The 57127-nt window shown below is 74.1% G+C and carries 47 protein-coding genes (2 of these 47 running past the window's edge); 22 read left to right on the top strand and 25 right to left on the bottom strand.

Translation table 11 applies throughout. From position 1 onward, the window contains the following. Nucleotides 1-1099 carry the 3' portion of a YihY/virulence factor BrkB family protein gene (locus ABZ479_RS06770; protein WP_500460375.1) on the top strand. Its footprint begins 62 nt before the window's first position, so the window shows 1099 of its 1161 coding nt (coding positions 63-1161); its start codon lies off the left edge, out of view; the stop codon is at nucleotides 1097-1099. 67 nt (nucleotides 1100-1166) lie between these two features. Beyond that, nucleotides 1167-1844: a helix-turn-helix domain-containing protein gene (locus ABZ479_RS06775; RefSeq protein WP_500460377.1), complete on the top strand. Its 678-nt coding sequence runs from the start codon at nucleotides 1167-1169 to the stop codon at nucleotides 1842-1844. A gap of 713 nt (nucleotides 1845-2557) precedes the next feature. Here the strand turns inward: ABZ479_RS06775 and ABZ479_RS06780 are convergent. The 5 genes from ABZ479_RS06780 to ABZ479_RS06800 form a co-directional block, all read right to left on the bottom strand. Further along, on the bottom strand, nucleotides 2558-2950 hold the full coding sequence (locus ABZ479_RS06780) for a VOC family protein (RefSeq protein WP_500460378.1): 393 nt from the start codon (nucleotides 2948-2950) through the stop codon (nucleotides 2558-2560). Between the two features lie 63 nt (nucleotides 2951-3013). Then, nucleotides 3014-3487, bottom strand: a complete 474-nt coding sequence (locus ABZ479_RS06785) for a hypothetical protein (RefSeq protein ID WP_500460379.1) — start codon at nucleotides 3485-3487, stop codon at nucleotides 3014-3016. Further along, nucleotides 3471-3989 (bottom strand): RNA polymerase sigma factor, encoded by a 519-nt coding sequence (locus ABZ479_RS06790; protein ID WP_500460380.1) that lies wholly within the window; start codon nucleotides 3987-3989, stop codon nucleotides 3471-3473. Before ABZ479_RS06790 ends, ABZ479_RS06785 begins: the two co-directional genes overlap by 17 nt. Before the next feature lie 78 nt (nucleotides 3990-4067). Further along, nucleotides 4068-4700 (bottom strand): class F sortase, encoded by a 633-nt coding sequence (locus ABZ479_RS06795; RefSeq protein WP_500460381.1) that lies wholly within the window; start codon nucleotides 4698-4700, stop codon nucleotides 4068-4070. Continuing rightward, nucleotides 4697-5023, bottom strand: a complete 327-nt coding sequence (locus ABZ479_RS06800; RefSeq protein ID WP_500460382.1) for an LPXTG cell wall anchor domain-containing protein — start codon at nucleotides 5021-5023, stop codon at nucleotides 4697-4699. Before ABZ479_RS06800 ends, ABZ479_RS06795 begins: the two co-directional genes overlap by 4 nt. A gap of 286 nt (nucleotides 5024-5309) precedes the next feature. Here ABZ479_RS06800 and ABZ479_RS06805 point away from each other — a divergent pair, with 286 nt between their 5' ends. Together ABZ479_RS06805 and rsgA are read left to right on the top strand one after the other, a co-directional pair. Continuing rightward, entirely contained in the window at nucleotides 5310-6374 is a 1065-nt protein-coding gene (locus ABZ479_RS06805) for a hypothetical protein (protein ID WP_500460383.1), read from the top strand. 232 nt (nucleotides 6375-6606) lie between these two features. Then, on the top strand, nucleotides 6607-7728 hold the full coding sequence (rsgA, locus tag ABZ479_RS06810) for a ribosome small subunit-dependent GTPase A (protein WP_500460384.1): 1122 nt from the start codon (nucleotides 6607-6609) through the stop codon (nucleotides 7726-7728). Between the two features lie 42 nt (nucleotides 7729-7770). On the opposite strand, the gene ABZ479_RS06815 is transcribed toward rsgA, so the two are convergent. From ABZ479_RS06815 to ABZ479_RS06835, 5 genes are all read right to left on the bottom strand, one after another. Continuing rightward, complete coding sequence (locus ABZ479_RS06815) at nucleotides 7771-7902, bottom strand: hypothetical protein (protein ID WP_431965331.1); 132 nt, start codon at nucleotides 7900-7902, stop codon at nucleotides 7771-7773. A gap of 141 nt (nucleotides 7903-8043) precedes the next feature. Beyond that, nucleotides 8044-9453 carry a GH1 family beta-glucosidase gene (locus tag ABZ479_RS06820; protein WP_500460385.1) on the bottom strand — a complete coding sequence of 470 codons (1410 nt, stop codon included), beginning with the start codon at nucleotides 9451-9453 and terminating at the stop codon, nucleotides 8044-8046. 734 nt (nucleotides 9454-10187) lie between these two features. Continuing rightward, the gene (locus ABZ479_RS06825; RefSeq protein WP_500460386.1) at nucleotides 10188-11093 is read right to left on the bottom strand and encodes a carbohydrate ABC transporter permease; all 906 of its coding nucleotides are present in this window, start codon (nucleotides 11091-11093) and stop codon (nucleotides 10188-10190) included. Continuing rightward, the gene (locus tag ABZ479_RS06830) at nucleotides 11090-12046 is read right to left on the bottom strand and encodes a carbohydrate ABC transporter permease (RefSeq protein WP_500460387.1); all 957 of its coding nucleotides are present in this window, start codon (nucleotides 12044-12046) and stop codon (nucleotides 11090-11092) included. The genes ABZ479_RS06825 and ABZ479_RS06830 overlap by 4 nt, the downstream gene beginning before the upstream one ends. A gap of 102 nt (nucleotides 12047-12148) precedes the next feature. Further along, entirely contained in the window at nucleotides 12149-13453 is a 1305-nt protein-coding gene (locus tag ABZ479_RS06835; RefSeq protein WP_500460388.1) for an ABC transporter substrate-binding protein, read from the bottom strand. A gap of 471 nt (nucleotides 13454-13924) precedes the next feature. Between ABZ479_RS06835 and ABZ479_RS06840 the strand changes: the two genes are divergently transcribed. The 3 genes from ABZ479_RS06840 to ABZ479_RS06850 all read left to right on the top strand — a co-directional run bounded on the left by ABZ479_RS06840 (nucleotide 13925) and on the right by ABZ479_RS06850 (nucleotide 15993). Beyond that, nucleotides 13925-14977 (top strand): MarR family transcriptional regulator, encoded by a 1053-nt coding sequence (locus ABZ479_RS06840; protein ID WP_500460389.1) that lies wholly within the window; start codon nucleotides 13925-13927, stop codon nucleotides 14975-14977. 103 nt (nucleotides 14978-15080) lie between these two features. Beyond that, nucleotides 15081-15518, top strand: coding sequence for a roadblock/LC7 domain-containing protein (locus ABZ479_RS06845; protein ID WP_500460390.1), 438 nt, complete (start codon nucleotides 15081-15083; stop codon nucleotides 15516-15518). Between the two features lie 85 nt (nucleotides 15519-15603). Beyond that, complete coding sequence (locus ABZ479_RS06850; RefSeq protein ID WP_499601996.1) at nucleotides 15604-15993, top strand: hypothetical protein; 390 nt, start codon at nucleotides 15604-15606, stop codon at nucleotides 15991-15993. Nucleotides 15994-16004: 11 nt separating this feature from the next. Here the strand turns inward: ABZ479_RS06850 and ABZ479_RS06855 are convergent, their stop codons facing one another. The 4 genes from ABZ479_RS06855 to ABZ479_RS06870 form a co-directional block, all read right to left on the bottom strand. Continuing rightward, complete coding sequence (locus ABZ479_RS06855) at nucleotides 16005-17054, bottom strand: LacI family DNA-binding transcriptional regulator (RefSeq protein WP_500460391.1); 1050 nt, start codon at nucleotides 17052-17054, stop codon at nucleotides 16005-16007. 115 nt (nucleotides 17055-17169) lie between these two features. Next, the gene (locus ABZ479_RS06860; RefSeq protein ID WP_500460393.1) at nucleotides 17170-17991 is read right to left on the bottom strand and encodes a polysaccharide deacetylase family protein; all 822 of its coding nucleotides are present in this window, start codon (nucleotides 17989-17991) and stop codon (nucleotides 17170-17172) included. Nucleotides 17992-18155: 164 nt separating this feature from the next. Continuing rightward, the gene (locus tag ABZ479_RS06865; RefSeq protein ID WP_500460394.1) at nucleotides 18156-18638 is read right to left on the bottom strand and encodes a DUF456 domain-containing protein; all 483 of its coding nucleotides are present in this window, start codon (nucleotides 18636-18638) and stop codon (nucleotides 18156-18158) included. Nucleotides 18639-18718: 80 nt separating this feature from the next. Next, nucleotides 18719-19708, bottom strand: coding sequence for a helix-turn-helix domain-containing protein (locus tag ABZ479_RS06870; RefSeq protein WP_500460395.1), 990 nt, complete (start codon nucleotides 19706-19708; stop codon nucleotides 18719-18721). A 224-nt stretch (nucleotides 19709-19932) separates the two neighbouring features. Here ABZ479_RS06870 and ABZ479_RS06875 point away from each other — a divergent pair, with 224 nt between their 5' ends. Further along, on the top strand, nucleotides 19933-21405 hold the full coding sequence (locus ABZ479_RS06875; RefSeq protein WP_500460397.1) for a protein phosphatase 2C domain-containing protein: 1473 nt from the start codon (nucleotides 19933-19935) through the stop codon (nucleotides 21403-21405). Here ABZ479_RS06875 and ABZ479_RS06880 read toward each other — a convergent pair. Next, on the bottom strand, nucleotides 21363-24548 hold the full coding sequence (locus ABZ479_RS06880) for an alpha-mannosidase (protein ID WP_500460399.1): 3186 nt from the start codon (nucleotides 24546-24548) through the stop codon (nucleotides 21363-21365). The two genes, ABZ479_RS06875 and ABZ479_RS06880, sit on opposite strands and share 43 nt — an antisense overlap. 90 nt (nucleotides 24549-24638) lie before the next feature. On the opposite strand from ABZ479_RS06880, the gene ABZ479_RS06885 reads away from it, so the two are divergent. After that, complete coding sequence (locus ABZ479_RS06885) at nucleotides 24639-26057, top strand: glycoside hydrolase family 47 protein (RefSeq protein WP_500460401.1); 1419 nt, start codon at nucleotides 24639-24641, stop codon at nucleotides 26055-26057. 22 nt (nucleotides 26058-26079) lie between these two features. Here the strand turns inward: ABZ479_RS06885 and ABZ479_RS06890 are convergent, their stop codons facing one another. Together ABZ479_RS06890 and ABZ479_RS06895 are read right to left on the bottom strand one after the other, a co-directional pair. Continuing rightward, nucleotides 26080-26580: an OsmC family protein gene (locus ABZ479_RS06890; RefSeq protein ID WP_500460402.1), complete on the bottom strand. Its 501-nt coding sequence runs from the start codon at nucleotides 26578-26580 to the stop codon at nucleotides 26080-26082. Between the two features lie 2 nt (nucleotides 26581-26582). After that, nucleotides 26583-27236: a GntR family transcriptional regulator gene (locus ABZ479_RS06895; RefSeq protein WP_500460403.1), complete on the bottom strand. Its 654-nt coding sequence runs from the start codon at nucleotides 27234-27236 to the stop codon at nucleotides 26583-26585. 146 nt (nucleotides 27237-27382) lie between these two features. Between ABZ479_RS06895 and ABZ479_RS06900 the strand changes: the two genes are divergently transcribed. Beyond that, complete coding sequence (locus ABZ479_RS06900) at nucleotides 27383-27832, top strand: ATP-binding protein (protein ID WP_500460404.1); 450 nt, start codon at nucleotides 27383-27385, stop codon at nucleotides 27830-27832. Nucleotides 27833-27950: 118 nt separating this feature from the next. Here ABZ479_RS06900 and ABZ479_RS06905 read toward each other — a convergent pair whose 3' ends face one another. Beyond that, nucleotides 27951-28988: a DUF2637 domain-containing protein gene (locus ABZ479_RS06905; protein WP_500460405.1), complete on the bottom strand. Its 1038-nt coding sequence runs from the start codon at nucleotides 28986-28988 to the stop codon at nucleotides 27951-27953. Between the two features lie 388 nt (nucleotides 28989-29376). On the opposite strand from ABZ479_RS06905, the gene ABZ479_RS06910 reads away from it, so the two are divergent. Next, the gene (locus ABZ479_RS06910) at nucleotides 29377-30189 is read left to right on the top strand and encodes a GntR family transcriptional regulator (RefSeq protein ID WP_500460406.1); all 813 of its coding nucleotides are present in this window, start codon (nucleotides 29377-29379) and stop codon (nucleotides 30187-30189) included. Nucleotides 30190-30192: 3 nt separating this feature from the next. Here the strand turns inward: ABZ479_RS06910 and ABZ479_RS06915 are convergent, their stop codons facing one another. After that, nucleotides 30193-30972: a hypothetical protein gene (locus ABZ479_RS06915; protein WP_500460407.1), complete on the bottom strand. Its 780-nt coding sequence runs from the start codon at nucleotides 30970-30972 to the stop codon at nucleotides 30193-30195. Nucleotides 30973-31574: 602 nt separating this feature from the next. After that, on the bottom strand, nucleotides 31575-33221 hold the full coding sequence (locus ABZ479_RS06920) for a PucR family transcriptional regulator (RefSeq protein ID WP_500460408.1): 1647 nt from the start codon (nucleotides 33219-33221) through the stop codon (nucleotides 31575-31577). Nucleotides 33222-33490: 269 nt separating this feature from the next. Here ABZ479_RS06920 and ABZ479_RS06925 point away from each other — a divergent pair, with 269 nt between their 5' ends. The 5 genes from ABZ479_RS06925 to ABZ479_RS06945 all read left to right on the top strand — a co-directional run bounded on the left by ABZ479_RS06925 (nucleotide 33491) and on the right by ABZ479_RS06945 (nucleotide 40126). Continuing rightward, the gene (locus ABZ479_RS06925) at nucleotides 33491-34378 is read left to right on the top strand and encodes an FAD binding domain-containing protein (RefSeq protein WP_500460409.1); all 888 of its coding nucleotides are present in this window, start codon (nucleotides 33491-33493) and stop codon (nucleotides 34376-34378) included. After that, nucleotides 34369-34929: a (2Fe-2S)-binding protein gene (locus tag ABZ479_RS06930; RefSeq protein WP_500460410.1), complete on the top strand. Its 561-nt coding sequence runs from the start codon at nucleotides 34369-34371 to the stop codon at nucleotides 34927-34929. Before ABZ479_RS06925 ends, ABZ479_RS06930 begins: the two co-directional genes overlap by 10 nt. A 5-nt stretch (nucleotides 34930-34934) precedes the next feature. Next, on the top strand, nucleotides 34935-37316 hold the full coding sequence (pucD, locus tag ABZ479_RS06935) for a xanthine dehydrogenase subunit D (protein ID WP_500460411.1): 2382 nt from the start codon (nucleotides 34935-34937) through the stop codon (nucleotides 37314-37316). 144 nt (nucleotides 37317-37460) lie between these two features. After that, nucleotides 37461-38936, top strand: coding sequence for an NCS2 family permease (locus tag ABZ479_RS06940; RefSeq protein ID WP_500460412.1), 1476 nt, complete (start codon nucleotides 37461-37463; stop codon nucleotides 38934-38936). 14 nt (nucleotides 38937-38950) lie between these two features. After that, a complete protein-coding gene (locus tag ABZ479_RS06945; RefSeq protein ID WP_500460413.1) occupies nucleotides 38951-40126 on the top strand; it encodes an XdhC family protein in 1176 nt (391 codons plus the stop codon). A 1152-nt stretch (nucleotides 40127-41278) separates the two neighbouring features. Here ABZ479_RS06945 and ABZ479_RS06950 read toward each other — a convergent pair. After that, on the bottom strand, nucleotides 41279-43975 hold the full coding sequence (locus ABZ479_RS06950; RefSeq protein ID WP_500460414.1) for a SpoIIE family protein phosphatase: 2697 nt from the start codon (nucleotides 43973-43975) through the stop codon (nucleotides 41279-41281). Nucleotides 43976-44050: 75 nt separating this feature from the next. Here ABZ479_RS06950 and ABZ479_RS06955 point away from each other — a divergent pair, with 75 nt between their 5' ends. Next, the gene (locus tag ABZ479_RS06955) at nucleotides 44051-45160 is read left to right on the top strand and encodes a winged helix DNA-binding domain-containing protein (protein WP_500460415.1); all 1110 of its coding nucleotides are present in this window, start codon (nucleotides 44051-44053) and stop codon (nucleotides 45158-45160) included. A gap of 116 nt (nucleotides 45161-45276) precedes the next feature. Here ABZ479_RS06955 and ABZ479_RS06960 read toward each other — a convergent pair whose 3' ends face one another. Then, nucleotides 45277-45837 (bottom strand): NADPH-dependent FMN reductase, encoded by a 561-nt coding sequence (locus ABZ479_RS06960; protein ID WP_499601545.1) that lies wholly within the window; start codon nucleotides 45835-45837, stop codon nucleotides 45277-45279. A gap of 117 nt (nucleotides 45838-45954) precedes the next feature. Here ABZ479_RS06960 and ABZ479_RS06965 point away from each other — a divergent pair, with 117 nt between their 5' ends. Then, nucleotides 45955-46464: a MarR family winged helix-turn-helix transcriptional regulator gene (locus ABZ479_RS06965; protein WP_500460417.1), complete on the top strand. Its 510-nt coding sequence runs from the start codon at nucleotides 45955-45957 to the stop codon at nucleotides 46462-46464. Nucleotides 46465-47328: 864 nt separating this feature from the next. On the opposite strand, the gene ABZ479_RS06970 is transcribed toward ABZ479_RS06965, so the two are convergent. After that, nucleotides 47329-50133: a helix-turn-helix transcriptional regulator gene (locus ABZ479_RS06970; RefSeq protein WP_500460418.1), complete on the bottom strand. Its 2805-nt coding sequence runs from the start codon at nucleotides 50131-50133 to the stop codon at nucleotides 47329-47331. Nucleotides 50134-50618: 485 nt separating this feature from the next. Further along, complete coding sequence (locus tag ABZ479_RS06975) at nucleotides 50619-51467, bottom strand: helix-turn-helix transcriptional regulator (RefSeq protein WP_500460419.1); 849 nt, start codon at nucleotides 51465-51467, stop codon at nucleotides 50619-50621. Between the two features lie 94 nt (nucleotides 51468-51561). Here ABZ479_RS06975 and ABZ479_RS06980 point away from each other — a divergent pair, with 94 nt between their 5' ends. Together ABZ479_RS06980 and ABZ479_RS06985 are read left to right on the top strand one after the other, a co-directional pair. Then, entirely contained in the window at nucleotides 51562-53238 is a 1677-nt protein-coding gene (locus tag ABZ479_RS06980) for an AMP-binding protein (RefSeq protein WP_500460421.1), read from the top strand. Next, nucleotides 53235-54860 (top strand): AMP-binding protein, encoded by a 1626-nt coding sequence (locus tag ABZ479_RS06985; protein ID WP_500460422.1) that lies wholly within the window; start codon nucleotides 53235-53237, stop codon nucleotides 54858-54860. The genes ABZ479_RS06980 and ABZ479_RS06985 overlap by 4 nt, the downstream gene beginning before the upstream one ends. On the opposite strand, the gene ABZ479_RS06990 is transcribed toward ABZ479_RS06985, so the two are convergent. After that, entirely contained in the window at nucleotides 54847-55368 is a 522-nt protein-coding gene (locus ABZ479_RS06990) for an AAA family ATPase (protein ID WP_500460423.1), read from the bottom strand. The genes ABZ479_RS06985 and ABZ479_RS06990 overlap by 14 nt on opposite strands. A 71-nt stretch (nucleotides 55369-55439) precedes the next feature. Between ABZ479_RS06990 and ABZ479_RS06995 the strand changes: the two genes are divergently transcribed. Then, complete coding sequence (locus ABZ479_RS06995) at nucleotides 55440-55964, top strand: hypothetical protein (RefSeq protein WP_500460424.1); 525 nt, start codon at nucleotides 55440-55442, stop codon at nucleotides 55962-55964. Between the two features lie 226 nt (nucleotides 55965-56190). After that, nucleotides 56191-57127 carry the 5' portion of a ricin-type beta-trefoil lectin domain protein gene (locus tag ABZ479_RS07000; RefSeq protein WP_500460426.1) on the top strand. It continues 155 nt past the right edge of the window, so only the first 937 of its 1092 coding nucleotides appear in the window; its start codon is at nucleotides 56191-56193; the stop codon falls past the right edge of the window.

The following is a 57127-nucleotide window of genomic DNA, read 5'->3' on the forward strand; positions in this document are numbered from 1 at the left end:
CCTCTACCGGAACGTGTCCAAGCGCAAGGTCGGCTGGCTGCTGCTCAAGGACACGGTCGACTCCTGCATGGAGTACCGCGTCACCGGACTCGCCGCCGAAGCCGCCTTCTTCGTGCTGCTCTCCCTGCCGCCGCTGCTGCTGAGCCTCGTCGGCGCCATCGGCTACGTCGACGGGATCATCGGCACCGACACCATCGACAACATCCGGGGCAACATCCTCACGGCCGCCGCGACCGTCCTGTCCGACAAGGGCGTCGACCAGCTGATGCGGCCGCTGGTCGACGACGTCTTCGGCGGCGGGCGGCCCGACGTGATCTCCATCGGCTTCGTCATCGCCCTGTGGTCCGGATCGCGCGCCCTGAACGTCTTCGTGGACACGATCACGATCATGTACGGGCTGGAGGGCAGGCGCGGCATCGTCAAGACGCGGCTGCTGGCCCTGCTGCTCTACATCGTCGCCCTGGTGATCGGCGCCGTCGTCATGCCGCTGTTGGTCGTCGGGCCGGACGCCGTGGTGGCGCTCCTGCCGTGGAGCGAGGCCGTGATCCGGATACTGTACTGGCCGGTCGTCCTCCTGCTGTCGATCGCCTTCCTCACCACGCTGTACCACGTCTCGGTACCGGTGCGGTCGCCCTGGTACGAGGACATGCCCGGGGCGGCCGTCGCCCTGCTGATGTGGGTCCTGGGCAGCTTCGTGCTGCGCATCTACCTCACCCAGACCGTCGAGGGCCCCACCATCTACGGCTCCCTGGCCGCGCCCGTCGCCGTGCTGCTGTGGATCTTCGTGTCGGCCTTCGCGGTGCTCGTCGGCGCGGCCGTCAACGCGGCCATCGACCGGGTGTGGCCCTCGATCGAGACCGCGGCCGCCCGCGAGGAGAACGCCCGGGCCAGGGAACGCGCCGCCGCCGACCTCGTCGCCGAGGCCGCCGCCCGGCGCGCCGCGTTCGAGTCCGGCCCGGACGACGAGGTCGGCCCGGAGGACCCGCCCGCCGAATTCCCCGAGCGCTGGGCGGGCTTCCTGCCCCCGGACGACGTACGGTCCCGGCTGCGCGGCCGCCGCCCCCCGGGCAAGGACGGCGGCAAGCAGCCCCGCGACTGACGCGGCCCGGGCCGGACCGGGCACGGACCCGGCGCGGTGTGTCGGTGGCCGGTGCCATGCTGGAGCGGTGTACCGGGAACGGACCTCGGCCGTGCCCGGCGCCGTGCTGTGGACGAGGACAGCGGGCGCCGGCACCGCCCGCGTGCTGCCCGACGGCTGCATCGACCTGATCTGGGGCGAGGACACCGGGCTGTTCGCGGCGGGGCCCGACACCACCGCCCACCTCTCCGGCAGCCCGCCCGGCACCCGGTACGCGGGGCTGCGCTTCGCCCCCGGCGTCGGACCCGCCGTGTTCGGACCGCCCGCGCACGAACTGCGCGACCGCCGCGTGCCGCTGGACGCGCTGTGGCCCGGCGCCGAGGCCCGCCGGCTCACCGAGCGCGTCGCCGCCGCCGCCGACCCCGGCGCCGTCCTGGAGTCCGTGGTGCTCTCCCGTGCCGACCGGCGCGCGTCGTCCCCGTGGGGCCCGGAGGTCGCCGCGAGCCTCGCGGCCGGGGCTCGCGTCGGTGCCGTCGCCGAGGACACCGGGCTCAGCGAACGCCAGCTCCACCGCCGCTGCCTGGACGCCTTCGGCTACGGGCCGAAGACCCTCGCCCGCATCCTGCGCCTCCAGCGGGCACTGGCCCTGGCCCGGGGCGGCCGCGCCTTCGCCGATGTCGCCGCCCACGCGGGCTACGCCGACCAGGCCCATCTCGCCCGCGACGTCCGGGCCCTCGCCGGGGTTCCGCTCGGCGAACTGCTCTAGGTGCCGGTGGGTGGTGGCGGTGCGCCGGTTCTTGGCTGTCGCGCCGTCTCGCGCCCTTCGGGCGCAAAGATGCCGGCTGCGGGTGGGAGGGTGGCGGTCCGGGGCCGGTCGGCGGTGTGCGGCTCGGTGGTCGGTTGGGGTTCAGGCGCCGGAGCGGGGCTGGTTGTTCGTCTGGCTCGGGTCTCGTTGCCGTCCGCGGGTGCAGATGGCCGGTGGCCACGCCCACGGTCCGTGGGTGGCGCGCCCGCCGTAACCGGCGTCTGCGGGTAATTCCCCGATCCGAAGATCGGGCTCTGTTTCGACGGCTATACCGCGGAAAGCGAGCCCGATCTCGCCCGGCTCAAAGATCGGGCTCTGTTTCGACGTCCATACCGCCGAAAGCGGGCCCGATGTCGTTCCGATCGCTCGGCAGCACCCCGAAATACCCGCAGTCGCGGGTTACGGCGGGCGCGCCCACCACCGGCAGTAGGCGTGGAAGCGGCCATCTATACCCGCGGACGGCAACGAGACCCAGGCCAGCGGAAAGGCACTCCGCTCCGGCGCCTGAACCCCAGCCACGCACCCACCCGCACACCGCCGACAAGCCCCGGCCCCCACCCTCCCCGCCGCAGCCAGCCGCTGTGCGCCCGCAGGGCGCGAGACGAACCCGCACCCACCCACCCACCCACCCACCGGCCTCGCCCCTCGGCGCCCACCCACTCGCAGGTACCCCGCTAGGAGAACCTTGCGAAGAGGTCGACCGGGTTCCCGTCGGGGTCCAGGACCACGGCGTACCGCATTCCCCACGGCGCGTCGAAGGGCTTCAGATGTCCCGCGTACCCGGCCCCGGTCAGTTCGGCGAACGTCGTGTCCACCTCCTCCGGGCGCTCACACACGAAGGCCAGCGCCATCCGGTGACCGCCCTGCGGCGGCTCCCACGCGGAGTCGAAGGAGCGGACCATCTCCACCGTGTCCCACGCCATCCGCAGCCCCCCGGGCAGCGCGGTCTCCACGTGCGGTTCCGCCTCCGCCCCGGCGGGGATCTCCAGCCCCAGCCTGCGGTAGAAGGCCAGCGAGGCGGCCATGTCGGCCACGACGATCTCGACGACATCGAAACGAAGAGTCATGCCGCCACCGTAGGCGCGCCCCGTCCGGCCCGTCTTGAACGAATCGGACGCGCGCCGGGCCGGTCAGCGCCGGGGGACGGCCGGGGTGTCCTCCCCGGGTTCGCCGAGCGGGGTGGCCGTGACCGTGTCGGACTGGCGGGCGGAGGAAGAGGAGCGGCGCGCGTCGGGGGCGACGGAGGGCCCCGTGCGGCGGTCCGGGCGGGGGGTCCCGGACGTTTCCGGGGCGGGGGCCGTCGACGGGCGCGGCGAGGGCGGCGGGTCGGCCGCCGGGGGGACGGACACCGCGGGCACGGTCGGGCCGACCGCCGGGCCCTGCGCGGGGGCGGACATCAGGTGCAGCGGCACGGCGACGACCGCCGCCACCGCCAGCGACACCCCGGCTCCCGCGGCCGTCCGCAGCAACTTGCGCCGCACAGCCGCGCGGCGCACCTCGCGGAAGCGGCCGGGCGGCGGTCCGAGGAGGACCGTGCCGGGCCCCAGCAGGGCGTCCAGCTCGGCGTCGCGTTCCTCGCCCGGGCCCTCAATGGGTGTGATCAAGGCTTCTCCTCAGTCCGGCTCGCAGCATCTCCCTGGCCGCGTGCAGGTCGGCCTTCACGGTTCCTTCCTTCCGTCCCGTCGCCGCCGCCACCTCCCGGACCGGCATGTCGGCGTAGTAGTACAGCAGGATCGGCACCCGCAGCCGCTCGGGCAGCGACTGGACGAGCATCCGCACCGAGGGGTCGGTCTGCCCGTCGCGTCCCTCGCCCTGCCCGTCGACGACGACCTCCGCGGTGGCGCGCCGCATGGCCCGGCGTTCGCGCTCCACCTTCCGCCAGTGGTCGCGCACGATGTTGGCGGCCGTGACGTAGAGGAAGCCGCGCGGCTCGTCCACGTTCGTCCAGCGCGCCCACAACCGGGTGAAGGCCTCGGAGGCGATCTCGTGGGCCGTCTCGTCGTCGTCGACCAGCCGCCGGCACCAGCCGGCCAGGCGCGGGTAGAGGGCGGCGAACAGCTCGGACGCCGCTTCCTCCCGGGAGGACCGTTTCAACACTCTCCACATTCCGTCGTTCATCATGCCGCAGGCCGATCGCCGGGCGGCCGGGCCGGCGGGCGTCACGCCCACCGGCCCGGCCACCCGCTAGCCGCGGTCCGCCGAGGTCAGGGAGGCGTACACCACGACGTTGTCGCGGTATCCGCTCCCGTCGGCGGTGCGGGGGCCGCCGCAGGTGATCAGGCGCAACTCGGGCCGGTCCACGTCGCCGTAGACCTCCTGGGTCGGGAAGTGCGCCTTGGCCACCGTCTGCACCCGGTCCACGGTGAACTCCGCGGACGCGCCGTCCCGCAGCCCCGCCACGACCCGGTCGCCCGGTCGCAGCCGTGCCAGGTCGTGGAAGACCCCGTCGCCGAACCGGCCGACGGTGACGTGCGCCAGGAGCACCGACGGGCCGAGCCGGCCCGGGGTGGGGGAGTGGCGGTACCAGCCGGCTGGCGAGTCGCGCGCCACCGGCGGGACCTCCACGGTGCCGTCCGCGGCCAGCCCCAGTTCCATGACCGGGGTGTCGACCCCGATCGCCGGGATCCGCAGCCGTACCGGGACCGAGCGGGCGAGCTGGGGCGGCGGGGACGGGTGCGTCCGGGCGGCGGCCGGCGACGTCGGGACGACGGCCGGCGCGGCGACGGCACCGTCACCGGAACCGCCCGCGCACCCGCCCGCCCACGGCAGGACCGCGAGGACCGCCAGGACCGCGGCCCACCTCGCACCCGGGGTCATCCGGCGGTGGTGCGCCTGCGCCGCGTCACCACGAACGTGCCGCCGGCCAGGAGCAGCAGGCCGCCGGCGGCCGCCCCCACCACCGCTCCGTCGGGACCCTGGGAGGCCGGGGACTGCACGCCGGTGTCGGGGGCGCCGGCCGGCACCCTGTCGACCTGACGCGGCGACGGCGCCGTGGACGGCGCCGCCGACGGCACCGCGGACGGCGCGCTGCCGCGGGCCGGCGAGGGCTGCGTGCTCGGCCCGTCGGCGAACGCGGGCGCCGTACCCGCGAGCACCGCGGCGCACGCGACGGCGGCGGCGGTCAGAACACTCCTGCGCATGTATCGCTCTCCTTCGTCACCCCGCCCTGCCCCGTCGGGGCGCGGGCGGGTTCTGGCAACTGATCGCGCGAAGAGACGAGGCGGCCCGTGAGCCGGTTGTAAAGAACGGGCAAAGTCGCCCGCGCGGGGCCCCCGGTGAACGGCGGACGACGCGGCGGCGACTGGCCGGAGCCGCCGCCCCGCCGGGCGTCACGGTTGGGCAACACCCAGCTCACGGCGGCAGCCGCACGCGCCCGCGAGCGCATCATGTGATCAGGGTGGGGACGTCAAAAGGGGGCGGGGACCGGTGGAGTTCACGGTGGAGCGGACGCTCGCGAGACGCGGCCGGCGGTGGCTGACCGGGGGCCTGGTCGCGATCGGGGCGGCGGTTGTGTGGCTGGTCGCCTCCGGGAGCGCGACGGCCCCCCTGATGCTGGCGTTCCTGGCGGGCGTGGCGGCCTGGAGCGGCGCGAAGGACCTGCGGAGGTCACGGCAGCCGTTCCGGCTGCGCATCGACGCGTTCGGCATCACGCTGCACGACGCGGAGCTCGCCTGGGAGCAGATCGACAGCGTCTCCCTCTGGCACGTCCCCAACACCGGTGAGGACAGCGAGACCACCACACCGCCCAAACCGCGGCTCACGCTCTGGACGGCACCGGGCGTCGCCTTCCCCCGCAAGCCCGACCGCGGCCGGAGCGACCGGCCGCGCTACACGCTCGTCGACTGCGAGGACCTCGACCAGGGCGTCTCCGATCTGACGGCCGTGCTCGCCGAACACGGCGGCGCCGCCTTCGAGACCGCGCCGCGCGGCGTGCGCCCGCCGGTGCCGGTGACCGTGGCGGGGCCGGAACTGCGCGTGCCCGGCGGGGAGCGGCAGTTCGTCGACGACCGCAGGGCCGGCACCTGGACGCTGGTCTGGGCGGCGCTCGCCGTCGTCTTCAGCTACTCCTTCTGGGAACTCGTCCACGGCCGCATCATCGGCCCCGAACCCTTCACCGCCTTCGGCCCGCTCGGCGCGATCGGCTGCTGGTACCTCACCGGACGGTCGTTCCGGCGCTGGCGCAAGCCGCTGCGGCTGCGCGTCGGGTCCGCCGGGATCGGCATGCGCGAGGCGACCCGCCAGGAGTCGTTCTTCTCCTGGAAGGACATCGCGGCCGTCACCGTCGGCCGCCCCCCGACCACCGACGACACCCGCCCGTGGCTGGTGGTGTGGCCGCTGCCGGGCAGCCGACCCTACGACAACCCCTCCTACCTGGTCGACGGCCACAAGGCCTACGCCCTGGTGCGCCTCGACCGGCTGCCCGGCGGGGCGGCCGCCGTCGCCCCCGTGGTGCGGGAGTACGCGGGGGAGCGCTACGCCGAGACGGCCTGAGCCGTCCGCGGAAAACCGGTTGCGGGGGCCCACCGCGCACCGGCTAGGGTGTCCCCGTCAGACCGCGAGCGAACCGGGAGGTGTTGGAACGATGACTGCCGTCGAGCAGGGCGCTGCCCGCATCCAGAAGATCGTCAACCCCACCTCGGCGGTCGCCGGCTGACCCATCCCGTCGCGGGACAACCCGACGGCACAACCGTGCGCGACCGCCCTCCCGAAGGGCTCTCCTCCGTTGACCAACGGATCCGTCCCGCAGCCGTCCACCGCGCTCACCGCCTACGGCTGGGACTCCGCACTCGACTCCGACTTCGCCGTCCACGCGGAGCGGGGACTCACACCCGGCCGCATCGTCCGCGTCGACCGCGGGCTGTGCGACGTCGTCCTCCCCGGCGGCCCGGACGGTCTGCGGACCGTACGCGCAGACACCGAGGACGTCTTCACCCGCGACCCCATGGGAATCGCCTGCACCGGCGACTGGGCCGCCGTCGACGAGACGCCGGCCGACGGCCCCGCCGTGCGCGCCCTGCTGCCGCGCCGCACCACCTTCGTCCGTTCCACCTCCTCCAAGCGCTCCGAGGGACAGGTCCTCGCGGCCAACGTCGACCTGGCGGTCATCGCCGTGTCGATCGCCGCCGAACTCGACCTCGGGCGGCTCGAACGCTTCGTGTCGCTGGCGTGGACCAGCGGCGCCCAGCCCCTGGTCGTCCTCACCAAGGCCGACCTCGTCGAGGACACCGCCCACCTGCTGGACGACGCGCGCGGCGCGGCACCCGGCGTGGAAGTCCTGGTCGTCAGCGCCGCCACCGGCGACGGCGTGCCGGAGGTGGCCGGGGCGCTGGCCGGCGCCACGTCCGTCCTGCTCGGGCAGTCGGGCGCGGGCAAGTCCACGCTCACCAACGCGCTGCTGGGCCGCGAGGTCCAGGAGGTGCAGGCCATCCGCGACAGCGACGGCAAGGGCCGGCACACCACGACCACCCGCGACATGCTGCCGCTGCCCGGCGGCGGGGTGGTCATCGACACCCCGGGGCTGCGCGGGGTCGGACTGTGGGACGCCGACGCCGGTCTCACCCAGACGTTCTCCGACATCGAGGCGCTGGCCGGCGAATGCCGTTTCCACGACTGCTCGCACGAGTCCGAACCCGGCTGCGCGGTCCTCGCCGCCCTGGACGACGGCGTCCTGACCCACCGCCGGCTGGACAGCTACCGCAAGCTGCTCCGTGAGAACGCGTGGATCGCCTCGCGCACCGACGCCCGGCTCCGCGCCGAGATGCGGCGCGAGTGGAAACTGCGCTCCGCCGCGGGGCGCGAGATGTACGAGCGCAAGCGCGGCGGCGGTCACCGCAAGGTGTACTGACCGGATCCGGCCCGGCTCCCCCACGGGGAGCCGGGCCGGCGGTCATCCGGCTCCGTTGTGGCGCTCACCGCCACGGCGCAAGGTCAGCGGGCTGCCCTCGTGCCAGAAGGTGTAGACGATGCTGCCGAGGCCGAGCGCGACGATGACGACGCCGAGGACGATCGAGTAGACCATGGCTCCTCCAGCCCGTTCGGGATGCGTTTTACCGCACCTTCACCTTCGATGTTCGAACGTGACCTTCCCGTGGCCGTGCCGTCTCACACGCGCGACGGCCCAACTCACAGTTCAGCAACCCGAGTTGTCCGCATGTGCGGCTCATGCCGACGGCAGTCCGCCCCGGGCGACGACCCCGGCGTACCAGCGGGCGCTGTCCTTGGGCGTACGACGCTGGCTCGCGAAGTCCACGTGCACGATGCCGAACCGCTTGCCGTACCCGTAGGCCCACTCGAAGTTGTCCAGCAGCGACCACAGGAAGTAGCCCTGGACGTCCGCGCCGTCGGCCACCGCCCGCTGCACCGCGGCCAGGTGCGCCTGCAGGTAAGCGATCCGCTCCGGGTCGTGGACCGCGCCCTCGGGATCCGCGTAGTCGTCGTACGCCGCGCCGTTCTCGGTGATCAGCAGCGGCACCCCCGGCAGCTCGTCCCGCAGCCTGAGCAGGAGTTCGTGCAGGCCCTGGGCGTCCACCGGCCAGTCCATCGCCGTCCGCGGCCCCGGCGCCGGCACGAACCGCACGTGCGCCTCGGCCCCCGGCCACGGGGACGGCGACGCATGGGTGCCCGCGGCCACCACGGTCGGGGCGTAGTAGTTGAGGCCCAGCGCGTCCACCGGACGGGAGATCGCCCCCAGGTCGCTGTCCGCCACGAACGACCAGTCCGTCAGCGCTGCCGTGTCCCGCAGCAGGTCCTCCGGGTACGCCCCGCGGAACACCGGGTCCAGCCACAGCCGGTTGGCCAGCGCGTCGACCCGCCGGGCCGCCTCCACGTCGGCCGCGCCCGCGGTGTGCGGGCGCACCGCCGCGAGGTTCAGCGTCAGCGACACCTGCGCCGGCACGGGCAGTCGCTCCCGCAGCACGCCGACCGCCAGGCCGTGCCCCAGCAGCAGATGGTGCGCCGCCCGCAGCGCCGCCTCCGGCTCCGTCCGGCCCGGCGCGTGCACGCCCTGCGCGTAGCCCAGGAAGGCCGAGCACCACGGCTCGTTCAGCGTCGTCCACAACGGGACCCGGTCCCCGAGCGCGTCCGCGACGAGCCCCGCGTACTCCGCGAAGCGCTCCGCGGTGTCGCGCACCGGCCAGCCTCCCGTGTCCTCCAGCTCCTGCGGGAGGTCCCAGTGGTACAGGGTGAGGACGGGACGGATCCGGTGGTCCAGCAGCTCGTCGACGAGGGCCCGGTAGAAGTCGAGCCCCTTCTGCACGGCCGGGCCCCGGCCGGTGGGTTGCACCCGTGGCCACGACACGGAGAAGCGGTAGTCCGTGAGGCCGAGCTCCGCCATCAGCGCGACGTCCTCGCGCATGCGGTGGTAGTGGTCGGCGGCGATGTCCCCGGTGTCGCCGTTGCGGACCCTGCCGGGGGTGCGGCTGAAGGTGTCCCAGATCGAGGGGGTACGGCCGTCCTCGTGGGCGGCGCCCTCGATCTGGTAGGCGGCGGTGGCCGCGCCCCACCGGAACCCTCCGGGGAACCCGAGTGCCGTGTGCGGCGCGTTGTGAGTGCGGGGTGCGGTCGTGGTCATGCGTGCGTGCTCCTTGTGTGCCGGGTGGGTTGTGGTTCCGGCCCGTTGTTGTGTGCGGTTTGTTTGCGCCTGCGGCGGGCTGTTCGCCCGCCCTCCCGCCCTCCCCCAGCCTTCGGCCGGGGGGACCCCCATCCGGCATGGTTGGTGCGGGGCTCGCTCTGTGCATGGGTGGGCCGGGGGCGGGGCCTCCGGGGTGGGCATCCTGTACCGCATATTTATGTGCATGGCGGGCAGCACTTGCTCTTGCCGTCGCTGCCGCACATCACATACACGTCAGCGTCCAGAACGCCCACCCTCCCCCAGCCTTCGGCCGGGGGTGCCCCCAACTCCCCCACCCCTCCGCCGGTTCCGCGACCAACGGCCGGTGGGGGTGCGAAGGTGGTCCGGGGCTGCCGCACGTGCCTATCTGACCCCCCGCCTGCCGTTGTGCGCTCATACGACGGGAGGGGGTGTGGCGGGGTGCGCCCGGAAACGACGAGCGGAGGACCCGGTGCCCAAGGATGTTGGGGTAAACCGCGAGCGTTGAGGACGTGCGCCGGCGCGGCGCCGACCCCACAACGAGGTGTGCAGGCCCGCACCAATCGCGCCGGGCAATCGGGCGGGAGGGCGGGAGACAGCCCGCCGCAGGCGCAAGGGACCCGCACACAACCACCGGGCAGCGCGGCGCAGCCACCCACAGGCGCAACGCACCCGCACACAACCACCGGGCCGCACAACCACCCCCCCCGGCCCCCTTACCCCTTCACCGCACCCTGCATGATCCCCCCGACGATCTGCCTCCCCAGCACCCCGAAGACCAGCAGCACCGGCACCGTCCCCAACAACGTCCCCGCCATGATCACGGACTGGTCGTGCACGTACCCCCCACCCAGTTGCCGCAAGGCAACCTGCACCGTGGGCTCCTGCGACGTGAGCGCGATGATCGGCCAGAAGAAGTCGTTCCAGGACGCCATGAACGTGAGCATCCCGAGCACCGCCATCCCCGGCCGGGCGACCGGCACGACGATGCTCCAGAAGATCCGCGCCGTCGAGGCCCCGTCGACGCGGCCCGCCTCGATCAGCTCGTCCGGCAGCGACTGCACGAGGTACTGCCGCATGAAGAAGACCCCGAACGCCGAGACGAGCCCGGGGAGGATGACGGACTGGAGCTGGTTCACCCAGTGCAGCTCCGCGATGAGCATGAACAGCGGGATGACGCCCAGCTGGGGCGGGATCATCATCGTGCCGACGGTCAGGGCGAGCAGCGCGTTGCGGCCCCGGAAGCGGAGCTTGGCGAAGGCGAACCCGGCGAGCGTGGAGCACAGGACGGTGCCGACCGTCACCGACCCGGAGACGACGAGGGAGTTGAGCAGGGCCTTGCCGATGTCGGCCTGCTCCAGCACCTGGCGGAGGTTGTGCCCGAGGTTGCCCCCGGGCAGCAGTGCCGGCGGGCTCGCGGCGAGCTCCGCGTTGGAACGGGTCGCGGCGACGATCGTCCAGTAGAAGGGGAAGGCGGAGATCGCCGCCGCGACGATCAGGACGGCGTAGGCGAGCCGCCCGCCGTGGTGCTGCCGGCCCGCCCGGGACGGGCGGAGGCGGGGGAGGGGACGTGCGGTCCCGGTGTCGCGGCCGGGCCGCGGCCGTGTGAGGAGCGCGCTCACCGGCGGGTCCCCTTCCGTGAACGGCGCCGTGCCAGCGCGGTGTTGAGCAGGACCAGCAGGACGATGAGGACGAACGTCACCCAGGCGATGGCGGCGGCGCGGCCCAGGTGGAAGTAGCCCCAGCCCTGCTCGTACATGTAGAGGCCGAGGGTCTGGTACTGGTGGGAGATGCCGCCCGAGATGCTCCCCTCGAACAGCAGCGGTTCGCCGAAGAGCTGGGTGGCGCCGATCGTGGAGACGACGATCGTGAAGAGGATCGTGGGCCGCAGCCCGGGCAGCGTGACGTGGAGGAACTGCCGCCACCGCGAGGCGCCGTCGAGTTCGGCCGCCTCGTACAGCTCCCCGGGGACGGACTGCATGCCGGCGAGGTAGATCAGCGCGTTGTAGCCGGTCCACCGCCAGGTGACGATGGTGGAGACCGCGACCTGCGAGGCGACCGTCCCGGACTGCCAGTCTACGGGCCCGATGCCGGCCAGCCCGAGCGCCCAGTTGACCAGGCCGAAGTCGCGGCCGAAGAGCTGGGCGAAGACCAGGGTGGCGGCGGCCACGGACGTGGCGTACGGCAGGAGCATCGTGACGCGGAAGAAGGTGCGGCCGCGCAGCTTGTAGTTGAGCAGGTGGGCGAGGCCGAGCGCCATGAGCAGCTGCGGCACGGTGGAGACGACGCCGATGGTGAAGGTGTTGCGCAGCGCGGTCCAGAAGAAGTCGTCACCCAGGAGCGCGGCGTAGTTGTCCAGGCCGCGCCACTCCATGTCACCGGGGGTCTGGAGCTCGACGCGGTACAGGGAGACGTACGCCGTGTAGAGCAGCGGGAACAGCCCGAACGCGGCGAACAGCGCGAAGAACGGCGCGATGTAGGCGTAGGGCGACAACCGGGCGAGCAGTCGCCGCGGGGGCGCGGGGGCTGCCGGGGGCCGGGCGGGGGACACCGGCGCGGCGGCGGTCAGGGTCATGGGGGACCTTCGGGTGTCGGGGGAGTGGCGGGGCGGGGCGGCCGGGCGCGGAGGACCGGGGGTGCGGTCCCGCGCGCGCCCGGCGCCGGCGGGGCGGGGCCGTCAGCCGACGGCGTTCTCGACGCCCTTCCTGGCGTGGCTCCACGCCGTCGCGGAGTCCGTGCCCTTGCGTTCGACCTCGCCGAGCGCGTTGGTGATCTGCTGGTTGACGTCACCGTCGTGCACGCCGAGCACCTGCACCGGCGAGGCCTCGGCGGCGGCGCCGAAGATCTGCCCGATGGGCGCGTCGCTGAAGTACGGGTCGGTGACGTCCTTGACGGACTCGATCGCCCCGACGTTGGAGGGGAAGCTGCCCTGCTTCTTGAAGAGCTTGGCCTGCTGCTCCGCCGCCGTCAGCCACTTGACCAGCTCGAAGGCCTCCTTGGCGTGCGCGGAGCCCTTGGGGACGGCCAGGTAGGACCCTCCCCAGTTGCCCGCCGCGCCGCCCGGGAGCGGGGCGACGTCCCACTTGCCCTTGCCGGTCTCGCCGGCCTGGCCCTTGATGTAGCCCAGCATCCAGGCCGGGCATCCGACGGTGGCGAAGGAGCCGCTGCTGAAGGCCTGGTTCCAGGCGGGCGTCCACTGGGCGAGCTTGGCGCTCAGTCCGTCCTGGGCGGCCTTCACGGAGAGGTCCCAGGCGTTCTTGACGGCGGCGTTGTCGTCGTAGATCAGCTTGCCGGAGGCGTCGTAGTAACGCTCCTTCTCCTGGCCGACGATGACGGAGTAGAGGCTGCCGACGCTGTCCACCCAGGCGCTCTTGGCCCCGGCCTTCGCCCTGTACTGCCGGCCGAGTTCCAGGTAGCCGTCCCACGTGGACCACTTCTGCGCCAGCTCGGCCCGGTCGGTGGGCAGTCCCGCCTTCTCGAGCAGGTCGGTGCGGTAGCAGATCGCCTCGGGGCCGACGTCGGTGCCCAGGCCCAGGGTGCGGCCGTCGGAGGTGGTCGCGGCGGACCACTTGGCGGCCGAGAAGTCGGCCTTGAGCTCCTTGGCCCCGAGGGCGCCCAGGTCCTCGAACCTGTCGGCCTGCTGCTGGGTGACCGACGCGATGCGCCCCACCTCGATGCCCTGGACGTCGGCGAGGCCGCCGCCGCCCGCGAGCCTGGTCTGCAGGGCCTTCCAGTAGTCGGCCTCGTTCTCGGTGCTGCTCTCCTTGACGGTGACGCCGGGGTGGAGCTTCTCGTACTCGTCGTACAGGCCGGCTTCCTTGTAGCCGAAGGTGCCGAACAGGTCGACGGTGATCGTGACCTTGCCGTCCTTGTCCGCGGACGTGCCGGTCGAACCGGATCCGCAGGCGGCGAGGAGCGCCCCGGCGAGCGCGACCGCCCCGAGTCGGAGGGTGGCGCGTCTGGCGGCTCGGGCGATGGGCATGGAAGCCTCCCATGGCTTCGGGACGGGTGAGAGGGCTCTCGTGCACGGCTCTTGAGAGCGCTCTCAAGCGATGCCCAGGAGAGTGCCGCCGCAGCCGGTGGTTCGTCAAGAGCCGAATGGATAACGGCCGGTGGGGCGGCTCCGGGTCCCGTGCGGCTCCACGTCGTGACGGCATGTCCGGCCGGCGCCGTGACCCTCCGCGATGCTCTCCGGAAGCCCGTGGCCATGGGCGCGGAAACGGTCGTGAAAGGGCACGGAATTGACATCTGTAGGGCTCAAGCATTCGTCCTCGGCCATGTCGTGCGATGGCCGGAGGGGGGTGTCGGAGGGCTGCTAGAAATTACCCGCCGGCGTGAATGTTCGTGCATGAGTACGGCTTTTCCGCGCCTCCCGTCCGTACGTCCGCGAGCCCGCCCGTATGCCCGAACAGACGCAGCAAGGGGAGCGATGACCTCGGCACCATCGGGTTCCGTGCCCGCCCGGAATGCCGCTCACGGTCTGCTCGGCCGCGCGCTGTCCAGGTGCCACGACGAACGGGCCAGCGGTGTGCTGCGGGTGCAGGGCAGCCCCGGCGGGGCCTTCCACCTGCTCGACGGCGCGGTGGTGGCCGTCGAGAGCCCCGGCGCGCCGGGGGTCGGGACGCTGCTCGTCCGCTCCGGGCGCATCGACGCCGACGAGTGGAACGCCGCCCACGACGCCGCGGGAACGGGGCTGTGGCCGGGCGCGGCGATCGCCGCCGGGGGACGGCTCGGCACGGCCGAGTTCCAGGTGCTGCACATGATGGCCGTCCAGGACGCGGTCTTCGCCGTACTGGCCGGACGGCTGGACAACTGCGCCTTTGACCCCGACGCGCCCGGAACCGTGCCGGCCGCCCTGCCGGCGGGCCTGGCCCCCGGCGTGGAGCCGGAGGAACTGCTGGTGGAGGCCGGTCGCCGGCTCTCCGCACTGGCCTCCCTGCCGCGCCCGGTCTCCCCCGACCGTGACCGGGTCGCCGCCGTGGGGCCGCCTGCGTGGGCGGACGAACCGCTGGCCCCGGTGCGTCGCGAGATCCTCGGCTGCGCCAACGGCCGCCGCAGCCCCCGGGACATCGCTTTCCTCATCGGCCGCGGGGTCTACACCATCACCGTGGAGGTCGCCCGGATGTGCGCCGAGGGCCTCGTCGAGACCGTCCCGGCCCCATCCCCGGCGGATCCGTCCCCGCCGTCCGCCGCGGACCCCGTCCCGCCGCCCCCTCCGGAGCCGCCCCCCGATCCGTTCGGCGTGCTCCCCGCCGAGCCGGCCGGGCCCGCCGCGCCGCGTCCGTCCGCCGATCCCCCGCAGGACGTCCCGGACCCGGGACCGTACCCGCCCGTACCGGACCGGAAGCCGGACGAGGTCCCCACGGCGGCCCCGGTCGCCGAGGGCCTGCCCCGCCGTGAGCCGGGCGCCAGCGGCATTCGCGAGGCGCTCGACGCCGGCCGTCCGCAAACGGGCTGGAAAGGATTTCTCCGGCCGCGAGGACGGAGCCGGACCGATTCCCCGTGACCGCAATGCCATGACCGATTCCCCGTGACCGATTCCCCCGTGACCGGAATCCCCGGGGACCGACCGAACACCGAACGAAGGGAATTCAAGGAGGTGCACGTGCATGAATCATGACGCCCTGGTCGCCGAGATGCGCGCTTTGCGGGACCGGGTGGTCGGTGTCACCGACACGGCCGTCGCGGCCGTCGACGGCCTGCTGATCGCCGCCGACACCGAGGACGCCATCGACCCCAACGGGCTCGCCGCGCTGGCCGCGGCCAGTCTGGGACTCGCCCGGCGGATGGCCGCGGCGGCGCTGCGCGGTCCGCTCCGCAGGACCGTGACCTGCAGCAGCGGCGGCTACACCGCCGTCTACGCGGTCGGCGAGACCGCGCTCCTCGTCGTCGTGGGCGACGAGGGCGTGAACGTCCCCCAGTTGCACGTCGAGGCCAGGTCCGCCGTCGAGCGCATCGGCGCGATCCTGCTCGCACCCGATCCCGGCCCGGGCGCCGTGCCCGCGCCGCCGGAGTCCGCGTACGACCCCGAGGGGGTCCTCGGATGACGACCCCGCCCCCCGCGAAGACCGCAGAAGGAGTGCTGTGAGCACCACCGGAAAACGCCCGCACGGCAACCTGTCCGACCAGGTCATGGGCCTGGTGAAGACCCTGCGCCAGGAGGTCCCCGACTGCCTCGCCGCCGGTGTGGTCGACATGTCGACGGGCATGTTGCTGTCCGTCGACACCGTCGACAGCCATCCGCCGGAGGTCCTGGACCTGCTCGCCGCGGCGACCCTCGACCTCTTCCAGGGACGCACGGTCGTGATGATCGAGGACGTCTTCAAGGAGCGCCGCGGGGTCACCAGCGACGCGCACTACTTCCAGGAGATCCTGGTCAACAGCGACAACCTGACCCACCTGTTCATGCGCAACAACCTGAACGAGGACGTCGTCGCCGTCGTCGTCTGCCGCCGTTCGGTCAACGTGGGCATGCTCTTCGCCCAGGCCCGCCGTGTGGTCAAGGAGCAGGGCGCGTTCTGAGCCCCGGCCGGTCAGGCGCTGGCGCGCCGCACCAGCCGGGTGGGGGTGACGAGCGAGGACAGCGGACGGCCGCCGCTGTCCTCCTCCGCCCGCCGCTCCAGGCCGCGGACGAGCAGCCTGACCATCAACCGGCCCATCTCCTCGATCTCCTGACGGATCGTCGTCAGCGGGGGATCGGCCAGCTCGGCCACCGAGGCCATGTCGTCGAAGCCCACGACCGCGACGTCCTCCGGCACCCGTCGGCCCCGCTCGCGCAGCACCCGCAGCGCGCCGCACGCCATGAGGTCGGAGGCGACGAAGACGGCGTCGACGTCCGGTGCCCGGTCCAGCAGCACGGCCATGGCGCGCGCTCCGCCGGCCTCGGAGAAGTCGCCCTCGACGACCAGGCGGGGGTCGGCGTCCATGAGGATGTCGTGGTAGCCGTCGAGCCGGTCGACCGACGCGGTCTGGTCCAGGGGGCCGGTGACGGTCGCGATCCGCTCCCGCCCCAGCGAGACCAGGTGGCGCACCGCCTCGCGGGCCCCGCCGCGGTTGTCGGAGTCCACGTACAGCAGGCTGCGGTCCCCCTCGGCCCCCGGCCAGCCGGGGCGCCCGCCGAAGACGGTGGGCAGCGCGATCCGGCGGATGATGCCGGGCAGCGGGTCCTCGGCGTGCAGCGAGAAGACCAGCGCGCCGTCCACGTGCCCGCCGGCCAGGTAGCGGCCCACGCGGTCGTAGTCGGCCGTGCCCTCCACCAGCAGCAGTACCAGCTGCGAGTCGTGCACCGCCAGCTCACGGCTGATCCCGAGCAGCTGCTGTGCGAAGAAGGGGTCCGCGAAGACCCGGGTCTCCGGCTCCGCGACGATGACGGCGACGGCCCCGGTGCGCCGGGTGACCAGCGAACGGGCCGCCTGGTTGGGTACGTAGCCCAGCTCCTCGACGGCCTTGCGGACCTTCTCCACCAGCACCTCGCGCACCCCCGTCCCGCCGTTCACCACACGGGAGACGGTGGCCCGGGAGACCCCGGCCCGTTCGGCGACGGCCTCGAGCGTCGGGCGTGCTCCGGAGATCTGGTCGGACAAGGGGTGCTCCTCTCGGGACGGGAACAGCGTAGTCCCTCCCGGGAGCGGGGAGAGAGCGCTCTCCCCGCAGCTCGGAGGCTGTTTCTGAGAGCGCTCTCCACGGGTCTCCCGGCGGTCAGCGCACCGGGAAGCCGAAGCTGTAGCCCTGCTGCTTGAGCCAGGGCAGCACCTGCCGCAGCGCCTCGACCGTCTGGCCGCGGTCCCCGCCCGCGTCGTGGAAGAGCACGGTGGGCCCGTTGGGGATCTCGTGCTCGACGGTGGACACCAGCGTGGCCGTGCCCGGCTGCTTGAAGTCCTCGGAGTCGACGTTCCAGCCCAGCGGGCGCATGCCGCGGGACGCCGCCAACTGGCGGCTGTACGGGGTGAAGGCACCGCCCGGAGCCCGGTAGTACAGCGGGCGGACGCCGCCCGAGGCGCGGGTGATCATGCGCTCGGCGTCCAGGATCTCCTTCGCCTGGTACTCCCGCGACTTGCTGTTCATCGTGGTGTCGTGCGTGACGCTGTGGTCGCACAGCCGGTGCCCGGCGGCCACCACGGCCTTCACCAGGTCGGGGTGGGCCCGGGCCTGCGTGCCGACCATGCAGAAGGTCGCCTTCACCCCGTTGTCCGCCAGCACCTGGAGGACCTGCGGGGTCCACTGCGGGTCCGGCCCGTCGTCGATGGTGATGTTGACGCCCCGCGGGCCCTCGTCGGAGGCGTGGGCGATGTCCATGTTCACCACGGGCGCGGGCAGCGCCTCGTCCGGCACGGAGGTCTGCCCCGGTATGGGGCGCGGCGGGGCGGAGGCGGAGGGCCTCGCCGGACGTTCCGCCGCCTGCCGCCCGTCGGCGGTGCCCGCCTGGGCGGTCCACACCGACGCCAGCGCGGCCACCCCCGCCACGCCCAACGCCGCTGCCAGCACCCGGCCGTTCGTCCCGCGCATCCCGCTCCACCCCATGTCGCACCACTCCCCGCGTCCCGTGTTCCGTGTCCCGCACCTGCACACGGGATGACGGGGGCGGGGTGTCGGGGGATCCGCCTGTTACGGAGCCCTGACGATTCCGGCGACGGACGGCGACGGACGGCGACGCAGCGGGCCGAGGCCGGCGGGTCTGGGCCGGCTTACGAGGTGAGGACGGCCGCCAGCCAGGCCCCGGCGACCAGCAGGCACGCGAACAACTCGACCAGCAGCGCCGTTCCGGCGGCGCGCATGGCCGTACGGGTGGAGGACCAGGCCGCGCCGTGACTGCCGAGCCGCAGCCGCTCGCCGCCGTAGAGGGAGAGGGCGAAACCGGCCGGCGCGCCCACGACCGGCAGCAGGAAGAAGCCGGCGACGGCCCACAGCCCCGCGACCAGGAAGGCCCGCCGGGGCACCCCGGCCTCCCGCACCGACCGGGTGGGCAGCAGCAGTTGGACGGCCTGGTTGAGCAGCAGCACACCGGTCGCCGCCGCCAGGACGCCCCAGGACAGCGGCGTGTGCAGATGGGTCGACCACCACAGGACCGCCGCCCAGCACATCAGCGGTCCCGGCGCGCCCGGTACGAGCACGCCCAGCAGTCCGGACAGCATGACGGCACCGATCAGGCACAGCTGTCCGGTCCCCATGGGCCCAGCGTGCCGGAAGCCGGGCCCGGACGCCCCATGGTTTTCCGGCCTCGTAGGGCGGCGCCCCGCGTCAAGGCGCCTCAGCCGCGGCTGCGTTCCACCCAGCCCCGCTCGTACGCGTGCCAGCCCAGTTGCAGCCGGGTCGACACCTCGGCGAGCTCCATCAGCCGCTTCACCCGGCGCTGCACCGTCCGCAGCCCCAGCTCCAGTTGCTTGGCGACGCTGGCGTCGGTGAGCCCGGCCAGCAGCAGCGACAGGATCTGCAGGTCGAGGGCGTCGGGCGCGTCCGGTGACTCCTCCCGCGGAACGCCCCCGGTGCCCAGCCGGATCGGCACGGCCTCGCGCCAGACGCCCTCGAACAGGGCCGTCAGCGAGTCCAGCAGCCCGCTGCCGTGGACGACCAGCGCCGCGGGGCGGCCCGCGTCCCGGGCCATGGGCACCATCGCCAGCGAACGGTCGGCCAGCACCAGCTTGGTCGGCACCCGTTCCACCACCCGCACCTGCTCCTCGCGGCCCAGCGCCGCGGTGAGTTCGGCGATGCCGTTCGGGCCGCTGATGACCTCGCGCTCGACGACCACGCGGAAGCTCACCCCGCGTTCGGCGGCGAGCTCCTCGGCGGTGTTCTCCATCCCCGACACCACCATCGGGGTCCCCGTCACGAGGGCGCAGACCTCCTTCTCCGCCCCCAGCTGGAGCTGGTTGAAGCGGTGCGCCACCGCCCCGGCCCCCGTCACCACCTCCACCAGGTCGTGCGCCGAGGGCTCCGCCGCCACGCCCCGGTACTCCTGCGCCAGCGCCGCGGCCGTCATCTCGGCCTGCTCCAACCGGTGCCGCTGCTGGGTGAGCAGGGCGCCCAGCGCGACCGTGGGCGGGGCGGCCACCCAACGTCCGGGCCGGGCGGAGGAGCGCGCGACCAGCCCCTGCCGCTCCAGCAGCCGCAGGACCCTGGCCGCCTCGTCCTCCGGCATGCCGAGCCGGTGCGAGAGGTCCACGACCTCGGCGGCCCCCAGCCCCACGAGGGCGCGGTACGCCGCTTCCTGGGCATCGTCCAGCCCTATGGCACCGAGCACGGGCACCCCTTCCGGATCCGCGGGACACGACACGCGGGCATGGCGGAAATGAGCCATGGCGTAATCCCGCCGCCCGCCATCATCCCTGCTCGAACCCCTGTGCTGGCAAGGTGTCCCCACTGGATCGTCCGACGTGCGGCCCGAGGAGGGGGCCGGCCGCCCGTCGGACCATTCGCGTGCCCGAACCCTGTTCCCCCGCGCGCCCGCCGGTGGACAATAGGGGCATGAGTCAGCAGGGGGAGACGGACCGCCGCCAAGAGGACCAGTGGTGGCGGCAGTTGTACGGGCAGCCCGACCCCGCGGGGCGCGAGCCCGGCGACACGCTCGACGACCGTTACAGCTCGGCGCTCTCCGCGCTCGGCGAGGAGGCGGACGGCGATGCCGCCACGGTGCCGCGGCAGGCCGGACCGCAGGAGACCGCCGCGCAGGAGACCGTTTCGTGGGAGACGGAACCGCCCGCCGCGCCCGCCGCGCCCGCCGCGCCCGGCGACGACCGTAGCGCCGGCGCCGCTCCGGGCGCGGCCTCCACCGGCCGGTCCGGGCACGGCACCGACGCGGACGACGCCGGCCCGCCCGACACCCTGCGGCTGCGCCGTCCGGGCCCGCCGGCGGCCGGCCCGCCGCCCGCCCCGCGCCCCTGGCAGTACCAGGGGCCGCCCCCCTCGTCGGCGGCGCCCGAAGCGGCCCCGGCACCGCCCGGACTGCCGCCGGGCTGGGCCCCGGCCGAACCCGCCCCGGAGCCCCCGCGGTCGGCGGCGCCCCCGGGACCCCCGGCGCCCGCCGCCCCCGTGGCCGGGTCCGCACCGGCCGCCCTGCCCGAGCCCACGCTCCCCGGGGTGCCCTACGTCGGCGACGGCCCGCCCACGTACGACCCCGAGCCCACCGCCTGGCCGGCGGCCGACCCCGACGCCCTCGACGACCTCGTCCCGGACACCGAACTCGACGGCGCCCGCTACGGGCTGCTGACGGTCCGTACGGCCTCGGTGCGCGGCGACTCCGCCCGCTACCGGGGCGAGCCGCGCCGCGACGCCGTCCTGACCGCCCGCTTCGGCGCCGGCGACGACGCGATGCTGCTGATCGCGGTCGCCACCGGCCCGCGCACCTCGGACACCGCCCACCGCGCGGCCCGCGACGCCTGCACCTGGATGGCGGCGGCCGTCGGCCGCAGCCACGCGCGGCTCAGCGAGGACATCCGCGCCTCCCGCCGGGGCTCCCTGAAGTCCGGGCTGCACCGGCTCACCGACCGCTGCTACGGACGGCTGCGCGCCCGCGGCGAGGACCTCGGCCTGGACCCGGTGGAGTACAGCGCCACCCTGCGCTGCCTGCTGCTGCCCGCCGACCCCGACTGCCGCATCCGGCTCTTCTTCGGCGTCGGCGACGGCGGGCTCTACCGCATCCGCGGCGGCGAGTGGCAGGACCTCGACCCCTGGCGGCCCGACGAGCGCGCCGAGACCGAGGACAGCCCGGCCGTGCGCTTCCGCTTCCGTGCCTCCGTGGCGCGTTCCGGCGACACCCTGCTGCTGTGCAGCGGCGGCCTGGCCGGGCCGCTGCGCGGCGAGCCCGCCCTCGTCGGCCGCCTCACGCAGCGCTGGGGTGCCGCCGAGCCGCCGGGACTGCCGGCCTTCCTCGGCGACACCCAGACCAGGGTCAAGGGCTACGCCGACGACCGCACGGCCGTCGCCGTCTGGGACGCCTGACCCCGACGCGGCCCCGGGGTGAGCCGCAGCGTCAGGACCTGGAAGGGGCGCAGCGCGACGGCGACCGCGTCGCCGTCGCGCCCGGCGTCCCCGAGCGGCCGTTCCAGCAGGTCGGTGACCTGGGCACGGACCAGGGGGAAGTCCGTGGCGAGCGTGCCCGAGGCGCGGTCCCCCCGCGACTCGTACAGGCGCACCACCACGTCACCGGAGCGGTCGTCGGCGAGCTTGACCGACTCCACGGTGATGCCGGGATGGCCGGCCCGCAGCAGCGGCCGCAGCGACGGCAGTGCATCCGCCCGCCGCAGCGGCAGGTTGAGCGCGAGTCCCTCCGCGACCGCGTCGCCCACCGCCGCTCCGGGCAGCAGCGCGTAGCGGAAGCGGTGCGTGCCCTGGTCGGTGTGCGGATCGGGGCTGTGCGGGGCGCGCAGCAGGGTGAGCCGGACGGTGGTGTCGGTGCCGGTACGGCCCGCGTCGTGGCCGTAGGTGGAGTCGTTGAGCAGCGCGATCCCGTAGCCGGGCTCGCCGACGTGCAGCCAGCGGTGCGCACAGATCTCGAACCGGGCCGCGTCCCAGCCGGTGTTGACGTGCGTGGGGCGGTGCACGTGCCCGAACTGGATCTCCGCGGTGGAGCGCTCGGCGAGCACGTCCAGCGGGAAGCACGCCTTCAGCACCTTCTCCGACTCGTGCCAGTCCACTTCCGTGAGCACGTCCAGCCGGCGGCTGCCCGCGGACAGCCGGAGCTCCTGGACGACGCGGCTGCCGCCGAAGGCGCGCACGACCCGCACGGAGGCCCGCAGCGGCCCCTCCTCGACGAGTTCGACCGACTCCGCCGACGTCAGGTCGGTGTGCTTGCGCCGGTAGTGGCGGTCGATGTCCCAGGCGTCCCACTTGGTCGGGTGGTCGGGGTGCAGTTGCAGCAGGTTGCCGCGCGCCCCTGGCGCCAGCACCTCCCGTCCGGCGGTCAGGTCGCGCACCGAGGCCAGCAGCCCGTCCGTGTCGACGGCGACCCGCAGCAGGCCGTTGCCGAGCACGATCAGCCCGTCCTCCCGCACGACGCGCACCGGCTCGTCCACGACCTCCGGCCGGCCCCCGAGGGCCGTGGTGCCCAGCGCCGGGACGCCGACCGCCACCGCCACCCGGCCGTCCGGCAGGGGCTGAGCGCCACTGTCCGCCGGCAGGGCCGCCGCGGCGTCGGCGTCCAACTCGACCACCTCCTGCCGTGCGTACGGCGAGGCGTTGAGCAGGGCGGGGGAGTCCTGGGACCCGTTGCCGCCCAGCGCCCGCACCGCCGCCGCGAGGAGGGCCTCCAGTTCCTCCCGCACCTCCGCGTAGGTGTCACGCGCCTCGCGGTGCACCCAGGCGATGGAACTGCCCGGCAGGATGTCGTGGAACTGGTGCAGCAGCACCGTCTTCCAGATCCGGTCCAGCTCCTCGTACGGGTAGACGTACGAGGACGGCGCCTCCAGCGCGGCCGCCGTGCACCACAACTCGGCCTCGCGCAGCAGGTGCTCACTGCGTCGGTTGCCCTGCTTGGTCCTGGCCTGCGTGGTGTACGTCGCGCGGTGCAGCTCCAGGTAGAGCTCTCCCGACCACACCGGGGCACGCTCGCCGTACTCGGCCTCGGCAGCCGTGAAGAAGGCGGCCGGCTTCTCGATCTCCACCCGGGGCGACCCCTCCAGGGAACGCAGCCGGCGCGCCTTCTCCAGCATCTCCCGGGTGGGACCGCCACCGCCGTCCCCCCAGCCGAACGGCACCATGGACCGCGTGGCGCGCCCCTTCTCGGCGAAGTTGCGGACCGCGTGCGCCAGTTCGCGGCCGGAGAGCTGCGAGTTGTAGGTGTCGACGGGCGGGAAGTGGGTGAACACGCGCGTGCCGTCGATGCCCTCCCACCAGAAGGTGTGGTGCGGCATCTTGTTGGTCTGGTTCCAGGACAGCTTCTGGGTGAGGAACCAGCGGACCCCGGCGAGCTTCGCCAGCTGCGGGAAGGCGGCGGTGTAGCCGAAGGAGTCCGGCAGCCAGATCTCCTCGGTCTCCACGCCCAGTTCGTCGAGGAAGAAGCGCTTGCCGTGGACGAGCTGCCGGGCCAGCGCCTCGCCGCCGGGCATGTTGGCGTCGGATTCGACCCACATGGAACCGACGGGCGCCCAGTTGCCGTTCCTGACGGCCTGCTGGATGCGCTGCCACACCACCGGCTGGTGCTCCTTCACCCAGGCGTACTGCTGGGCCTGCGAGCAGGCGAAGACCAGCTCGGGGTAGTCACGGGCGAGCGCGGTGACGTTGGCGAAGGTGCGCGAGGCCTTGCGGACGGTCTCCCGCAGCGGCCACAGCCACGCCGAGTCGATGTGCGCGTGGCCGGTCGCCGAGACATGGTGGGCTCCGGCGTGCGCGGGACGGGAGAGCGCCCCGGCCAGCTCGCGGCGGGCGTCGGCGGCGGTGCCGTGCACGTCGTGCAGGTCCAGCGCGTCCAGGGCGTCCTCCAGAGCGCGCAGGATCTCGTGGCGGCGCGGGTCGTGGAAGTCCAGCTCGTGCATCAGGCCCTCGAGGACCTCGACGTCCAGCACGAGGTGCCAGACGTCCTCGTCCAGGACGGCCAGTTCGGCGGTGTCGAAGCGGTACAGCGGTTCCGCCCCGGCGGTCAGCACGTCGCCCAGTGGGGTCGGCAGCCAGTCGCGCAGCACGGCGGGGTTGGCCGCCGCCTCCAGCAGGAGGTTCACCCGTTCGCCCCCGGCGGCAGGGGAGGCCACCGGGACGTGCCGGTTGAGCGGGTGGACGCCCTTGACCGGCACCCCCTCGGCGTCGTACACCATCCCCTCGGCCACGAAGCCCGGGCCGTCGTTCCCGAACCCCGGGTCGATCACGGCCTCCACCCGGCGGCCCGCCCACGCCGCCGGCACCGTGCCCTCCAGCCGGAACCAGCTGGTCGACCACGGCGGCCCCCAGGGCGTGCCCACGGAGAACGGTTCGAACCTTCCGTTCGACCAGGCCGTCAGCGCCTCGCCGACCGGCGGGGGCTCCCCCCTCCGGTCCTCCACGTGCCAGGCCGACATGCCCAGCGGCACCCGGTCGGCGTAGCGGGCGGGCCGCACGAACTGGTTCATGGCCCTGGTCAGACGGCCCTCGACCAGCAGACGGTCGTCGTGCATCTCAGCTCCTCGGGTCGGCTCACCGGATGGATTCCCCGTCAATGCGGTGGTGTCCCGTAACGCCCTGAAGGCGGACGGGGTTTTCGTGGCATGAGAAAAATCGCGCGTCCCCGCGGACTCTCCCGGCGCAGGTTCCTCGGTGCGGCAGCCCGGCTCGCCCCCCTCGCGGCCGTGCCCGCCGTGTCCCTGCCCGGTACGGGGGCGGCCGCGGCGGCCGAACCGTACGCCGCGCTCGCCCGGGCGTCCGTCACCGAGTTCCGCAGCGCCTGGGACGCCTACCGCAGACTCGCCTGGGGACGCGACGAGTTGCGGCCGGTCGCCGGTACCGGCTCGGACTTCTTCATCCCCGGCAGCACCCTCGGCCTGACGATCGTCGAGTCGCTGGACACCCTCTACCTGATGGAACTGGACGAGGAGCTGGACGCCGGCGTCCAGTGGGTGCGCGACGACCTCGTGCTCGGGCAGGACGCGCCCGTGCAGGTCTTCGAGACAATCATCCGCCTGGTTGGCGGGCTGCTCTCGGGGCACCTGGCCACCAAGGACACGGTCCTGCTCGACCGCGCCCGCGAACTGGCGGACCGGCTGCTGCCCGCCTTCACCCGCTCGCCCACCGGGGCGCCCTACCGCTACGTGAACCTGGCCACCGGCGCGGTCTCCGGCAAGGAGAACTACCTCGCCGAGATCGGCACCTGCATCACCGAGTTCGGCGAGCTGTCCCGGCTCACCGGCGACCGCAAGTACTACGACGCGGCGAAGAAGGCCCTGCGCGCCGTCTACGACCGCCGCTCGCGGCTGAACCTGCTCGGCACCGGCATGAACGTCGAGACCGGCGCCTGGACCGGCACCACCGCCACCCTCGACCCGCCCGTCGACTCCTTCTACGAGTACCTCTGGGACGGCTGGGAGCTGTACCGGGACGAGGAGCTGCGCACCTGGTACACCACGCTCACCGCCGCCGTCCTGCGGCACTTGACCGAGCGCCGCTCCGGACGGCTCTGGTTCCGCCAGGCCGACATGCGCACGGGCGCCGCCACCGGGCACGCGCAGTCCGAACTGACCGCCTTCTACGCGGGACTGCTCGCCCAGAGCGGCCGCGTCGCCGAGGGCGAGGCCTACCACGACAGCTGGGCCGCCGCCCTGCGCTCCTTCCGCCTGCCACCCGAGAGCCTGGACTACCACGGCATGCGCGCCCTGGACGCCTCCTACCCGCTGCGTCCGGAGTACGTGGACTCCTGCCTCTTCCTGTGGCTCGCCACGGGCAAGGACCTCTACCGGCTGCGGGCCGCGGAGATGTTCCGGCGGCAGAGGCAGTACTGCAAGGTGGCCAACGGCTACACCGTGGTGCGCGACGTGACGGCCCGTCCCATGAAGCTGGGCGACCTGACGCCCGCCTACTGGTTCAGCGAGAACGCCAAGTACTACTACCTGCTGTTCGCCCGGGCGCGCCGATTCGACTACCGCTCCCACTACCTCACCACCGAGGGCAACGTCCTGCGCGGACTGCGCTGATCCGGGGGCGGCCGCCCCCGGATCACGGCCGGTCGGCCGCGGCGACGGCCACCTCCGCCTCGTGGTCCACGGGGAAGTTGACCGAGCCGGCGATGAAGCACAACCGCTGGGCCTCGGCGTGCAGTGTGACGGCGGCGTCCACCATGGCGGCGGAGGCCACCTCCACCCGGGGCCGCAGCAGGGCACGGGTGAAGTGGCCGCCGCCGTCCCCGGTCTCCTCCATCGTGCCCTCGGCCCGGTCGGTGTAGGAGGTGACGACCACTCCGGCGACGGTGCACACGTGCAGGTAGGAGAGCATGTGGCACTGCGACAGCGCGGCGAGCAGCAGCTGTTCGGGGTTCCAGCGGGCGGGGTCGCCGCGGAAGGCGGGGTCCGAGCTGCCGGGTATCGCGGGGACGGGCAGACCGGGGGCGGTGACCTCGTGCTCCCGCCCGTAGCCGCGGTACGTGCTGGTGCCCGCACCCCGGTTGCCGGTCCAGACGACCTCGGTGGTGTAGGTGTGGCGCTTGCTGATGTCGGGCACGGCTATCGCTCCTCCTCCGTCCCGTCCCGCTCGTAGGCGGAACAGGTGTCCATGACGTGCTCGCGGGCGGCCGCGTGGGCCTCCGCGGCGCGGCCCGCGGCGATCGCGGCGAGCAGCCGGCGGTGCTGGGCGGCGACCTGGCCGGGGCGCTCCGGCGCGGCCAGCGATCGCTGCGTGGAGACCTGTATCTGGTCCCACAGCCGCTCCAGCGATCCCGCGGCCACCGGGTTCGCCGACAAGGTGGCGACGCGGGTGTGGAAGCGTCGGTTGTGCCGTACGGCCTCGGCCTGCCGGCCGGCTGCCGTGGCTTCCTCCGCCTGTTCCGCGAGCCGTTCCAGCGCGGTCAGTTCGGCGGGCGCCAGCTCCCCGCGCCGCTGCCGCTCCGCGGCCAGCTCCGCCGTCAGGGCCTCCAGCACTCCTCGTACCTCATAGGCGTGCCGCAGGGCCTCCGGCCCCAGTTCGACGACGCTCACCCCGCGCCCCGTGGAACGCACCAGCCCGTCCGCGACCAGCGCCCGGAACGCCTCCCGCACCGGCGTACGGCTCATCGCCAGCACCGCCGCCGCCTCGAGCTCGGTCAGGCGCTGGCCGGGGGCGTACACCCCGTCCAGGATCAGTTCCCGCAGCCGCGTGCGCGCGGCATCCGTCTGCTGCACCCCTCCACTGTATCCATTGCATGCATTGCATGCAATGGGTTGTGAGCGCTCCGTCCCCGGTCCATGACTGGACGTGGTCGCGGTGGGGCATGCATTGCGCGTAGATGTTCGAACCCGAAAGGGCGTCAGCGGCCGGAGCGGAGCCGATGGAACGTCAGCCTGTCCAGCCGGGCGGCAGGGAGGCCGGGGGGCCCGTCGAGGCGCGCCGCCTGCACCGGCCCCTCCAGCACGCAGACCTGCCGGCCGTCGCCGATGTGCGCAGGCTGCTGCGCGAGGCGTTACGGAGCTGGGGCGTGCCCGCCCTCGCCGACACGGCGGAACTCCTCACCACCGAACTCGTCACCAACGCCCTGCGCCACACCGACCGCGGCGCCGTCCTCACCGTGACGCTGCAGCCCGGCGCCGCCTGCCGACTGCGCGTCGAGGTACGCGACTTCACCACCCGCCACCCGCGGCTGCGCGCCCCCTCCGACCGCCGTACCTCGGGCCGCGGACTGCTGCTCGTCCAGTCGCTCGCCGACGCCTGGGGAGTGCGCCCCGACGGCGACGGCACCGGGAAGATCGTCTGGTTCGAACTCGACGCCGGGGCCCGCTGACCCGCCCGCGAACGCCCCGCCCGCGACCCGTCCACGCCCCTTGCCCCGGAACGCCGCTGCCCCGGCCGGGATTCCGGGCCGGGGCAGCGAACCGATGAGACGTCACATGCGCGGGTTATCAGCCGTACTGGCGCTCCAGGGCGGCGAGCTTGCGCTCCAGCGAGTCCAGCTTGGGGAGCGCCATCGTGTCGTCCTCGGCGGTGAGGTCGATCGTCGTACGGGCGGTCTCCTCACGTACGGGCGACAGGGCGGGCCGGGAGCGCGAGGGCAGTTCGGCCTTCTCCGGTTCTATGGCAGGCTCCGCGCCGGACTGGGCGCCGGCCGCGGCCGAGGAGGGCAGCTCGTACTTGCTGCCGCCGCGGTTCCAGATCCGGTGCTGCCGGTTGATCGCCTTGATGCGGGCCCGCTCCAGGCGCTCGTGCTCGCGGCGGCGGATGGCCTCCTGCTCCTTGCGGGCGCGCTCCTCGCGGACCTCCTCGACGGCCTCGTCCAGGGTGCGGACGCCCTCGAGCAGCATCAACGACCAGGCGCCGTACGTCTCGCGGGGCGCGCGCAGCCAGCGGACCATGCGGATCTGCGGCAGCGGCCGCGGGATCAGCCCCTGCTCGCGCAGGGCGGCCCGGCGGGTCTGCTTCAGCGCGCGGTCGAAGAGCACCGCCGCGGACAGCGACATGCCCGCGAAGAACTCCGGGGCGCCGGCGTGGCCGCCGCCGCGCGGGGCGTGCACCCAGTTGAACCAGGCCGCCGCGCCCGCGAACAGCCACACCAGCAGCCGCGAGCCCAGCGCGGCGTCACCGTGGCTCGCCTCGCGGACGGCGAGCACCGAGCAGAACATCGCGGCGCCGTCGAGCCCGAAGGGCACCAGGTACTCCCAGCCGCCGGAGAGGCCGAGGTTCTGCTGTCCGAAGCCGACCAGGCCGTGGAAGGACAGGGCGGCGGCGACCGAGGCGCACCCGAAGAGCAGGACGTACGAGGCCGTGCCGTACAGGGCCTCCTTCTTGCGGCGGCGCTCCTCGGCGCGCTCCCAGGAATCGGCCTGGCCCGCGTCATCCTTGCGGGCCTTGCGGTTGCGCAGGAACACCGCGGCGGCGGCGAGGACCGCCAGACCGACGGCGCACGGGAGCGCCCAGTCCAGCGTTATGTCCGTAAGTCTCATCGTGCGATTCCTTGCGTCGCAGTACCGTCGCGCTCGGGCCGCGAGACGGCGTCCGCGCGCCATCCTGGCGAACGCCTCGGACGCGTGATGCGGTTTCAGGGCAAGAGAACGCCAACGGAGGGGTGGCGTGGGACGAGATCGTCAGAATACTCGAACTGGGTAGCGGGTTTGGTTCAGTTGATCGAGTTGAAACCTGTGACCTGACGGGTGATCAGATGACATGGGGAGAAAGATCCACATGAGGGGTGCCATACCTCGGGCGATCTTGCTCCGGGCGGAGCCGTCACTCCGGGGGCTCGAAGCCGGTCGCCGAGCGTGTTGCAATAGAGGGCGGCGCACATTCCCCGCGGGAGTGCGCCAGCGCACACGACTGCCCGAAGGAGCCCCTGTGGAGTACGCCCCCCGCGCCCAGCGGCGCCCCGCGGCGCCCACCGCCGCGGCCCCCGGGCTGCCCCCCGGTCACGACGAGCGGGTCCGGGGCGCCCACCCGCACGCCGACCCCGGCACCGGGGCCGCCCCGGAGCGCGACGAGGGGTTCCCCCGGCCGCGCCGGATGCCCGAGCGGCACACCGTGCGGGACCAGGTCCTGCGCGCCCTGCGCGGCGCCCTGCTCACCGGCGAGCTGCGCCCCGGGGCCGTGTACTCCGCGCCCGCGCTCGCCGAGCGCTTCGGCGTCTCCGCCACCCCGGTGCGCGAGGCGATGCAGCTGCTGGCCCGCGAGGGCGCCGTGGAGGCCATGCCGAACAAGGGCTTCCGGGTCGCCGAGCGCAGCAGGCGGGACCTCGCCGAGCTCGCCGAGGTGCGCGCGCTCCTGGAGGTCCCCGTCGTGCTGCGGATGGCCCGCACCCTTCCCGCGTCCCGCTGGGAGCAGCTGCGCCCGCTCGCCGAGGCCACGGTGGCCGCCGCGGCCCTCGGCGACCGCGCCGCCTACGCCGAGGCGGACCGGGTCTTCCACCGTGCCCTGCTGGAGCTGTCCGGCAACCGGCAGCTCGTGGCCGTGGCGGACGAGCTGCACCGCAGGTCGCAGTGGCCGGTCACCGAGGACCACGGCCACGCCCGCCCCGGCGCGGCGCCGGTGCGTGGCATCAGCTCCCGCCTGGTCGCCGACGCCACGCAGCACGCGGCACTGCTGGAGGCACTGGTCTCCGGCGACCTCGCCGCCGTCGAGTCACTGGTGCGGGAGCACTTCTCCGGGGCGTGACGCTCAGCCCGCGTCCCCCGCCGCCTCCGGCTCCAGCTCCCGGGCGAGCCACACGGGCACACCGCCCAGCGTCCGGAACAACCGCGCCGCCTCCGCGCGCAGCCGCTCCGCCTCCGGCTCCGGCGACACCCCGGCCAGCGCCGTCAGGGCCGGCGCGACCCCGACCGCGTAGCCGAGCTCCACCCGGATCCGCAGCGACTCGGCGAACCCGTGCCGCGCCTCGGCGACGTCCCCGTCACGGGCCGCCAGCCCGGCCAGGTGCCGCCAGGTGTACGAGGTCAACAGCACGTCGTCGTGGGCGACCGCCCCCGCGTGCGCCCGGCGGTACGCGGCCCGTGCCGCGGCCGGGTCGTCGCCCAGGTTCTCCGCGACCAGACCGCGCCGGAAGTCCAGCAGCGGCCGCCCGGCCGCCCCCGGCGCCAGCAGCGCCGCACTGCGCATCAGCGCCGCCCGCGCCTCGTCCGCCCGGTCGCGGAGCCCGAAGAGCGTCGCCAGGTACGCCAGGTTGCCGCGTTCGCAGGCGGCCTCGCCGCGCTCGTCGTCCGTACGGGCCAGGGCCTCCGCCGTGCGCAGCGCGTCCTCGGCCTCCGCCCAGCCGTCCAGGGTGAACATGCAGCGCTCGATCAGCAGCGCCGCCCGCCGGGTCGCCTCCGCCGGCAGCCGCTCCGCGTGCGGGGCGAGCAACAGCGCGGCCTCCGTCCAGCAACCGCGGCCCCGCAGCCGCGTCACGTCGGGCGGCGTTCCGCCACCCGGCGCGTTCGGTCCCACCTCTGCGTCCGACATGGCGGTGTCCGCCACTTGCCCTCCCCGAAGCGCGTCATTGAGCCGGTTGGGCGGAAGTCCAGCACGACACCGGGTGCCACGCCAAGAGGGCGGACGGCGCGTGATCGAATTCCTGCCCGTCTTCGGCACCGCCCACCCGCAACTCCCGCGCCTCCGGGGCGCATCCGGTGGGGCGCGTGATGTTCACCCGTACCGGTGGGGCCGTGTCGACGCGTGGTGCGTCGTCCGGCGCACCTGATCCGGTTTTCCGGGACGGGGGCGGCCGGTCCGGGGACGTGCGCTCGCGCGCGGTTCGCCCGTCAGGTCGCCGCGCAGCGGCGCGATGCGAGGACGGAGCCCACCACGCGTTCCGGCGCGGGACCCTCCCGTCCCGCCGCCGGGGGAAGGACCGTCATGTCGCCGCACCCGCTGTACCCGCCGAGGACGACCTGAACGCCCCTGCGGATGCGGGCCGCTGCGCACGTGCGGCACCTGCCGGTCCGAGCCGGTCAGCCTCCGCCCCGTGTTCGGCGGCCCGTCCGGCGTCGAGGGTCCCGGCCGGGCGGGGACGCGCAGGCCGGGGCCGGGGCTGCATGGGTATCCTCGCCAGGCCGGCGGCGGAGTCAGCTCATCCGCAGGGCGAGGAAGAAGTCGAGCTTGTCCTCCAGGCGCGACAGGTCGCGGCCCGTCAGTTGCTCGATCCTGCCGATGCGGTAGCGCAGAGTGTTGACGTGCAGATGCAGCCGGTTCGCGCAGCGCGTCCAGGAGCCGTCGCACTCGAGGAAGGCCTCGAGCGTGGGGATGAGCTCCGCGCGGTGGCGCCGGTCGTAGGCGCGCAGCGGGTCCAGGAGCCGGGCGGTGAAGGCGCGGCGGACGTCGTCCGGGACGAACGGCAGCAGCAGGACGTGGGAGGCCAGTTCCTCGTGGCCGGCGACGCAGACCCGGCCCTGGCGGGCCGCGGCGACGCGGCGGGCGTGGCGGGCCTCCTCCAGAGCGCCGCGCAGCCCGTCGGCGGAGTGGACGGCGGCGCTGACGCCGATCGTGAGCCGCCCGTCGCCGTCGAGGCCCCGGGTGAGGGGTCCGCGCAGGACGGAGAGCAGGCCCTGGGCGGACAGTTCCGGGGCGGCGCCGTCGGACTCCAGCGACGACAGCGGGACGAGGGCCAGCGCCTCCTCGCCGGTGTGGGCGACGGCGAGGCGGTCGGCCGGGTCGGGGCCCACCGCGGCAGGGTCGACCAGCGCCTCCTCCAGCAGGGACTGGGCGACCGGGCCGGCCGCGGGCCCGCCGCCCGCCCAGTCGACGCGGGCGACGACGACCTGCCAGTGCGGCGCGGTGCCCAGGCCCGGAACCAGTACGGGTGCGGCCACGCGCAGCCGGGCGGCGATCTCGCCCGGCGGCGCGCCGGTCTGCACGAGGTCCATCACCTCGGCGGCGAGCCGGCGGCGCACGGTGCGCGCGGCGTCCCGCCGGTCGCGCTCGACGGCGATGAGCTGCGTGACGCCGTCCAGCAGGTCCAGGCGCTCGGCTGGCCAGTCGCCCGCGTCCGCGTCGACGGCCAGGAACCAGTCGGAGAGCAGGGTGCCGCGGAGGTCGTCGTCCGGGTCGCCGCTGCGGATCGGGAAGAGCGCGTAGTGGCGGCCCTCGGTGTAGGCGCGGTGCGGCGAGGGGCGGCCGGTCCGCGTGGCGGCGAGGTGCTCGCCGGCCAGTTCGGCCCGTACGGCGGCGGGCAGCGGGTGGTCGGAGCCGGCGATCCGGCGCCCGGTCGTGGACAGCACCCAGGCCCGCAGGTCGAGGTCGCTGCCGAGCAGGTCCAGGACGGCGTCGGGACCGCCGCCCTCGGGCCCGGAGGTCATCAGCCGGCGGTGCCGCTCGACCACGGCGGCCAGGTCCCCGGCGCGCTCGGTCGACACCTGACGTACGACGTGCTCGGTGATGGCGGCGAAGGCGACGTCCTCGTCGACCGCGAAGAGCGGCAGCCGATGCCGGGCGCAGGCCAGCACCAGGTCGTCAGGGACGGAGCCCAGCTCGGCCTCGCCGGCCGCGAGACCGGCGACGCCGGCCGCGGCGAGGATCCGCACGAAGCGCTCCGAGTCCTCCGGCCGGCGGCGCCACGCCAGCCCGGTCAGCACCAGTTCGCCGCCGGAGAGGTAGCGGCTGGGGTCCTTCAGGTCGGTGGTCATCACGCCACGGACCGTGCGGTCCAGCTCCTCCTCGCCGCCGAGCAGCCGCAGGCCGAGGGCATGGGTGTCCAGCAGTGCGCGCAGCCGCATCGTCGTCGCCTTGTCTCGAGCGCTTCCTCGTCCGAACCGGTACCAGGGTGGCGCCCGCCCGGTCGCATCGGTGTTGCCGCGTCGATGCCGACAGGTTTCGGATCCGCGTCTTTCGGAGGAATCTACAAGACCAGCTTAGCGACCAGCGAAGTGCTTCATGTGTTCGGTGACTGCACCCGGCACCCCGCCCGGTCGTGTACTGGGTCACACAGCGCGCACAGGACATGGAACAGCCCCATCCCGTCCCCCCGAGGAAGAAGAGAGCGCTCATGGACTTCCTGCGTCCCGCGACCTGGGAGGAGGCCCTCGCCGCCAAGGCGGAGCACCCCACGGCCGTCCCCATCGCGGGTGGCACCGACGTGATGGTCGAGATCAACTTCGACCACCGCCGGCCCGATGTCCTGCTGGACCTGAACCGGGTCGGCGAGCTGTACGAGTGGGAGGTGGGGGAGGAGACCGTACGGCTGGGCGCCGCGGTCCCCTACACCCGCGTCATCGAGGCCCTGGGCGGCGAACTGCCCGGCCTCGCGCTCGCCGCCCGCACCGTGGGCTCCCCGCAGATCCGCAACCGCGGCAGCGTCGGCGGCAACCTCGGCGCCGCCTCCCCGGCCGGGGACTCGCACCCGCCGCTGCTCGCCGCCGGCGCCGAGGTGGAGGCGGTGTCCGTACGCGGTACCCGGCTCATCCCGGTCGAGGAGTTCTACACCGGGGTGAAGCGCAACGCCCTCGCCCCGGACGAGCTGATCCGCGCCGTGCACATCGCCAAGGCCGACGGCCCCCAGCAGTTCTCCAAGGTCGGCACCCGCAACGCCATGGTCATCGCGGTCTGCGCCTTCGGCCTGGCCCTGCACCCGGCCACCCGCACGGTGCGCACCGGCATCGGCTCGGCCGCCCCCACCCCGGTCCGCGCCACCACGGCCGAGGAGTTCCTGAACGCGGCGCTGGAGGAGGAGGGCCTGTGGGACAGCGGCAGGACCCTGCCGCCGTCCGTGGCCCGCGAGTTCGCCGAGCTGGTCGCCGCCTGCGCCAGCCCCATCGACGACGTGCGCGGCAGCGCCGCCTACCGCCGCCACGCCCTCCAGGTGATGGCCCGCCGCACCCTCGGCTGGACCTGGGACGCCTACCGCGGCGACGAGAGGAGCTCCCGATGCGCGTGACCTTCACCGTCAACGGACGGCGCCAGGAGGCCGACGACGTGTGGGAGGGCGAGAGCCTGCTGTACGTCCTGCGCGAGCGCATGGGCCTGCCCGGCTCCAAGAACGCCTGCGAGCAGGGCGAGTGCGGCTCCTGCACGGTACGGCTCGACGGGGTGCCGGTGTGCGCCTGCCTGGTCGCGGCCGGCCAGGTGCAGGACCGGGAGGTCGTGACCGTCGAGGGACTGGCGGACTTCGCCAAGGAGCGCGACACCGGCGAGGCGGGGCCCGGCACCGACCCGGGCGCCGCACAGCGGTGGCAGGCACGCCCCGCGGGCCCGGCCGGCGAACTGTCGCCGGTCCAGCAGGCCTTCGTCGACGCCGGAGCCGTCCAGTGCGGCTTCTGCACCCCGGGCCTGCTGGTCGCCGCGGACGAACTGCTCGAACGCAACGCCCAGCCCACCGACGCCGACATCCGCGAGGCCCTGTCGGGCAACCTGTGCCGCTGCACCGGCTACGAGAAGATCCTCGACGCGGTCCGCCTCGCGGCCGCCCGCACCGGGACGGAGGGCTGACCGCGATGGGCGTGACCCGGACCCCCACCCCCACCACGCAGGGCAGCGAGAGCCGCGGCGGCATCGGCGAGTCCACGCTGCGCCCGGACGGCGTCCTGAAGACCACCGGTGAGTTCGCCTACGCCTCCGACCTGTGGCACGAGGACATGCTGTGGGGCCACACCCTGCGCAGCCCCCACGCGCACGCCGAGATCGTCTCCCTCGACGTCTCGCGGGCGCTGGCGCAGCCCGGCGTGTACGCCGTGCTCACCTACGACGACCTGCCCACCGACGTGCGGCACTACGGCCTGGAGATCCAGGACACCCCCGTCCTCGCCCACGGCCGGGTACGCCACCACGGCGAACCGGTGGCGCTCGTCGCCGCCGACCACCCCGAGACCGCCCGCCGCGCCGCCGCGAAGATCGACGTCGAGTACCGGCAACTGCCCGTCGTCGTCGACGAGGCGACGGCCACCGCCCCGGACGCGCCGCTGCTCCACGAGGGCCGCACCGACCACCACAGCGGCCACGTACCGCACCCCAACGTCGTGCACCGCCAGCCGATCGTCCGTGGCGACGCCGACGCGGCCGCCCGGCGCGCCGACGTCATCGTCACCGGGGACTACGAGGTCGGCATGCAGGACCAGGCCTTCCTGGGCCCCGAGTCCGGCCTCGCCGTGCCCGCCGAGGACGGCGGCGTCGACCTCTACATCGCCACCCAGTGGCTGCACGCCGACCTCCGCCAGATCGCCCCCGTCCTCGGCCTGCCCGAGGAGAAGGTCCGCATGACGCTCTCCGGCGTCGGCGGCGCCTTCGGCGGGCGCGAGGACCTGTCGATGCAGATCCACGCCTGCCTGCTGGCGCTGCGCACCGGCAAGCCCGTCAAGATGGTCTACAACCGCTTCGAGTCCTTCTTCGGGCACGTCCACCGGCACCCCGCCAAGCTGCACTACGAGCACGGCGCCACCCGCGACGGGAAGATCACCCACATGCGGTGCCGCATCGTGCTGGACGGCGGCGCCTACGCCTCCTCCTCGCCGGCCGTCGTCGGCAACGCCTCCTCGCTCAGCGCCGGCCCGTACGTCATCGACGACGTCGACATCGAGGCCCTCGCGCTCTACACCAACAACCCGCCCTGCGGCGCCATGCGCGGCTTCGGCGCGGTCCAGGCCTGCTTCGCCTACGAGGCGCAGATGGACAGGCTCGCCGCCGCGCTCGACATGGACCCGGTGGAGTTCCGGCGGCTCAACGCCATGTCGCAGGGCGCCGTCATGCCCACCGGACAGGTCGTCGACTCCCCGGCGCCCGTCGCCGAACTGCTGCGCCGCGTCAAGGCGATGCCGATGCCGCCCGAGCGGGAGTGGGAGAGCGCCGGCGGCGCCGTGGACGTCCGCGGGCTGCCCGGCGGGCTGTCCAACACCACCCACGGCGAGGGCGTCGTCCGGGGCGTCGGCTACGCCGTCGGCATCAAGAACGTCGGCTTCTCCGAGGGCTTCGACGACTACTCCACCGCCCGCGTCCGCCTGGAGGTGCTCGCCGGCCGGCCGGTCGCCACCGTCCACACCGCGATGGCCGAGGTCGGCCAGGGCGGCGTCACCGTCCACGCCCAGATCGCCCGCACCGAACTCGGCGTCACCCAGGTCACCATCAACCCCGCCGACACCCGGGTCGGTTCGGCCGGCTCCACCTCCGCCTCCCGGCAGACGTACGTCACCGGCGGCGCGGTGCGGCACACCTGCGAGGCGGTGCGCGAACGCGTCCTGGACATGGGCCGGGCCAGGTTCGGCAGCAACCACCCCGCCTGGGCCACCGCCGAACTCCTGCTGGAGGGCGGCAAGGTCGTCACCGACGGCGGGGAGGTGCTGGCCGACCTCGCCGAGGTGCTGGGCGACGAGACGATCGACGTCGAACGGGAGTGGCGGCACCGCCCCACCGAGCCCTTCGACCTGCGCACCGGCCAGGGCCGCGGGCACGTGCAGTACTCCTTCGCCGCGCACCGCGCCGTCGTGGACGTCGACACCGAACTCGGCCTCGTCAAGGTCGTCGAACTCGCCTGCGCGCAGGACGTCGGCAAGGCGCTCAACCCGCTGTCGGTCATCGGCCAGATCCAGGGCGGCACCACCCAGGGCCTCGGCCTGGCCGTCATGGAGGAGATCCTCGTCTCCGACCGCGCCACCGTCCGGAACCCGTCCTTCACCGACTACCTCATCCCCACCATCCTCGACACGCCGCCCATCCCCGTCGACGTGCTCGAACTCGCCGACGACCACGCCCCGTACGGGCTGCGCGGCGTCGGCGAGGCCCCGACCCTGTCCTCCACCCCGGCCGTCGTCGCCGCCATCCGCGCGGCGACCGGACTCGCCCTCGGCCGCGTACCGGTCCGGCCGGAGCACCTGACCGGTACGTGAGGCAGCGCCGTCCGGCGCCGTCCGGCGCCGGGCGGTCACACCGCACCACTCTCGGGCCGTCCCCCGGTCGTGCTGCGGACCATCCCAAATCCCGTACGGCACAAGCCGTCCGGGTGCCCCTGTGAACCTTGGGAGTGGCACCGCATGACCCAGTCGACCCCGTCAGCCACACACGCAACCGCCCCCGCCTCCGCCCCCGTCCCCGGCGCCGCGCCCCCGCCCCGGCCAGGCGGCCGGGACCGGCTCGACCGGTACTTCCACATATCCGACCGCGGCTCCACCGTCGCCCGCGAACTCCGCGGGGGCCTGACGACCTTCATGGCGATGGCCTACATCCTGCTGCTCAACCCGCTGCTGCTGTCCGGCCCCGACGTCGACGGCCACCGGCTCGGCCAGACCGGGCTGATCACGGCGACCGCGCTCGCCGCCGCCGTCTCCACCCTCCTCATGGGCCTCGTCGGCAAGGTGCCGCTCGCCCTCGCCGCGGGACTCTCCGTCTCCGGCGTGCTCGCCGCACAGGTCGCCCCGCACATGACCTGGCCCCAGGCGATGGGGATGTGCGTCCTGTACGGCCTGGTGATCGTGCTCCTCGTGGTCTCCGGACTGCGCGAGGTCATCATGAACGCGATCCCGCTGCCGCTCAAACACGGGATCACCATCGGCATCGGCATGTTCATCGCCCTGATCGGGCTGGTCAACGCCGGGTTCGTGGGCCGCGGCGAGGGCAGCCCGCTGACCCTGGGCGCCGGCGGGCAACTGGCCGGCTGGCCCGTGCTGGTCTTCTGCGTCACCCTGCTGTTGATCTTCATGCTGCAGGCGCGCGAGGTCCCCGGTGCCATCCTCATCGGCATCGTGACCGGCACCGTCCTCGCCGTGACCGTCCACGCGGCCGGCGGCACCGACGCCGAGGTGTGGGGGCTGACCGTCCCCGAACTGCCCGGCCACGTCGTCTCCGCACCCGACTTCGGGCTGTTCGGGCACGTCGAGTTCGGCGGCTGGGAGCACATCGGGGCGCTGGGCGCCGGCATGATCGTCTTCACGCTCGTCCTGGCCGGCTTCTTCGACGCGATGGCCACCATCATCGGCGTCGGCACGGAGGCGAAGCTCGCCGACGACAAGGGACGCATGCCGGGGCTCGGCAAGGCCCTGTTCGTCGACGGCGCGGGCGGCGCGATCGGCGGCGCCTGCGGCGCCTCCGGGCAGACCGTCTTCGTCGAGTCCGCGACCGGGGTCGGCGAGGGCGCCCGCACGGGCCTGTCGTCCGTGGTCACCGGCCTCCTCTTCGCCGCCGGGCTGTTCCTCACCCCGCTGGCGCAGGTCGTCCCCGGCCAGGTCGCCGCGGCGGCCCTGGTCGTGATCGGCGCCATGATGATGGGCAACGCCCGGCACGTCGACTGGGGCGACCGCTCGGTCGCCGTGCCCGTCTTCCTCACCGTGGCCCTGATGCCCTTCACCTACTCCATCACCGCCGGGGTCGGCGCCGGCGTCATCGCGTACACCGCGATCAAGTCCGCCCAGGGCCGGTTCCGTGAGCCCGGGATCCTCATGTGGGTGCTCACGGCCGTCTTCGTCGTCCACTTCGCCCTGCACCCCCTGGAAGGCTGGCTCGGCGTCAGCTAGAAGGAGTCCCCGCCATGCTGGACATCGCCGACGAACTCACCCGCTGGTCCGCGCAGGGCCGGCCGTACGCCGTCGCCACCGTCGTCGCGGTCGGCGGCAGCGCACCGCGGCAGCCCGGCGCGGCGCTCGCCGTCGACGCCGGCGGCACCGCCGTCGGCAGCGTGTCCGGCGGCTGCGTCGAGGGCGCCGTCTACGAGCTCTGCCAGGAGGTGCTGGAGACCGGCGAGCCATTGCTCCGGAGCTTCGGCTACGCCGACGACGACGCCTTCGCCGTGGGGCTGACCTGCGGCGGGGTCATCGACGTCTTCGTCCAGCGGGTCGCGCCCGGGACGCAGGCGCGGCCGGAGCTCGCCGGTGCGCTGGCCGCCGCCTCCCGGGGGGAGGCGGCGGCGCTGGCCAGGGTCGTGGCCGGGCCCGCCGGCCTGCCCGGCCGGGCCCTGCTGGTGCGTCCCGGCGGGGCGTACGAGGGCACCCTCGGTGACCCGGAACTGGACCGCACTGCCGCGGCCGAGGCGCACGCCCTGCTGAACGCGGGCCGCACCGGGGTTGTCGGGCTCGGCGTAGGTGCCGGTGCGGGTGCGGGTGCCGGTGCCGGCCTCGGCGGCATCGGTGCGGAGGGTGGGCGCTGTGGCGAGCCGCTCAGGCTGCTGGTCGAGGCCAGCATCCCGCCGCCGCGCCTGCTGGTGTTCGGGGCGATCGACTTCGCCGCCGCCCTGGTGCGGGTCGGCACGTTCCTCGGCTACCGGGTGAGCGTCTGCGACGCACGCCCGGTCTTCGCGACGGCCGGGCGCTTCCCGGAGGCGGACGAGGTCGTCGTGGAGTGGCCGCACCGGTACCTGGAGCGCACCCCGGTCGACGGCCGCACCGTCGTGTGCGTCCTCACGCACGATGCCAAGTTCGACGTGCCCCTGCTGGAGCGGGCCCTGCGCATGCCCGTCGCGTACGTCGGTGCCATGGGGTCCCGGCGCACCCATGCGGACCGCCTGGGCCGGCTGCGCGACGCGGGCCTCGGCGAGGCCGAACTGGGGCGGCTGCGCAGCCCGATCGGCCTCGACCTCGGTGCGCGCACCCCGGAGGAGACGGCGTTGTCCATCGCGGCGGAGTTCGTGGCGCACCGGGGTGGGGGGACGGGGCGGCCGCTTACGGATGTGACCACGCCGATTCATCCCGTGGGGTTGTGCGGGGTGTGAGCCTGCGGCGCCATTGGGGGCGGCGGTTGTTGTTGCGGCCGGTGGGTTGTGTGCGGGTTGTTTGTGGCTGAGGTTGGGGCTTTTCCCCCGCCCTCCCGCCCGATTGCCCGGCGCGATTGGTGCGGGCCTGCGCACCTCGTTGTGGGGTCGGCGCCGCGCCGGCGCACGTCCTCAACGCTCGCGGTTTACCCCAACATCCTCGGGCGCCGGGTCCGCCGCTCGTCTCCCCCAGCCTTCGGCCGGGGGGACCCCCATGGGCGCACCCCGACACACCCCCTCCCGTCGTATGGGCGCACAACGGCCGGTGGGGGGTACGAGGGCAGCCCAGGGCACCCCGAACCGCTCTCTGACCCCCACGGCCCCACGGTGCAAGCCCGCATCATTCGGCACCGCGTATGCCGCTCGTCTTCCTCAGTCTTCGGCCAGGGGGAGCACCCCGACACCCCCCCCTCCCGAGGTACGGGCGCACGACGGCCGGTGGGGGGGCATAGGGGCAGCCCGGGGTTGCCCCGAACCGCCCTGTGGCCCCCTACGGCCCTACGGTTCGAGCCCACGGTGGCCATCCGGCCTTCTCAGACCGCTCTGGTGGAGGTCGATGGGGTCCGGCACGAAGGCCCACCTTCGCGAGCCCGGGGATGAGGACTCCCAGACCGTCCTCATCGACACCCGCTTGGCCCGCCACGGCTCCGAGGTTCCAGCTCGGAGTGCTCCGTATCGGGTCTACCGCTCGCCCCCAGCCTGCGGCCAGGGGGAGCACCCCCGTCACGGCCCTTACCCCTTGTGTGGGCGCAGGGTGTCCCGTTGGGGGTGTGTCGGACAGGTGCGGTGACCCCGGCTGCCTTGTGACCTCCCACCGGCCGTTGGTCGCTGTCGATTCGGAGGGGGTGGGGTCGGAGGGGTGGGCGTTCTGGACGCTGACGTGTATTTGATGTGCGGCAGCGACGGCACCGACGAGTGGTGCCCGTCATGCACATAAATATGCGGTACAGGATGCCCACCCCGGAGGCCCCGCCCCCGGCCCACCCATGCACAGTGCGCAGGCCCGCACCAATCGCGCCGGGCAATCGGGCGGGAGGGCGGGGAAACAGCCCGCCGCAGGCGCAAACAAACCGCACACAACAACGGGCCGCAACCACGGACCCCGGGCGCACGCTACCGCAGCTGCTGCTCGGCCCAGATCACCTTCCCCTCGGCCGTGTAGCGCGTCCCCCAGCGCTCCGCGAACTGCGACACGAGGAACAGCCCCCGCCCGCCCTCGTCCGTCGCGGCCGCGTACCGCAGGTGCGGGGAGGTGCTGCCGGCGTCGGAGACCTCGCAGACCAGCACCTGGTCGAGGATCAGCCGGACCTTGATGGGCTCGGCCCCGTACCGGATCGCGTTGGTGATGAGCTCGCTGAGCACCAGCTCCGTCGTGAAGGACAGGTCCTCCAACCCCCAGGCGCTCAACTGCCGCTGGACCGCCGCGCGCACCCCGGAGACCGCGGCCGGGTCGCTGGGCACGTCCCAGTCGGCGACGTGGCCGGGGTCGAGGACGCGGGTGCGGGCGACGAGGAGTGCGATGTCGTCGCCGGGCCGGTCGGGCAGCATGGCCTTGAACACGTCGCGGCAGGTGTCCTCGGGGTCGCGGCCCGCCTCGGACAGGGAGCGGCGCAGGAGTTCCAGGCCCTCGTCGATGTCCCGGTCGCGGTCCTCCACGAGGCCGTCGGTGTAGAGCACCAGGCTGCTGCCCTCGGGCAGCGTCAGCTCCACGGCCTCGAAGGGCAGTCCGCCCAGGCCCAGCGGGGGCCCGGCCGGTACGTCGGGGAACTCGACGGTCCCGTCGGGGTGGACGACCGCGGGGAGCAGGTGCCCGGCGCGGGCCATCGCGCAGGTGCCGGACACCGGGTCGTAGACGGCGTACAGGCAGGTGGCGCCCGCGACGGTGGTGCCCGCGGGGGCGGTGCCGTCGCCGGTGGGACCGGACTCGTTCTGGTCGATGCGGCCGACCAACTCGTCCAGGTGCACCAGCAGTTCGTCCGGCGGAAGGTCCAGCGTGGTGAAGTTGTGCACAGCGGTCCGCAGCCGCCCCATGGTGGCGGCCGCGTGCAGCCCGTGCCCGACGACGTCGCCGACCACGAGGGCGACCCGTGCCCCGGGCAGGGGGAGGACGTCGAACCAGTCGCCGCCGACCCCCGCCTGCGCGGGCAGGTACCGGTAGGCGGCCTCCAGTGCGGTCAGCCGCGGCAACTCCCTCGGTAGCAGGCTGTGCTGGAGGGTGACCGCCATGGTGTGCTCGCGGGTGTAGCGGCGGGCGTTGTCGACGCACACCGCGGCCCGCGCCGCGAGTTCCTCGGCGAGCTTGAGGTCCTCCTCGTCGAACGGCTCCGGGGCCTGCGAGCGCCAGAAGTTCACCATGCCGAGGAGCACGCCGCGGGCGCTGAGCGGGGCGCAGATCAGCGAGTGGATGCCGAAGCCGACGACCTTCGCGCTGCGCTGCGGGTCCTGCGCCTGCCAGCCGGGGGAGTCCGCGAGCCGGGGCTCCAGGACGGCCCGGCCGCCGGCGATGCCGGCCGCCTGCGGACTGGACGGCACGAAATGCAGCGGGTGCCCCGTGGGGTACAGCGGGTGGTCGTCGCGGATCCCGCTCACCGCGACCCGGCGCATCTCCACCGACGGGTCCGGCCGCGGCTCGTCGCCGCGCAGCACCCGTACCGCGAGGTCCACGGTGACGTAGTCGGCGAAGCGCGGCACCGACACCTGCGCCAGTTCCTCCGCGGTCCTGGTGATGTCCAGCGTGGTGCCGATGCCCATGCTCGCGTCGTACAGCAGCCGCAGCCGGGTCCTGGCGGTCTCGACGCGCCCGGACAGCGCCCGCAGTTCGGTGGCGTCACGCAGGGTCGCCACGCTGCCCGGCGGGCCGCCGTTGCGGTCGGTGTGGCGGTTGTTGAGCACCAGCAGCCGGCCCCCGGCCGGCAGCACCTCGTCGGTCGTGTCACGGCCGGAGGCCAGCAGTTCGCGGGCGCGCTCGTCCAGGCCGAGCCCGGTGACGGGCCGGCCCTCCGCGTCGGCGGGCAGGTCCAGCAGCCGTCGCGCCTCGTCGTTGGCGAGCAGCAGCCGCCGGTCGCCGTCGAGGATGAGGACGCCCTCGCGCACGGCGTGCAGCACGGCGTCGTGGTGCTCGTACATGCGCGTCATCTCGACGGGGCCGAGGCCCCTGGTCTGCCGGGTGAGCCGCCTGGCGATCAGCCAGCTGCCGGCGGTGGCGAGGGCCAGCACCGCCGCCGAGAAGCCCAGCAGGACCGGCAGTTGCTCGTTGACCGCGCCGCTGACCTTGGCGATGGTGATGCCGGAGGACACGATGCCGACGACCCTGCCCCGGTCGTCGAGCACCGGCACGTTCGCCTGCACCAGCGGGCCGATGGTGCCCACGATGCTCTCGGTGACCACCTGGCCGCGCAGGGCGGGACCGATGTTCCCGACGAACTTCTTGCCGATGCGGTCGGGTTTGGGGTGCGTGTAGCGGATCCCCTGCAGGTCCGTCACCACGATGAAGTCCACCCCGGAGCGCCGGCGCGCCTGTTCGGCCTTCGGCTGCAGCACCGCGGTGGGGTCGGGCGAGGCGAGCGCCGCCGCCAGGCCCGGCGAGCTCGCGAAGGTCGTGGCCACCGCCACCGACCGGTTGCGGGCCTCCTGTTCGCTGTCGTGCCGCGCCTGCACGACGAGTTCGACGACGGCGGCGGCGACCAGCAGGACGACGACCACGACCTGCAGCAGGAAGACCTGCCCGGCCACGCTGCGCCCGGCCAGCGGCGCTCGCAGCCCCCGCTCCGGTGGTTTCCTCGAGGGGCGATGATCGCTCGGCCCGGCCATAGGCTATGTCTACACTCCCGGGCACTGCCGGGGCGACCGTTACCCCCGAGTTGTTCGTGGCCGTACGGTGTCCGCATGCGCAGGACGACACCGGGGGCCGTGCTGGGCCGCCGTACGCTCAACAGGGCCCTGCTGGACCGGCAACTGCTGCTGGGGCGGTCGGGGATGAGCGCCGTGGAGGCGGTCGGGCATCTGGTGGGCCTTCAGTCGCAGGCCCCGCACGCGGCGTACGCCGCCCTGTGGACCCGGCTGGAGGGCTTCGCCTTCGGCGACCTGTCGCGGCTGCTGCTGGACCGCGCGGTGGTGCGGATCGCGCTGCTGCGCGGCACCGTCCATCTGGTCACCGCGGACGACGCGTTGCGGCTGCGGCCGGTGCTGCAGCCGCTGCTGGACCGGCAGATCGCCCAGGGCTCCTGGGGTCCGGGGGTGCGCGGGGTGGACCGCGACGAGGCCGTCGCCGCCTGCCGGGAGCTGGTCGAGGCGGAGCCGCGTACCCCGGGGGAGCTGCGCGAACTGCTCGGCCCGCGCTGGCCGGACGCCGATCCGGCGTCGCTCGCCAACGCGCTGCGCAACTGGCTGCCGCTGGTGCAGGTGCCGCCGCGCGGCGTGTGGGGGGTGTCCGGGCGGACCGCGTACACCACGGCCGATGCCTGGCTCGGACGTCCCCCGGTCGCGCCCCCCGACCCGCGGGCGCTGGTGCGCCGCTACCTGGCGGCCTTCGGGCCCGCCTCCGTCGCCGACGCGCAGAAGTGGTCGGGGCTCACGGGGCTGCGGGAGGTCTTCGCCGCGATGGGACTGCGCGGCTACCGCGACGAGGAGGGCCGGGTGCTGTACGACGACCCGGACGCCGCGCCGCTGCCCGATCCGGACCTGCCGGTGGGCGCCCGCTTCGTCGCCGACTTCGACAACCTGGTGCTCTCGCACGCCGACCGTTCGCGGATCCTGGCGCGGGAGCACGTGCGGAGGGTGATGACGGCCAACGGCATCGTCCGCGGCACGGTCCTCGTCGACGGCTTCGTGGGCGGCACCTGGAGCACCGGGCGGGCGCGTGGTTCCGCCGTGGTCACGGTCGTGCCGTTCGCGCCGCTCGCCGCCGCCGACCGTGACGCGCTGGAGGCCGAGGGCAGACGGCTGCTCGCCGCCTCCGACCCGGAGGCGGACCACCACGACGTGCGCTTCGCCTGAGGGGAGCGGGCGGCACGGCGGGGCCGGGCGGGGGATCGTTCCGCCCGGCCCCGGGCCCCGCCTCCCCGCCCGGTCGCCGGCCGGTGCGGGCCGGGCGACCGGGGACGGCGCGGAGTTCAGCCGCGCAGCGGAGCGAGGGCGCGGCTCCAGTCGATGACCTCGTCGATGAGGGTCGACAGGCTCGCGGCCTGGTGCTCGCCGGGGGCGAACTCGCTGAAGTTGACGAAGTCGGTGAAGAGGGAGAGCGCGACCTGGGTGCGCACGTCGGCCATCTTCAGCTCGCCGGCGATCAGGCGCAGGTGCTCGGCGGCGCGGGCGCCGCCCACGGAGCCGTAGGACACGACGCCCAGCGCCTTGTGGTTCCACTCGGCGAACAGGTAGTCGATGGCGTTCTTCAGCACGCCCGAGGTGGAGTGGTTGTACTCCGGGGTGATGAAGATGAAGCCGTCGAAGCTGCCGATCTTGGCGGCCCACTCCTTGGTGTGGCTGTTCTGGTACTGGCCCATGGCCGGCGGGATCGGCTCGTCGAGGTGGGGGAGCGGGTAGTCGGCGAGGTCCACGAGCTCGAAGGTGGCGTCGCCGCTGTGCTGGGCGGCCTGCTCGACGACCCAGTGCGCGACCTTCTCGCCGTTGCGGCCGGGGCGGGTGCTGCCGAGGATGATGCCGATCCTGGTCATGAGGCGTGTTTCCCGATCTGTGTGGTGCGGGGTATGAATTGAAGCTTCAACTTGAAGCTTCAAGTGCACAGTAACAGATCGAATTGAAGCTTCAAGCGGTCCGATAGCCTGTGCGGCATGACGAAGAACACAGCGGCACCGCCCTCGCCCGCCGCTGCGGAGCCGCGCTGGCTGCGCGGCGGCGAGCTGGCCGCGTGGATGTCGATGGCCCGCGTCATCGCGCGGCTCCTGCCGGCCCTGGAGCGCGAGCTGGAGCGCGACGCGGACCTGAACTGGATGGAGTACCACGTCCTCGCGATGCTCTCCGAGCAGGAGCGGCACACCATCAGGATGAGCGTGCTCGCGGACCGCGCGAGCTCCTCCCTGTCCCGGCTGTCGCACGTGGTGCGGCGCCTGGAGCACCAGGGCTTCGTCCGCCGCGAGACGGACCCCGGGGACGGCCGCTACACGCTGGCGATCCTCACGCCCGAGGGGTACGAGAAGCTGGTGGCTTCCGCTCCCGCGCACGTCGAGGCCGTGCGCCGGATGGTCCTGGACCCGCTGGACCCGGGCGAGCTGGTGGCCCTCAAGCCCGTCTTCGACCGGATCTACGCCGCCGTGGACGCCGCCGAGCGCGGCGGCCGCTGATGTGGAGGGGGGTCGCTGCGGGCGGCTCGTGACAGCCCGCAGCGACCCCCGGCTCGGCCTGACCCGCCGGGTCAGGAGTTCGTCCGGACCGTGCCCTGCGACGCGCACCCGGCCGGCGGTGGGCTTCCTCACGCGGGGTGAGCCCTGACGCGGGCCCCTCAGGATGCCGGTGGGGGGAACGCACGGGTCGCCGGTGGGGGCGGCGCTGCATCCCGCGCGTGACGGCACGGCCCGGCCCGGCGTCTTCGCCGGCGACCGCTGACGAGGGGCGAGTTGGCGCACGTGCACTCGAGGGACGGGGCAACCTGCTTGCTCTGTGCGGGACCCAGGCTAGGGACGCGGCCCGGGCACCCCAATGAGGGAAAGCCCCTGACCCGGTTGCGTAGGGAAACCCCTCGGTCACATCACGTGTTCGCCCGCGAGCCGGTACCGACCCTGCCGTGGGCCCGGTCCGGGGCCGGACCGCGTTCGTCTGCGGGCTGTGGTGCCGGCTGGGCGGCGGACGATGTGCGTCCGGGAGGTGTGTGGTGCGGGCTCGCGGCTGGTGGCGTGCTCGGGGAGGGGCGCGGTCCTGCGTGGTGGGGTCCGGCTCCGGTGGGCGCCAGCCCGCGCGCCGTCCGCGGGTCCGACGACACGGCCGGTCCGGGCCGCCCCGACGGTTCCACCCGCCGGTGTGGGGTGTGGCGGTCGTGGGGTGCGTTCTCCGGCGGCGTGCTTGTTGTCGCCTTTGTGGTTCCTCATGCCGTGCGGTCGGTGGCGCTTTCCGGGACGGGTCTGGGTGCCCGGTGTGCCCGGGGCGCGTCCGCCCGCCGGTGAGGGGCGGGGCGGACGCGGGGTCCGGGTCCGGGGGGCGCCTTCGCCGGCTCAGCCGGCGCGGCGGCCCGCCGCGAGGCGGACGATGTCGACGCGCGAGCGGATGCCGAGCTTGCGGTAGACCCGGGTCAGGGTCGCCTCGACCGTCTTGACGCTGATGAAGAGCGTGGCGGCGATCTCCCGGTTGGTGGCGCCCTCCAGGACGAGCGCGGCCACCTGGCGTTCCATCGAGGCCAGGCCGTCCAGCTCCGGCGCCGCCGCCGCCGCGGGGGGCGCCGGGGCCGGGCCCACCAGTTCCAGCCAGGGCAGGGCCTTGGACCGCCGGAACAGCCGGGCGGCCTCGTCCAGTGCCGCGCGGGCCGCGCCGCGGTTGCGCCGGTCCGCCTCGACCTGGGCCAGCGCGAAGACGGCGCGGGCCTCCTCCAGGCCGTAGCCGAGCGCCGCGAGCCGCTGCCGGGCCCCGGTCAGCACCGCCACCGCGCCGTCGCTGTCGCCGCGGGCGGCGAGCAGCATCCCCTCGGCGCGCTCCAGGACGGCCAGGATGCTCTGCCGTCCCAGCCGCAGGGCGTGCCGGCGCGTCTCGTCGACGACCTCCCGCGCCTCCCCGAGCGCGCCGGTCAGGACCAGCGCCTCGGCGAGGTCGCCCTGCCAGCGGCCGCGCGCGGGCTCCGTCACGCCCATCTCGCGCTCCAGCGCGCGCACCCGGCGCAGCGCGTCCACCGCGCCCTGCGGGTCGGCGCCGACCAGCCGCGCGTGCCCGAGCGCGTACAACGCCCGTGTCATGTAGGGCATGTCGCTGTCGGCCTCGGCCCGTCGTACCGCGTCCCCGGCCAGCGACAGCGCGCGTTCCACCGTGCCGCCGGCCGCCTCCGTCAGGGCCGCGATCTGCAGCGCGAAGCCCTCGCCGATGCCGATGTCCTCGGCCAGCCGCAGGCTCTCGCGGGCCAGGTCGAGCGCCGTGCCGCAGCGCCCGGAGCGCAGCTCGATCTCGGCGAGGCTGCGCACCGAGTAGACCTCGGTCTCCACCGCGCCCCGCTGCCGTGCCTCACCGGCCAGCCACGTCAACGCGGCTCGCGCCTCGTCGAGCTGATCCTTCATCAGCAGGTAGCGGGAGCGGATGTAGACCGGGCCGTTGTGGTTCATGGCCACGTCCGGGTCCTGCGGTTCCGCCGAGGCCAGGGCGAGGGTCGCGGGGGCGTCGGGGTGGCCCATGGTCGTCTCGTTGAGCGCCTTGAAGGACAGCGCCAGCAACTCGGTGCGCCGGTCGCCGGCCTGCGCGGCGAGCGCCGCCGAGCGGGCGGCCTCGGCGCGCGCCTCGTGCATCTGGCCGTCCACCAGGGCCCGCCAGGCGAGCTGGTAGCGCACCAGGCCCTGCAGCCGCGGGTCGTCGCCGGCGTCCGCAAGGGCCTGCGGGAAGACGTCGTCGACCTCGGACAGGGCCTGCCCCACCGAGTCGATCACCACGCTCCACGCCCGCACCCGGTCCGCCGGGATCGTGGCGTGGGCCAGCACCTCGCGGGCGGTGGCACGGGCGAGTTCGGGTTCCGCGGCGGTCAGTGCGTCCTCGGCGGCGCGCAGCCGCCGCTCGTCCGCGGTGGGCACCGCGTCCTCGGGGGTGTGCCGGGCGGCCAGCAGGCCGAGTTGGGCGGCCACCGAGGGGGCGCCGCGGGCCCGCGCCTCGTCCGCGGCCTCGGACAGGCTCGCCGCGACCCGTTCGTCCTTGCCGCTCGTCGCCAGCGCCAGGTGCCTGGCCCGCTCGATCGGGTCGCCGGCGGCCGCGGCCAGCGCGGCGTGCGCGCTGCGCCGGTCCTCCGGCGTGGCCTCCGCGTACAGCGCCGCGGAGATCAGCGGATGCGCGAACCGCACCAGTTCGGTGCCGTCGTGGTGGTCCATCTCCACCAGACCGAGGGAGGCCGCCACCCCCGTCTCGCTCTCGGCGTTGGCGCGGCCGGCGCTGCGCAGCGTGGCGAGGGTCGGACGGGCCCCCGCGCTGGCGATGAGCAGCGTGCGGCGGGTCTCCGCGGAGAGCATCTCCAGCCGGTTGAGGACCAGGGCGCGCAGCGAGGTCGGCACGGGCAGCGGCTCACCGGGACGCGGTGGGGTGCGGCTCTCGGCGAGGGCACGGCCGAGCTCCAGGGCGAAGAGCGGATTGCCGCCGCTGGTGCGGTGGATGTCCCGGACGACCGCGCGCGGCAGGCCCGTGTGCCCGCGCCCGTCGAGGAGTTCGGAGACGTCCGGCCGGGACAGCGGCGTCACCCGCAGCGTGAGCACGTCCTGGGGGAAGGCGCGCAGGTAGCGGTCGTGCTGGTCCTGCGGATCGGAGTCGGTGCGTACGGCGCCGAGCACCCGCACCGGCAGCTCGGCGACCCGGCGGGCCGCGAAGGCCAGCAGTTCGGCGCTGGCGGGGTCCATCCACTGCAGGTCGTCCACGACGATCAGCACCGGGCCGTCGGCCGCCAGCGCCCGCAGCACCGACAGCACCGCCAGGCGCAGCGCGAGCCCGTCCCGTTGCAGCGAGGACTCCCCGCGGCCGGTGAGCGCGGACTCCAGCGCGGCCCGCTGCGGTGCGGGCAGGCGGTCGGACACCCGGTCGGCGACCAGGCCGAGCAGATCGACCAGGGCGAGGAAGGGGAGGTGCGATTCGGATTCGGTCGCGGAACAGCGCAGCACCGTGGGCTCGGCGCCGTATTCCTCGGCGAGTGTCCGCAATACGGTGGACTTCCCGATTCCGGCCGGTCCGTACAGCAGCAGGCTGCCCCCCTGGACGAGGTGTCCGCGGGCCCGCGCGAGCACCTCACCTCGCCCGATCACCTGGTCGGGTCGGGGTCTGGCCGGCACGTCGAAGACCTGCTCCACGGTCGCCGCTCCCCTCGTGTCGTGTCCGGGACAATGTTATGCAAAGAGCCGTGGAAATCGCGGGGTACGGGCGCGGCTCTTCGACCCACGTCCGGTACGGGGAAATGCACCGCCGCCGCCGAATTGTCGTCGTGCGGAGGCGGCGGACCGGGAAATGCGCGGGGGCAGCGGCCTGTTGAACACCGGACCGTTCGTCAGGCCGGCCCCCGTCCCGTGTGTGCCGGTGGACACACCCCGAATGATCGGTCCGATCCCGCCGGCGGTCAAACCCCGAAATGGCCCCGAACGGGGTGAACACGACGGCATGTCCGTACTTCCGCGGCTGCCCGTGATCAGGGTGCTTTGCGGGTGAACGCGGTACCGGGACGCGGCCGGCGGGGCCGTTCCGCCGCCGACGTCCCCCGCGGCCGGCGGCGTTCCGGCAGGTCGTTCCGTACCGGGTCCGCAGGCCGGGCCGGGCTGCCTCGAAGGTCCGGCCCGGCGTATCAGGGGAGCAGGCCGGCGCGGCGCGCGGCGACGACCGCCTCCAGCCGGGTGTGGGCGCCGAGCTTGCGCATGGCCGAGCGCAGATAGCTCTTCACCGTCTCCGGACGCAGCCCCAGCCGGTCGGCGGCAGCGGCGTTGGTGGCCCCCGTGGCCACGCACGCCAGGACGTCCAGTTCACGGGAGGAGACCACGACCGTCCGCCCGGCGGGGGAGCGGTCCCGGCCCCCCGCGGCCCCGGTCGCCGCCGCGAGCCGGCCGCAGGCGGCGAGCAGTTCCTGCCGCAGCAGCGGATCGGCGACCCGGCCGGCCAGCGCCCGCAGCTCGCCGTGGGCCTCGCGGACCTCCTCCCAGGCCGCCGGGTCCCCGGCGGTCGGCTGCCGGCACGTGGACAGCAGGCGGTCGGCCTCGTCCCGGACCGCCAGGCGCTGTTCCAGCTCGCGCGCCGCCTCCACCGCGGCGCTGACCGGACGGTCGCCGAGCGCCAGCGGACGGCGCAGCGCGCCGTAGAGCACCCCGCGCACCCGGCGGCGCACCACCACCGGCACCGCCAGGACCGAACGCAGGCCCTCGGCGGCCACCGCCGCGTCGTACTCGTGGCTGATCACCCGGGACGTGCTGTAGTCGGTGACGGCCAGCGGCCGGGAGAGGGCGATCGTCTTGCCGCCCAGGCCGTTGCCCGTGGCGATGGTGAGCCCCTGCAGCGAGGCGGTGGCCGTGCCGGACAGCTCGCTGATCCGCAGCCGGCCCGGTTCCGGGAGCAGCCCTCCGAAGGCCACCGGCAGACCGCTGGTGCGCCTCATCCGCAGCAGTGCCGCCCGCAGCTCCGCCGCCTCGCCCGATCCCGTCACGCCCTCGCCGCTCCTTCACCCCCGTTCGGGGGTAGTGAGAGCCTCGTCACTGACAACAGGATGCTACCGAGGGGGCCGGCGACGAGGAGGACACATGACGGCAACCAGCGGGACGGACGAGTTCCGGGCGGCCCGGGACTTCCTGCTGCGCCACCGCGAGGACTACAAGGCGGCGTACGAGGGCTTCCGCTGGCCGCGGCCCGAGCACTTCAACTGGGCGCTGGACTGGTTCGACGCCATCGCCCGCGGCAACGACCGGCCCGCCCTGCACATCGTCGAGGAGGACGGCACCGAGTCCGTCGTCTCCTTCGCCGCGATGTCCGAGCGCTCCTCCCGGGTCGCGAACCGGCTGCGCGCCCTCGGAGTGGCCGCCGGCGACCGGATCGTGGTCATGCTGGGCAACCAGACCGAGCTGTGGGAGACGGCGCTCGCCGCCATGAAGCTGCGGGCCGTGGTCATCCCGGCCACCCCGCTGCTCGGCCCCGCCGACCTCACCGACCGCGTGGAGCGCGGCCGGGCCCGCCACGTGGTCGTCCGGGCCGCGGACACGGAGAAGTTCGAGCAGGTGCCGGGCGGGTACACCAGGATCGCCGTCGGCGGCGCCCCGGCGGGCTGGCACGCCTACGAGGACGCGTACGACGCCCCGGCGGACTTCACGCCCGACGGCGACACCCGCGGCGACGACCCGCTGATGCTGTACTTCACCTCGGGCACCACCGCCAAGCCCAAGCTGGTCGAGCACACCCACCTGTCCTACCCGGTGGGCCACCTGGCGACGATGTACTGGATCGGCCTGCGCCCCGGCGACGTCCACCTCAACATCTCCTCGCCCGGCTGGGCCAAGCACGCCTGGTCCAACCTCTTCGCGCCGTGGAACGCCGAGGCGACGGTCTTCATCCACAACTACACGCGCTTCGACGCGGGCCGGCTGATGGCCGAGATGGACCGGGCCGGCGTCACCAGCTTCTGCGCGCCGCCCACCGTCTGGCGGATGCTGATCCAGGCCGACCTCGGCGTGCTGCGCACGCCGCCGCGTGAGGTCGTCGCCGCAGGCGAGCCGCTGAACCCCGAGGTCATCGAGCACGTGCGGCGCACCTGGGGCCTCACCATCCGGGACGGCTTCGGCCAGACCGAGACCGCCGTCCAGGTCTCCAACGCGCCGGGGCAGCCCCTCAAGCCGGGCTCCATGGGCCGCCCCAGCCCCGGCTACGTCGTGGAGCTCGTCGACCCGGTCACCGGCGAGCCCGGCGACGAGGGGGAGATCTGCCTCGACCTGTCCACCCGCCCGGTGGGCCTGATGACCGGCTACGCGGGCGACCCGGAGCGCACCGCCGAGGCCATGGCCGGCGGCTGGTACCGCACCGGCGACATCGGCTCCCGCGACGCCGAGGGCTACATCACCTACATCGGGCGCGCCGACGACGTCTTCAAGGCCTCCGACTACAAGATCTCGCCCTTCGAGCTGGAGAGCGCCCTGCTGGAGCACGATTCCGTGGCAGAGGCTGCCGTCGTCCCGGCGCCCGACCCGCTGCGGCTGGCCGTGCCCAAGGCGTACGTCGTCCTCGCCGAGGAGTGGGAGCCGGGACCGGAGACCGCCGCCGCGCTGTTCGCCCACTCGCGGGCCGTGCTCGCCCCCTACAAGCGGGTGCGGCGCATCGAGTTCGCCGAGCTGCCCAAGACCGTGTCCGGCAAGATCCGCCGCATCGAGCTGCGCCGGCGCACCGCCGAGGGCGCCGTCGGCACCGAGTACCGCGAGGAGGACCACCGGTGAGCACCCCCGTGAGCCCCGTCGAGCCGTCCTACGCGAGCGGCACGGGCACCACCGCGCTGCTCGGCGACACCATCGGCCGCAACCTCGACCGGGCGGTCGCCGCCTGGCCGGAGCGCGAGGCGCTGGTGGACGTGCCCAGCGGCCGCCGCTGGACGTACGCGGAGTTCGGCGCCGCCGTCGACGACGTGGCGCGCGGCCTGCTCGCCAAGGGCGTCGGGAAGGGAGACCGGGTGGGCATCTGGGCCGTCAACTGCCCCGAGTGGGTGCTCGTCCAGTACGCCACCGCCCGCATCGGCGCGATCATGGTCAACATCAACCCGGCCTACCGCGTCCACGAGCTGGCGTTCGTCCTCGACCAGGCCGGCATCGAGGTGCTGGTCGCCTCGAGCGCCTTCAAGGCGAGCGACTACCGCGCGATGGTCGAGCAGGTCCGGGGGCAGTGCCCCGCGGTCTCGGAGGTCGTGTACATCGGCGACCCGACGTGGGACGGCCTCGTCGCGGCCGGGGCCCACGTCCCCCACGAGCGGCTCGCCGAGCGCGCGGCGGAACTGTCCTGCGACGACCCGGTCAACATCCAGTACACCTCGGGCACCACCGGCTTCCCCAAGGGCGCGACCCTCTCCCACCACAACATCCTCAACAACGGCTACTTCGTGGGCGAGCTGGTGGGCTACTCCGAGCAGGACCGGGTCTGCCTGCCGGTGCCGTTCTACCACTGCTTCGGCATGGTCATGGGCAACCTGGGCGCCACCTCGCACGGCGCCTGCATCGTCATCCCGGCGCCCGGCTTCGACCCGGCGGCGACGCTGCGCGCGGTGGAACAGGAGCGCTGCACCTCGCTGTACGGGGTGCCGACGATGTTCATCGCCGAGCTCAACCTGCCGGACTTCGCGACGTACGACCTCTCCTCGCTGCGCACCGGCATCATGGCGGGTTCCCCCTGCCCGGTCGAGGTGATGAAGCGCGTCGTCGCCGAGATGCACATGGCGGAGGTCTCCATCTGCTACGGCATGACCGAGACCTCGCCGGTCTCCACCCAGACCCGCCGGGACGACGACCTGGAGCGCCGCACCGGCACCGTCGGCCGGGTGCTGCCGCACGTCGAGGTCAAGGTCGTCGGCCCGGACGGCGTGACGGTGCCGCGCGGCACGACCGGCGAACTGTGCACCCGGGGCTACTCGGTGATGCTGGGCTACTGGGACGAGCCGGAGCGGACCGCGGAGGCGATCGACGCGGGCCGCTGGATGCACACCGGCGACCTGGCCGTGATGCGGGAGGACGGCTACCTGCAGATCGTCGGCCGCATCAAGGACATGATCATCCGTGGTGGGGAGAACGTCTACCCGCGCGAGGTCGAGGAGTTCCTGCACGCCCACCCGAAGATCGCGGACGTGCAGGTGGTCGGCGTGCCCGACGAGCGGTACGGCGAGGAGATCCTGGCCTGCGTCGTCCTCAAGGACCCGGCGTCCGCACTGACGGTGCAGGAGCTCGCCGAGTACTGCCGCGGCCGGCTCGCGCACTACAAGGTGCCGCGCCACCTGCGGCTGATGGACGCCTTCCCGATGACCGTCAGCGGCAAGGTCCGCAAGGTCGAACTGCGGGAGTCCTTCAGGCCCGCGTGAGGTCCGCGACCCGCCGCGCCACCGCCTCCGGGGGCGCGGCGGTCGTGTCGACCACCGTCGCCGCGGCCCGCAGCCAGGGCAGGGCCTTCGCGTACTCCTCCAGGTGGTCCAGCCGCCACTGCCGGGCGCCGGTCTCCACCGTGTCCTGCTCGATCCTGCGGGTGAGGGTGGCCGGGTCGGTGTGCAGCACGAAGTGCCGTACGGGTAGCCCGGACTGCTCCAGCCCCCGCGCGATCTCCCGCCAGTACTTCTCCACCAGCACGGTCTGCGGCACGATCAGCGTCCCGCCGAGGTAGCCGTGCAGCTGCGCGAGCGAGGCCACGGCCAGCGCCCGCCAGGGCGGCCACTCCTGGAAGTCCCGTACGGGCACGGCCCGGGCGAGCGTGTGCCGCAGCATGAAACCGACCTGTTCGGTGTCGAAGACGTGCGCTCCGGGAACGAGCCGTTCCAGGTGCGCGCACGTCGTGGTCTTGCCCGCACCGAAGGTGCCGTTCAGCCAGATGATCACGCACGCCACCGTAGCCGCCGCCGTTACCCTGGCAACACGGCTGACACGTACGGGAGATGGGGGCGACGGGGATGGGTCACTGGGAGGACGTCCGGCCGGGCAGCGGTGACCAGTCCGCCATTCCGGAGCTGGTGTCCGCCGTGGTCGGCGCGGGCGGGGTGGTGCTGCTGAGTTCGTTCATGCAGGCCATGGGGACCAAGCTCGGCGAGATGACCGCGGCGCGCATGGGCGGCCGGGGCTTCTGGCGGCGGCGCGCGACCACCGAGGAGGAGCAGACGGCGGCCGCCTTCGTCGCGGCGGTGAAGAAGCTCGGCTCGGTCCGGCGCGAGGGCGGCGGGGTGCTGCGGCTGGTGGACGAGGCCTCCCGGACCCGGGTGCAGGTGCATCCGCTGCTTCCGGTGGAGGCGGTCGCCCAGTTCCAGCGACTCGACCTGAGCCATCCGGAGGTCGTGGGCCTGGAGATCGCCTGGACGGGCACCCTCGGCGACCACCCGCAGGGCGTCTGGGCCACCACGGGTGGTGCCGAGGGCGCCGGCACCCGCTACCTGTGGAACGACGTCCGCCGGACCTGGGAGCCCCACCGCCGCAGTTCCTGAGGAACACCGCCGTCCGCGCGGAACCGGTCGTTCACCCGGCGGACACCGGACCGTCACGACGTGCGTCCCGGCCGCCGGGAGCGGTTGCTAGGGTGCGAGCTGCGCTGCCGCGGAAGCCCCGTTGCGGGGGGACGCCGCGGCGCGGATGCCCCGGGGGACGGGTGTGCCCGAGCCCCGGCCCACGCGGCGGGGCTGCACTCGGCACATCCTGGGTTTGGAAGGTTTCATGACGGCTTCTCCCGACGAGCCGGCGCCGGCGGCCGGCGAGAGCCCGGCGGTGGGCTCCCCCGCCGGTGCGGGGCTGCCCCGGCGGACGCGGAGGACGTCCGCGATCGCCGACGCCTCCTCCACCACCAGCCGGACCCCCACGGACTGGAGCGGCGACGCGTCGACGCCGCGCGCCAAGCAGGCCGCCGCCGCGCTGCCCGGGCCGCAGGACGGGTCCGCGCAGCCGGAATCCGCCTACGCGGACGGCTTCGCCGCCGGCCTCGCCTTCGCCACCCGTTCCGCACCCGCCCCCGACCCGGAGCGCGCACCGGCGGCGGACGCGGGCGCCGTCCCGCAGGCGCCTCCCGCGGCTCCCGCCACCGGGCGGCGCGGCTGGTCGCGTCCGCTCCTGCTGGTCGGCGCGGGCCTTGCGGTGGGTGTGCTCGCCTGCGTGCCGTTCCTCGTGCGGGGTGCGGGCGCGCAGGAGCGCGGCCCGGCTGCCGTGACCCTCACGGACGAGGACCCCGCCGGCGGTGCGACACCCGGCGCGGGCCCGGATCCGGCGAGCCCCGACGGCAGCCGGTCGCCGTCCGCCGGGAACGGCCCGTGGCCGTCGGAGTCCGGTTCGCCGGACGGGACGGCCGCCACCCCGAGCGCCACCGACGGGGCCGGCTCCGGCGCCGCGAGCGGCGTGCCGGCGCAGCGTCCCGCCGTGGGCCCGTCGCACTCCGCCGCCTCCGGCACGGCGATCCGCAGCCACGACTCGGGCCGCTGCATCGACGGCAGCATTCCCTGGGGTGAACCGCTGCAGCTGTGGGACTGCACGGGCGGCGCGGCGCAGTCCTGGCGGATCAGGCCCGACGGCAGCATCCGTTCCCAGGGCAAGTGCATGGACGTCGTGGACGGTTCACGGGAGGACGGCGCGGCCGTCCAACTGGTCGACTGCAACGGCACCG

It is taken from the genome of Streptomyces sp. NPDC005722 (genome assembly GCF_040630935.1).
In the GTDB taxonomy this organism is placed as follows: Bacteria; Actinomycetota; Actinomycetes; order Streptomycetales; family Streptomycetaceae; genus Actinacidiphila.

Coding starts and splice junctions, on each gene's coding strand:
- ABZ479_RS06780 (WP_500460378.1), bottom strand. CDS start 2,950: ATGACTCTTCGTTTCGATGTCGTCGAGATCGTCGTGGCCGACATGGCC.
- ABZ479_RS06790 (WP_500460380.1), bottom strand. CDS start 3,989: ATGTGGAGAGTGTTGAAACGGTCCTCCCGGGAGGAAGCGGCGTCCGAG.
- ABZ479_RS06795 (WP_500460381.1), bottom strand. CDS start 4,700: ATGACCCCGGGTGCGAGGTGGGCCGCGGTCCTGGCGGTCCTCGCGGTC.
- ABZ479_RS06800 (WP_500460382.1), bottom strand. CDS start 5,023: ATGCGCAGGAGTGTTCTGACCGCCGCCGCCGTCGCGTGCGCCGCGGTG.
- ABZ479_RS06815 (WP_431965331.1), bottom strand. CDS start 7,902: ATGGTCTACTCGATCGTCCTCGGCGTCGTCATCGTCGCGCTCGGCCTC.
- ABZ479_RS06820 (WP_500460385.1), bottom strand. CDS start 9,453: ATGACCACGACCGCACCCCGCACTCACAACGCGCCGCACACGGCACTC.
- ABZ479_RS06830 (WP_500460387.1), bottom strand. CDS start 12,046: ATGACCCTGACCGCCGCCGCGCCGGTGTCCCCCGCCCGGCCCCCGGCA.
- ABZ479_RS06835 (WP_500460388.1), bottom strand. CDS start 13,453: ATGCCCATCGCCCGAGCCGCCAGACGCGCCACCCTCCGACTCGGGGCG.
- ABZ479_RS06845 (WP_500460390.1), top strand. CDS start 15,081: ATGAATCATGACGCCCTGGTCGCCGAGATGCGCGCTTTGCGGGACCGG.
- ABZ479_RS06850 (WP_499601996.1), top strand. CDS start 15,604: ATGGGCCTGGTGAAGACCCTGCGCCAGGAGGTCCCCGACTGCCTCGCC.
- ABZ479_RS06860 (WP_500460393.1), bottom strand. CDS start 17,991: ATGGGGTGGAGCGGGATGCGCGGGACGAACGGCCGGGTGCTGGCAGCG.
- ABZ479_RS06865 (WP_500460394.1), bottom strand. CDS start 18,638: ATGGGGACCGGACAGCTGTGCCTGATCGGTGCCGTCATGCTGTCCGGA.
- ABZ479_RS06875 (WP_500460397.1), top strand. CDS start 19,933: ATGAGTCAGCAGGGGGAGACGGACCGCCGCCAAGAGGACCAGTGGTGG.
- ABZ479_RS06880 (WP_500460399.1), bottom strand. CDS start 24,548: ATGCACGACGACCGTCTGCTGGTCGAGGGCCGTCTGACCAGGGCCATG.
- ABZ479_RS06885 (WP_500460401.1), top strand. CDS start 24,639: ATGAGAAAAATCGCGCGTCCCCGCGGACTCTCCCGGCGCAGGTTCCTC.
- ABZ479_RS06900 (WP_500460404.1), top strand. CDS start 27,383: ATGGAACGTCAGCCTGTCCAGCCGGGCGGCAGGGAGGCCGGGGGGCCC.
- ABZ479_RS06905 (WP_500460405.1), bottom strand. CDS start 28,988: ATGAGACTTACGGACATAACGCTGGACTGGGCGCTCCCGTGCGCCGTC.
- ABZ479_RS06915 (WP_500460407.1), bottom strand. CDS start 30,972: ATGTCGGACGCAGAGGTGGGACCGAACGCGCCGGGTGGCGGAACGCCG.
- ABZ479_RS06920 (WP_500460408.1), bottom strand. CDS start 33,221: ATGCGGCTGCGCGCACTGCTGGACACCCATGCCCTCGGCCTGCGGCTG.
- ABZ479_RS06925 (WP_500460409.1), top strand. CDS start 33,491: ATGGACTTCCTGCGTCCCGCGACCTGGGAGGAGGCCCTCGCCGCCAAG.
- ABZ479_RS06930 (WP_500460410.1), top strand. CDS start 34,369: ATGCGCGTGACCTTCACCGTCAACGGACGGCGCCAGGAGGCCGACGAC.
- pucD (WP_500460411.1), top strand. CDS start 34,935: ATGGGCGTGACCCGGACCCCCACCCCCACCACGCAGGGCAGCGAGAGC.
- ABZ479_RS06940 (WP_500460412.1), top strand. CDS start 37,461: ATGACCCAGTCGACCCCGTCAGCCACACACGCAACCGCCCCCGCCTCC.
- ABZ479_RS06945 (WP_500460413.1), top strand. CDS start 38,951: ATGCTGGACATCGCCGACGAACTCACCCGCTGGTCCGCGCAGGGCCGG.
- ABZ479_RS06950 (WP_500460414.1), bottom strand. CDS start 43,975: ATGGCCGGGCCGAGCGATCATCGCCCCTCGAGGAAACCACCGGAGCGG.
- ABZ479_RS06955 (WP_500460415.1), top strand. CDS start 44,051: ATGCGCAGGACGACACCGGGGGCCGTGCTGGGCCGCCGTACGCTCAAC.
- ABZ479_RS06960 (WP_499601545.1), bottom strand. CDS start 45,837: ATGACCAGGATCGGCATCATCCTCGGCAGCACCCGCCCCGGCCGCAAC.
- ABZ479_RS06965 (WP_500460417.1), top strand. CDS start 45,955: ATGACGAAGAACACAGCGGCACCGCCCTCGCCCGCCGCTGCGGAGCCG.
- ABZ479_RS06980 (WP_500460421.1), top strand. CDS start 51,562: ATGACGGCAACCAGCGGGACGGACGAGTTCCGGGCGGCCCGGGACTTC.
- ABZ479_RS06995 (WP_500460424.1), top strand. CDS start 55,440: ATGGGTCACTGGGAGGACGTCCGGCCGGGCAGCGGTGACCAGTCCGCC.